Origin of the sequence: Actinomadura sp. NTSP31 (assembly GCF_041951385.1) — a bacterium.
GTDB classification, from domain to species: Bacteria; Actinomycetota; Actinomycetes; order Streptosporangiales; family Streptosporangiaceae; genus Spirillospora; species Spirillospora napierensis.
In genome coordinates, this window is sequence record NZ_JBGNUT010000021.1 from 112,382 (window position 1) to 168,673 (window position 56,292).

The 56,292-nt window shown below is 72.1% G+C and carries 52 protein-coding genes (2 of these 52 only partly in view); 27 read left to right on the forward strand and 25 right to left on the reverse strand.

Annotated elements, in window-relative coordinates; genetic code table 11:
• The 4 genes from recF to dnaA all read right to left on the reverse strand — a co-directional run.
• Positions 1-311, reverse strand: the 5' portion of a protein-coding gene (gene recF, locus ACA514_RS31075; protein WP_375044816.1) for a DNA replication/repair protein RecF. It extends 814 nt beyond the left edge of the window; only the first 311 of its 1,125 coding nucleotides appear in the window; it begins with the start codon at positions 309-311; the stop codon falls past the left edge of the window.
• 144 nt (positions 312-455) lie between these two features.
• Complete coding sequence (gene gnd, locus ACA514_RS31080) at positions 456-1,376, reverse strand: phosphogluconate dehydrogenase (NAD(+)-dependent, decarboxylating) (RefSeq protein ID WP_375044817.1); 921 nt, start codon at positions 1,374-1,376, stop codon at positions 456-458.
• Between the two features lie 93 nt (positions 1,377-1,469).
• Entirely contained in the window at positions 1,470-2,612 is a 1,143-nt protein-coding gene (gene dnaN, locus ACA514_RS31085) for a DNA polymerase III subunit beta (RefSeq protein ID WP_344273105.1), read from the reverse strand.
• Between the two features lie 651 nt (positions 2,613-3,263).
• Positions 3,264-5,531 (reverse strand): chromosomal replication initiator protein DnaA, encoded by a 2,268-nt coding sequence (gene dnaA / locus ACA514_RS31090; protein WP_375044818.1) that lies wholly within the window; start codon positions 5,529-5,531, stop codon positions 3,264-3,266.
• Positions 5,532-6,187: 656 nt separating this feature from the next.
• On the opposite strand from dnaA, the gene rpmH reads away from it, so the two are divergent.
• From rpmH to ACA514_RS31115, 5 genes are read left to right on the forward strand one after another with little or no spacing between them, the layout of a single operon-like run.
• Entirely contained in the window at positions 6,188-6,325 is a 138-nt protein-coding gene (rpmH, locus tag ACA514_RS31095) for a 50S ribosomal protein L34 (RefSeq protein WP_151593908.1), read from the forward strand.
• Between the two features lie 12 nt (positions 6,326-6,337).
• A complete protein-coding gene (gene rnpA / locus ACA514_RS31100) occupies positions 6,338-6,706 on the forward strand; it encodes a ribonuclease P protein component (protein WP_375044819.1) in 369 nt (122 codons plus the stop codon).
• On the forward strand, positions 6,703-7,074 hold the full coding sequence (gene yidD / locus ACA514_RS31105; RefSeq protein WP_375044820.1) for a membrane protein insertion efficiency factor YidD: 372 nt from the start codon (positions 6,703-6,705) through the stop codon (positions 7,072-7,074). The genes rnpA and yidD overlap by 4 nt, the downstream gene beginning before the upstream one ends.
• The gene (yidC, locus tag ACA514_RS31110; protein WP_375044821.1) at positions 7,067-8,089 is read left to right on the forward strand and encodes a membrane protein insertase YidC; all 1,023 of its coding nucleotides are present in this window, start codon (positions 7,067-7,069) and stop codon (positions 8,087-8,089) included. Before yidD ends, yidC begins: the two co-directional genes overlap by 8 nt.
• Positions 8,090-8,125: 36 nt before the next feature.
• On the forward strand, positions 8,126-8,611 hold the full coding sequence (locus ACA514_RS31115; RefSeq protein WP_375044822.1) for a protein jag: 486 nt from the start codon (positions 8,126-8,128) through the stop codon (positions 8,609-8,611).
• A gap of 358 nt (positions 8,612-8,969) precedes the next feature.
• Here the strand turns inward: ACA514_RS31115 and ACA514_RS31120 are convergent, their stop codons facing one another.
• Positions 8,970-9,458 (reverse strand): DUF6458 family protein, encoded by a 489-nt coding sequence (locus tag ACA514_RS31120; RefSeq protein ID WP_375044823.1) that lies wholly within the window; start codon positions 9,456-9,458, stop codon positions 8,970-8,972.
• A gap of 169 nt (positions 9,459-9,627) precedes the next feature.
• On the opposite strand from ACA514_RS31120, the gene rsmG reads away from it, so the two are divergent.
• From rsmG to ACA514_RS31135, 3 genes are all read left to right on the forward strand, one after another.
• The gene (gene rsmG, locus ACA514_RS31125; protein ID WP_375044824.1) at positions 9,628-10,356 is read left to right on the forward strand and encodes a 16S rRNA (guanine(527)-N(7))-methyltransferase RsmG; all 729 of its coding nucleotides are present in this window, start codon (positions 9,628-9,630) and stop codon (positions 10,354-10,356) included.
• Positions 10,357-10,727: 371 nt separating this feature from the next.
• Positions 10,728-11,543 (forward strand): ParA family protein, encoded by an 816-nt coding sequence (locus ACA514_RS31130; RefSeq protein ID WP_375044880.1) that lies wholly within the window; start codon positions 10,728-10,730, stop codon positions 11,541-11,543.
• Positions 11,540-12,553 (forward strand): ParB/RepB/Spo0J family partition protein, encoded by a 1,014-nt coding sequence (locus tag ACA514_RS31135; protein WP_375044825.1) that lies wholly within the window; start codon positions 11,540-11,542, stop codon positions 12,551-12,553. The genes ACA514_RS31130 and ACA514_RS31135 overlap by 4 nt, the downstream gene beginning before the upstream one ends.
• Before the next feature lie 512 nt (positions 12,554-13,065).
• On the opposite strand, the gene ACA514_RS31140 is transcribed toward ACA514_RS31135, so the two are convergent.
• Positions 13,066-14,007, reverse strand: a complete 942-nt coding sequence (locus ACA514_RS31140) for a D-alanine--D-alanine ligase (protein ID WP_375044826.1) — start codon at positions 14,005-14,007, stop codon at positions 13,066-13,068.
• Between the two features lie 137 nt (positions 14,008-14,144).
• Positions 14,145-15,377 carry a PLP-dependent aminotransferase family protein gene (locus ACA514_RS31145; RefSeq protein ID WP_375044881.1) on the reverse strand — a complete coding sequence of 411 codons (1,233 nt, stop codon included), beginning with the start codon at positions 15,375-15,377 and terminating at the stop codon, positions 14,145-14,147.
• Positions 15,378-15,674: 297 nt separating this feature from the next.
• Between ACA514_RS31145 and ACA514_RS31150 the strand changes: the two genes are divergently transcribed.
• The 3 genes from ACA514_RS31150 to ACA514_RS31160 all read left to right on the forward strand — a co-directional run bounded on the left by ACA514_RS31150 (position 15,675) and on the right by ACA514_RS31160 (position 17,941).
• A complete protein-coding gene (locus tag ACA514_RS31150; protein WP_375044827.1) occupies positions 15,675-16,292 on the forward strand; it encodes a GNAT family N-acetyltransferase in 618 nt (205 codons plus the stop codon).
• Positions 16,293-16,440: 148 nt separating this feature from the next.
• Positions 16,441-17,301 carry a serine/threonine-protein kinase gene (locus tag ACA514_RS31155; protein ID WP_375044828.1) on the forward strand — a complete coding sequence of 287 codons (861 nt, stop codon included), beginning with the start codon at positions 16,441-16,443 and terminating at the stop codon, positions 17,299-17,301.
• Positions 17,302-17,350: 49 nt separating this feature from the next.
• On the forward strand, positions 17,351-17,941 hold the full coding sequence (locus ACA514_RS31160; protein ID WP_375044829.1) for a hypothetical protein: 591 nt from the start codon (positions 17,351-17,353) through the stop codon (positions 17,939-17,941).
• Positions 17,942-18,012: 71 nt separating this feature from the next.
• Here the strand turns inward: ACA514_RS31160 and trxA are convergent, their stop codons facing one another.
• Entirely contained in the window at positions 18,013-18,327 is a 315-nt protein-coding gene (gene trxA, locus ACA514_RS31165) for a thioredoxin (protein WP_375044830.1), read from the reverse strand.
• Between the two features lie 58 nt (positions 18,328-18,385).
• Complete coding sequence (gene trxB, locus ACA514_RS31170) at positions 18,386-19,339, reverse strand: thioredoxin-disulfide reductase (RefSeq protein ID WP_375044831.1); 954 nt, start codon at positions 19,337-19,339, stop codon at positions 18,386-18,388.
• Between the two features lie 166 nt (positions 19,340-19,505).
• Here trxB and ACA514_RS31175 point away from each other — a divergent pair, with 166 nt between their 5' ends.
• Complete coding sequence (locus tag ACA514_RS31175; RefSeq protein ID WP_375044832.1) at positions 19,506-20,078, forward strand: dienelactone hydrolase family protein; 573 nt, start codon at positions 19,506-19,508, stop codon at positions 20,076-20,078.
• Between the two features lie 65 nt (positions 20,079-20,143).
• On the forward strand, positions 20,144-20,488 hold the full coding sequence (locus ACA514_RS31180) for a TfoX/Sxy family protein (protein ID WP_375044833.1): 345 nt from the start codon (positions 20,144-20,146) through the stop codon (positions 20,486-20,488).
• 67 nt (positions 20,489-20,555) lie between these two features.
• Here ACA514_RS31180 and ACA514_RS31185 read toward each other — a convergent pair whose 3' ends face one another.
• The 6 genes from ACA514_RS31185 to ACA514_RS31210 form a co-directional block, all read right to left on the reverse strand.
• The gene (locus ACA514_RS31185; RefSeq protein WP_375044834.1) at positions 20,556-21,338 is read right to left on the reverse strand and encodes an anti-sigma factor family protein; all 783 of its coding nucleotides are present in this window, start codon (positions 21,336-21,338) and stop codon (positions 20,556-20,558) included.
• Complete coding sequence (sigM, locus tag ACA514_RS31190) at positions 21,335-21,943, reverse strand: RNA polymerase sigma factor SigM (RefSeq protein WP_375044882.1); 609 nt, start codon at positions 21,941-21,943, stop codon at positions 21,335-21,337. Before sigM ends, ACA514_RS31185 begins: the two co-directional genes overlap by 4 nt.
• Before the next feature lie 223 nt (positions 21,944-22,166).
• Positions 22,167-23,798: an AMP-binding protein gene (locus ACA514_RS31195; RefSeq protein ID WP_375044835.1), complete on the reverse strand. Its 1,632-nt coding sequence runs from the start codon at positions 23,796-23,798 to the stop codon at positions 22,167-22,169.
• Between the two features lie 179 nt (positions 23,799-23,977).
• Positions 23,978-25,771, reverse strand: a complete 1,794-nt coding sequence (gene murJ / locus ACA514_RS31200; protein WP_375044836.1) for a murein biosynthesis integral membrane protein MurJ — start codon at positions 25,769-25,771, stop codon at positions 23,978-23,980.
• Positions 25,713-28,451 (reverse strand): DUF6049 family protein, encoded by a 2,739-nt coding sequence (locus ACA514_RS31205; protein ID WP_375044837.1) that lies wholly within the window; start codon positions 28,449-28,451, stop codon positions 25,713-25,715. Before ACA514_RS31205 ends, murJ begins: the two co-directional genes overlap by 59 nt.
• Positions 28,452-28,614: 163 nt before the next feature.
• Positions 28,615-29,238 (reverse strand): aminoacyl-tRNA deacylase, encoded by a 624-nt coding sequence (locus ACA514_RS31210; protein ID WP_375044838.1) that lies wholly within the window; start codon positions 29,236-29,238, stop codon positions 28,615-28,617.
• 336 nt (positions 29,239-29,574) lie between these two features.
• On the opposite strand from ACA514_RS31210, the gene ACA514_RS31215 reads away from it, so the two are divergent.
• The 3 genes from ACA514_RS31215 (at position 29,575) to ACA514_RS31225 (ending at position 33,616) form a co-directional block, all read left to right on the forward strand.
• On the forward strand, positions 29,575-31,044 hold the full coding sequence (locus tag ACA514_RS31215; protein WP_375044839.1) for a CCA tRNA nucleotidyltransferase: 1,470 nt from the start codon (positions 29,575-29,577) through the stop codon (positions 31,042-31,044).
• A complete protein-coding gene (locus tag ACA514_RS31220; protein ID WP_375044840.1) occupies positions 31,041-32,354 on the forward strand; it encodes an adenosylmethionine--8-amino-7-oxononanoate transaminase in 1,314 nt (437 codons plus the stop codon). Before ACA514_RS31215 ends, ACA514_RS31220 begins: the two co-directional genes overlap by 4 nt.
• A gap of 80 nt (positions 32,355-32,434) precedes the next feature.
• Complete coding sequence (locus ACA514_RS31225) at positions 32,435-33,616, forward strand: serine hydrolase domain-containing protein (RefSeq protein WP_375044841.1); 1,182 nt, start codon at positions 32,435-32,437, stop codon at positions 33,614-33,616.
• A 49-nt stretch (positions 33,617-33,665) separates the two neighbouring features.
• Here the strand turns inward: ACA514_RS31225 and ACA514_RS31230 are convergent, their stop codons facing one another.
• The 4 genes from ACA514_RS31230 to ACA514_RS31245 form a co-directional block, all read right to left on the reverse strand.
• Positions 33,666-34,988, reverse strand: a complete 1,323-nt coding sequence (locus ACA514_RS31230; RefSeq protein WP_375044842.1) for an MFS transporter — start codon at positions 34,986-34,988, stop codon at positions 33,666-33,668.
• Positions 34,989-35,060: 72 nt separating this feature from the next.
• The gene (locus ACA514_RS31235; RefSeq protein ID WP_375044843.1) at positions 35,061-36,830 is read right to left on the reverse strand and encodes an ABC transporter substrate-binding protein; all 1,770 of its coding nucleotides are present in this window, start codon (positions 36,828-36,830) and stop codon (positions 35,061-35,063) included.
• Positions 36,831-37,030: 200 nt separating this feature from the next.
• The gene (locus tag ACA514_RS31240) at positions 37,031-38,110 is read right to left on the reverse strand and encodes an inositol-3-phosphate synthase (RefSeq protein WP_375044844.1); all 1,080 of its coding nucleotides are present in this window, start codon (positions 38,108-38,110) and stop codon (positions 37,031-37,033) included.
• 112 nt (positions 38,111-38,222) lie between these two features.
• On the reverse strand, positions 38,223-38,849 hold the full coding sequence (locus tag ACA514_RS31245) for a helix-turn-helix transcriptional regulator (RefSeq protein ID WP_375044845.1): 627 nt from the start codon (positions 38,847-38,849) through the stop codon (positions 38,223-38,225).
• A gap of 1,553 nt (positions 38,850-40,402) precedes the next feature.
• Between ACA514_RS31245 and ACA514_RS31250 the strand changes: the two genes are divergently transcribed.
• From ACA514_RS31250 to ACA514_RS31260, 3 genes are all read left to right on the forward strand, one after another.
• The gene (locus tag ACA514_RS31250; RefSeq protein ID WP_375044846.1) at positions 40,403-42,880 is read left to right on the forward strand and encodes a transglycosylase domain-containing protein; all 2,478 of its coding nucleotides are present in this window, start codon (positions 40,403-40,405) and stop codon (positions 42,878-42,880) included.
• Positions 42,881-43,616: 736 nt separating this feature from the next.
• The gene (locus tag ACA514_RS31255; protein ID WP_375044847.1) at positions 43,617-45,995 is read left to right on the forward strand and encodes a transglycosylase domain-containing protein; all 2,379 of its coding nucleotides are present in this window, start codon (positions 43,617-43,619) and stop codon (positions 45,993-45,995) included.
• A gap of 137 nt (positions 45,996-46,132) precedes the next feature.
• Positions 46,133-47,590 (forward strand): glycosyltransferase family 87 protein, encoded by a 1,458-nt coding sequence (locus tag ACA514_RS31260; protein ID WP_375044848.1) that lies wholly within the window; start codon positions 46,133-46,135, stop codon positions 47,588-47,590.
• A gap of 4 nt (positions 47,591-47,594) precedes the next feature.
• On the opposite strand, the gene ACA514_RS31265 is transcribed toward ACA514_RS31260, so the two are convergent.
• Entirely contained in the window at positions 47,595-48,521 is a 927-nt protein-coding gene (locus ACA514_RS31265; protein WP_375044849.1) for a MerR family transcriptional regulator, read from the reverse strand.
• A 164-nt stretch (positions 48,522-48,685) separates the two neighbouring features.
• Here ACA514_RS31265 and ACA514_RS31270 point away from each other — a divergent pair, with 164 nt between their 5' ends.
• Positions 48,686-49,153: a barstar family protein gene (locus ACA514_RS31270; RefSeq protein ID WP_375044850.1), complete on the forward strand. Its 468-nt coding sequence runs from the start codon at positions 48,686-48,688 to the stop codon at positions 49,151-49,153.
• Between the two features lie 22 nt (positions 49,154-49,175).
• On the opposite strand, the gene ACA514_RS31275 is transcribed toward ACA514_RS31270, so the two are convergent.
• The 3 genes from ACA514_RS31275 to ACA514_RS31285 form a co-directional block, all read right to left on the reverse strand.
• The gene (locus ACA514_RS31275; RefSeq protein ID WP_375044851.1) at positions 49,176-49,562 is read right to left on the reverse strand and encodes a DUF4190 domain-containing protein; all 387 of its coding nucleotides are present in this window, start codon (positions 49,560-49,562) and stop codon (positions 49,176-49,178) included.
• A gap of 238 nt (positions 49,563-49,800) precedes the next feature.
• Positions 49,801-50,568, reverse strand: coding sequence for a deoxyribonuclease IV (locus tag ACA514_RS31280; RefSeq protein WP_375044852.1), 768 nt, complete (start codon positions 50,566-50,568; stop codon positions 49,801-49,803).
• A 59-nt stretch (positions 50,569-50,627) separates the two neighbouring features.
• Positions 50,628-50,936 (reverse strand): hypothetical protein, encoded by a 309-nt coding sequence (locus ACA514_RS31285; RefSeq protein WP_375044853.1) that lies wholly within the window; start codon positions 50,934-50,936, stop codon positions 50,628-50,630.
• Positions 50,937-51,193: 257 nt separating this feature from the next.
• Here ACA514_RS31285 and ACA514_RS31290 point away from each other — a divergent pair, with 257 nt between their 5' ends.
• The 6 genes from ACA514_RS31290 (at position 51,194) to ACA514_RS31315 (ending at position 54,378) form a co-directional block, all read left to right on the forward strand.
• Complete coding sequence (locus ACA514_RS31290) at positions 51,194-51,358, forward strand: hypothetical protein (RefSeq protein WP_375044854.1); 165 nt, start codon at positions 51,194-51,196, stop codon at positions 51,356-51,358.
• A gap of 191 nt (positions 51,359-51,549) precedes the next feature.
• Positions 51,550-51,840, forward strand: a complete 291-nt coding sequence (gene rpsF, locus ACA514_RS31295) for a 30S ribosomal protein S6 (protein ID WP_151540987.1) — start codon at positions 51,550-51,552, stop codon at positions 51,838-51,840.
• Positions 51,841-51,877: 37 nt separating this feature from the next.
• Positions 51,878-52,471: a single-stranded DNA-binding protein gene (locus tag ACA514_RS31300; protein ID WP_375044855.1), complete on the forward strand. Its 594-nt coding sequence runs from the start codon at positions 51,878-51,880 to the stop codon at positions 52,469-52,471.
• A 79-nt stretch (positions 52,472-52,550) separates the two neighbouring features.
• Positions 52,551-52,787, forward strand: a complete 237-nt coding sequence (rpsR, locus tag ACA514_RS31305; RefSeq protein WP_344262668.1) for a 30S ribosomal protein S18 — start codon at positions 52,551-52,553, stop codon at positions 52,785-52,787.
• Between the two features lie 17 nt (positions 52,788-52,804).
• On the forward strand, positions 52,805-53,251 hold the full coding sequence (gene rplI / locus ACA514_RS31310) for a 50S ribosomal protein L9 (RefSeq protein WP_375044856.1): 447 nt from the start codon (positions 52,805-52,807) through the stop codon (positions 53,249-53,251).
• A gap of 254 nt (positions 53,252-53,505) precedes the next feature.
• On the forward strand, positions 53,506-54,378 hold the full coding sequence (locus ACA514_RS31315; protein WP_375044857.1) for a peptidoglycan recognition family protein: 873 nt from the start codon (positions 53,506-53,508) through the stop codon (positions 54,376-54,378).
• Positions 54,379-54,409: 31 nt separating this feature from the next.
• Here the strand turns inward: ACA514_RS31315 and ACA514_RS31320 are convergent, their stop codons facing one another.
• Together ACA514_RS31320 and ACA514_RS31325 are read right to left on the reverse strand one after the other, a co-directional pair.
• Positions 54,410-54,598 (reverse strand): hypothetical protein, encoded by a 189-nt coding sequence (locus ACA514_RS31320; RefSeq protein WP_375044858.1) that lies wholly within the window; start codon positions 54,596-54,598, stop codon positions 54,410-54,412.
• A 78-nt stretch (positions 54,599-54,676) separates the two neighbouring features.
• Positions 54,677-56,185 (reverse strand): FAD-dependent monooxygenase, encoded by a 1,509-nt coding sequence (locus ACA514_RS31325; protein ID WP_375044859.1) that lies wholly within the window; start codon positions 56,183-56,185, stop codon positions 54,677-54,679.
• Positions 56,186-56,271: 86 nt separating this feature from the next.
• Here ACA514_RS31325 and ACA514_RS31330 point away from each other — a divergent pair, with 86 nt between their 5' ends.
• Positions 56,272-56,292, forward strand: partial view of a TetR/AcrR family transcriptional regulator C-terminal domain-containing protein gene (locus tag ACA514_RS31330; RefSeq protein ID WP_375044860.1) — the 5' end (the start) only. 654 nt of this gene lie beyond the right edge of the window; only the first 21 of its 675 coding nucleotides appear in the window; it begins with the start codon at positions 56,272-56,274; its stop codon lies beyond the right edge, outside the window.

A 56,292-nucleotide genomic window follows, 5' to 3' on the forward strand; every position in this document is an offset into this window, starting at 1 on the left:
CTGGGGACGGGGGACCGGTTCAGCCGCGCCCGGTTCGCCTTACCCGGGTTGATCTCGAGCTCGATCAGCGCTTTGCGGTCGTCCTTCACCACGCCCGCGCGCACGATCGCGCGCGGCGCGCCCTGCCGGACGAGCGGCGCGTCGGTCGCGGCGCGGTGGCTGCCGTGCGAGGCGACGTACCCGATCGCCTCGACCAGGTTCGTCTTGCCCTGCCCGTTCGGCCCCACGAACGCGGTCACGCCCGGCCCGAGCGCCACCTCGGCGGTGGCGTACGACCGGAAGTCCTGCAGCGAGAGGTGGGCGACGTGCACGAGACACGAGCGTAGAGCCTCCCGCGCACCGCCCACACACTCCGCGCGTTCTGTGGATAACTCCGGCCGCCGGCCCGGGCACCCGCCCCGGCGCCCGTCCACAGGGATCTCCGGCTCCCCGGGCGGCGAGGCCCGGGGAGCGGGTCAGACCTTCGGGGGGTTGACGTCGGCGCCGGGGGAGTCGGCGCCCTTGGCGGTCTCGATCGCGTGCCCGCCGAACTGGTTGCGCAGCGCCGCGACCACGCGCATCGCGGGGGAGTCGTCCTGCCGGGAGGAGAACCGGGCGAACAGCGAGGCGGTGATCGCCGGCAGCGGGACGGCGTGCTCCACCGCGGCCTGCACCGTCCAGCGGCCCTCGCCGGAGTCGTTGGCGTAGCCGCGCAGGTCGTCCAGCTCCGGGTCGTCGCTGAGCGCGCGGTTCAGCAGGTCCAGCAGCCAGGACCGGATGACCGTGCCCTCCTGCCAGCTGAGGAACGTCTCCGGCACCTTCGTGACGATGGGGCTGGCCTCGATCAGCTCGTAGCCCTCGCCGAAGGCCTGCATCATCGCGTACTCGATGCCGTTGTGGACCATCTTCACGTAGTGGCCGGCGCCGATCTCGCCGGAGTGCACGAAGCCGTAGTCGCCCTCCGGCTTCAGCGTCTCGAAGATCGGCATCAGCCGCTTCACGTTGTCCTCGTCGCCGCCGACCATGAGGGCGTAGCCGTTCTGCAGCCCCCACACGCCGCCGCTGACCCCGCAGTCGACGAAGCCGATGCCCTTGGCGGCCAGCTCCTCGCCGTGCTTCTGGTCGTCCACATAGTGTGAATTACCGCCGTCCACCACGAGGTCCCCCGCGTCGAGCACCTCCCCCAGCCTGTTGATGGTGTCCTGCGTCGGGCCGCCCGCGGGCACCATCACCCACACGGCGCGCGGCGGGGAGAGGCGTTCGACCAGCTCCTCGACCGAGCCGACGTCGCTGACGTCGGGGTTGCGGTCGTAGCCGACGATCGTGTGACCGCCGCGCCGCAGCCGCTCGGCCATGTTCGCGCCCATCTTGCCCAGGCCGATGATGCCCAGCTCCATGCTCACTTCTCCCCTGTGCGTAACTGCCGTGCCCGCCCGCGGAGGCTTCCCGCGGGCCGGTCGTCTCCCCCAGGTATGCCCCAGGACCGGTCTTTACCCAGACAACCGCACCGGCATGATCAGATAACGGTAGTTCGGGTTCTCACCGTCCTGCGGGGGCTTGCCGGTGAGCACCGCCGGCTTGGTCGGCGTGGTGAACGACAGCCGCGCGACGTCCGAGCCGATCGCCGACAGCCCGTCGAGCAGGAACCCGGGGTTGAAGGCGATGTCGATGTCCTCGCCCTCCAGCGTCGCCTCCAGGGCCTCCACGGCCTGCGCCTCGTCCCCCGTCCCCGCCTCCAGGACGACCTCTCCCTGGCTGAACGAGAGCCGCACGGGGGTGTTGCGCTCGGCGACCAGCGACACGCGCTTGACCGCCTCGATGAACTGCGCCGTCTGCACCTCGGCCAGGCCCGCGTACTCGCTCGGCAGCAGCGACCGGTACTTGACGAAGTCGCCGTCCAGCAGCCGGGACGTGGTGCGGCGGCCGCCGCCCTCGAAACCGATCATGCCCTCGCCCGCGCCGCCGGTCGCCGCCAGCGCGATCGACACCTCGGCGCCCGCCGTCAGCGACTTGGCGGTGTCGGCCAGCGTCTTCGCCGGGACGAGCGCCACCGCGGAGAAGTCCGGCCGCTCCGGCTTCCAGTGCAGCTCCCGGACGGCCAGCCGGTACCGGTCGGTGGACGCGAGGGTGACGGTCTCCCCCTCGATCTCCACACGCACACCGGTGAGCATGGGGATGGTGTCGTCCTTGCCCGCCGCGATCGCGACCTGCGCGACGGCGGCGGCGAACTCGTCGCTGCCGACCGCGCCGGCGGCCGGCGGCATCTCCGGCAGCGACGGGTAGTCCTCCACAGGCATGGTGAGGAGTGTGAACTTCGCGCTCCCGCAGCGGAGCATCACCTTCGCCCCGTCGGTCGTGACCTCCACAGGGTGGGGAGGAAGGCTGCGCGAGATCTCGGCGAGCAGCCGGCCGGACACCAGCGCCGTCCCCGCCTCCTCCACGTCGATCTCCGTGGAGACCTGGGCGGAGACCTCGTAGTCGAACGCCGACAGCTTCAGCCGGTCGTCGTTGCCTTCGCCTCCGGCGACGATGTGCATGCCCGCGAGGACCGGCACCGGGGGCCGGACCGGCAGCGTGCGCGCCGTCCAGGCCACGGCGTCGGCCAGGGCGTCTCTGTCGATGCGGAACTTCAAGGGGACCCGCCTCCTGCAGGTGTCGGACGAGGGTGTGGTGCTCGGGCCTCGGCGCGGGCGCTCGGGGCGCGTTGTCCCCAGGCCCTGATTTGAGTTGGATCTTTTCTTGAGTAGAGAAGTAGAGCAGTACCAGTAATAGGGGCCGTGGATAGTGTGGACAGACCGCGTTCCCGCAGGTGAGACCGCGTATCTCTGTCCACCGGGGCTGTGTGTGGGCGGTGGACGGCGCGGGCCGCGCTGGGGACGGCGATTCCGTCCCCACAGGTCGTCCTCACGTCATCCCCCGGTTGTCCACGAGTTTTCCGCAGGTTCTCCCGGGCCGTTCCGGCGCCCGGCCGTCGCGGCGGGGTCCGGGCGCGGTCGTCCCCAGGGCGTCCCCAGGGCTTCCCCAGCTTGTCCACGGGTTCGTCCCCATGATGCCGGGTGGCCGTCCCCAGGGCTTCCACAATCGGTCCACGAGTCGTCCCCATGTTGTCCGCAGGTTTTCCCCGGCCTTTCCGCCGGGATCCCCAGGGTTATCCCCAGGTTGTGCGTGTCGATCTTGGTTCGGGGCCGCCGCCGGCCGGTGTTCGACCGGGCGTTCGAACGGCCTGTGCACGAGGCTTTTGCACAGCTCGGGACGGGCCGGGACGGCCCGTCCGGGCCCGCTCGTCAGCGCTTGCGGGCCTGGTGCTTGATCCGTCCCGTCAGCTCGGTGACCTGGTTGTAGATCGCGCGGCGCTCGGCCATCAGCGACCGGATCTTGCGCTCGGCGTGCATGACCGTGGTGTGGTCGCGGCCCCCGAACTGCTGCCCGATCTTGGGCAGCGACAGGTCCGTCAGCTCCCGGCACAGGTACATCGCGATCTGCCGGGCCGTCACCAGCATCCGGGACCGCGACGGGCCGCACAGGTCCTCGATCGTCGTGCCGAAGTACTCGACCGTCTGCGCCATGATCATCGCCGCGGTGATCTCCGGGCCGGAGTCGTTGGGGATCAGGTCCTTCAGGACGATCTCCGCGAGCTTCATGTCGACCGACTGCCGGTTCAGGCTCGCGAACGCCGTCACCCGGATCAGCGCGCCCTCCAGCTCGCGGATGTTCGTCGCGATCTGCGAGGCGATGAACTCCAGCACGTCCGGCGGCGCGGCCAGGCCCTCCTGGCGGGCCTTCTTCTGCAGGATCGCGATCCGCGTCTCCAGCTCGGGCGGCTGGACGTCGGTCGTCAGGCCCCACTCGAACCGGTTGCGCAGCCGGTCCTCCAGCGTGACCAGCTCCTTGGGCGGCCGGTCGCTGGAGATCACGATCTGCTTGCTGGCGTTGTGCAGGGTGTTGAAGGTGTGGAAGAACTCCTCCTGCGTCTGCTCCTTGCCCTCGAGGAACTGGATGTCGTCGACGAGGAGGATGTCCACATCCCGGTAGCGGCGGCGGAACCCGTCGGCCTTGCCGTCGCGGATGGAGTTGATGAAGTCGTTCGTGAACTCCTCCGAGCTCACGTACCGGACGCGTGCGCCGTTGAACAGGCTCTGCGCGTAGTGGCCGATCGCGTGCAGCAGGTGCGTCTTGCCCAGCCCGGAGTCGCCGTAGATGAACAGCGGGTTGTAGGCCTTGGCCGGCTGCTCGGCGACGGCGACGGCCGCGGCGTGCGCGAACCGGTTGGACGAGCCGATGACGAACGTCTCGAAGGTGTACTTGGGGTTGAGGCGTGCGTGCTCGGACGCGCCGGCGCCCTGACCGCCACCGCCTTCGCGCGCGCCCCCGGGCCCGCCCGAGCCGGACGGTCCGGACGGACCGCCGGGCGCCGGGACCGGTCCACGTGCGTCGGACACCTCGTCCTCGCGGAAACCGCCCTCGCCCCGATACGGCTTCTCGTCGCCCCTATAGGGCTCTTCACCGCGGTACTGCTCGGAACCCGAATACTGCTCCGGCCCTGTGTACGACTGCTCCGCGCCGGGAAACGGGGACTCCGCCTTATAGGAGTCCTCGTCGTGCCCCAGCGGAGGCTCGCCCTTCCCGTGCTGGGCCTCCCGGCCCATCGGTTCGCCGCGGACGCCGGGACGCAGCGGGCCGAGCGTGCGGTCGTTGAGATGGGAAGGCGCGTGCGGAGGCCGTCCGGGAGGTTCGCCACCGAACCCCTCCGAGCCGAACCCTTCCGCCCCTCCGTAGCCCTCAGGGCCGCCGAACCCTTCTTGGGGGCGGCCGCGTCCTGGAAAATTCGGGACGTTTCCACGGTCATAGGAGGACGGTCCGCGCCCCCCCGGACCGGCCCCATACGCGGGGGGACGGGGAGCCGGTGGATAAGGGGCGCCGTGGTCATTGTCACGCTGCGGCCATCCACGGTCGTCGTCGCCCTGTGGATATCCACCGGGAAGGCCCGGCCTGTGGGTAACTTCGGACGGCGGCCGGTAACCCTGGTCGCCGTAGGGCTGCTCCGGGTAAGGACGGTCGGTGTATTCCGGGCGCTCGGAGTAAGGAGAGTCCCCGTACTGCTGCTTGTCCGGATAGGGCCGATCCCGGTCGCGATCCCGGTCGCGATCCCGGTCCCGGTCGCGGTCCTCAAGCGGCCGTTCGCCATAAGAAGAAGGCGCGGACTCGTGCATTCCCGGACCCGGAACCGGCGCCGACAGCGGCTCGCCCGAACCCGCGCGGGAACCGCCGCCGGGACCCGGCCCGGAACCGCCCGGCGGCTCCGGCTGGACGGTCACCGCGACCCGGATCTCCCTGCCCAGCTCATTGGAGAGCGCCTGGGTGATGAGGTTCCGCAGCCGCGTTTCCAGGGCGTCCTTGGCGAACTCGTTGGGCGCCGCCAGCAGGGCCGTCCCCTCCACCAGGGCCAGCGGGCGGACCATCGGCAGCCATGCGCGGTAACTCGGGGACAGATCGCTCTCAGACAGCGCGGTGAGGGTGCGGGCCCAGACCGATCCGAGATCCTGACCGTCCATGCGCAAGGTCCCCTCCCCACAACTCCGCCGAACGGAGTACCTGACCGTCCGGGTACCTGACCGCCCGGCTGTCCCACGAGTTGCGGCCCGCCTCGTTGGGCACGGCCGCGACGCGGAAGCCTTACTCTCTCACGAGTTGTCCACAGAGTTGTCCACATGCTGTGCATAGGCATGAGGCACCCTGTGCAAAACTCCGCCGCAGGGGTTCGGGAAAGGCGGGACGGGGCATCTCCGGCCGCGTCGGCGGCCGGGCGGGATGGTTCTCGAGTGGGGGGCGGGCGGAACACCGAACATCGCTCTCACGAGTCACGGAGCGTCGGCTTGCCCGGAGGAAGAACCCTAGCCCGTGCCGATCCGCACCCGCAACACGAACCGGGACCGCGCGGGATCGATACGGGTGCGCGGACGGTCCCGTCGAACGATCGGCTCTCATGGAACGTGCGGGGCCGTTGCGGCCGGGTGATCCGTTTGACCGGGCGGGGCGATTGCCCGTAACGTGCTGAGGTCGAGTCGCATCGACGGAGGTGACGCGTGCCCGCCGGTCGTCCGCCCGGACGGCACGGGTGGGCCCCCGCTGCGGGGGACCGAACGCGGGCCCTCGATGCGAGCTATCGCACCTTTTCTAGTCGAACCGACCGCAGCACTGGAGCCTCAAAGTGAGCAAGCGTACATTCCAGCCGAACAACCGCCGCCGCCACAAGAAGCACGGCTTCCGGCTGCGGATGCGCACGCGCGCCGGGCGCGCCGTCCTCTCCTCGCGGCGCGGCAAGGGCCGTGCCCGCGTCGCGGTCTGACCGTTCCTTCTCATGCTGCCGTCCGGGCACCGGATGCGGCGGCGGGACGACTTCTCGTTGGCCGTCCGGCGCGGTCGCCGCGCCGGACGGCCTAACGTCGTCGTCCACCTGCTACGCCCGGAGGAGGCCGACGAGGCCGCCGTTCCGGCGCTGGTCGGGTTCATCGTTGCGCGCAACGTCGGCAACGCCGTGACCCGCAACGCGGTGCGGCGCCGGCTGCGGCACCTCGCGCGCGGGCACGTGGACCGGCTTCCACCGGGTAGCCTGCTCGTAGTGCGCGCCAACCCCCGCGCGGGCGAGGCGCGCCCCGACGAACTGGCCGCGGATCTGGAGTCGGCGCTCGACCGGCTGCTGCGGCCCGCGTCCAAGGGGCGGAGATGAGGAACCGGCACGGGGAGCCGATCCCCGCACAGCGCCCGGCGACGACCCCAGGTCCGGTCGCCGCGGTGTTGATCCTTCTCGTCCGCGCCTACCGCCGCTTCTTGAGTCCCCTGCTCGGGCAGCAGTGCCGCTTCACCCCGTCCTGCAGCACCTACGGCCTGAAGGCCCTCCAGGTGCACGGGGCGGTGCGCGGCACCTGGCTGACGGTCCGCCGGATCGCGCGGTGCCACCCCTTCCACCCCGGCGGCTACGATCCGGTGCCGCCGAAGAAGACGCCCTCAGGCACGTCCGGGGCGGCCTCTTCGAACTCCGGCCGCAAGGAACGCGGCCCCGCCCTAGCAGAGCCCAAGGAGCTGCCCGGTGCTTGACTGGTTGTACGAGATCGTCTCTCAGCTCATCGTGTGGATCCACGCCGGGCTGAGCGTCGTCTTCCCCGAGGACAGCGGATGGGCCTGGGGCGGCTCGATCATCCTGCTGACCGTCCTGCTGAGGCTCGTCCTCGTTCCGCTGTTCGTGAAGCAGATCCATGCCTCACGGAAGATGCAGGAACTGAACCCGAAGGTTCAGGCGCTGCGCAAGAAGTACAAGAACGACAAGCAGCGGCTCAACCAGGAGGTCATGAAGCTCTACCAGGAGAACGGCGCGAACCCGCTGTCGGGCTGCCTTCCCCTGGTCGTGCAGATGCCGGTCTTCATCGGCCTGTTCCAGACCCTGAAGCGGATCTCGGACGCCAAGGAGGGCCACAGCGTCTTCGCGATGTCGGCCGACCTGGTGCACAGCGCCCAGAACGCCAACATCTTCGGCGCGCACATCCCGGACACGTTCCTGAACGCCTGGAGCGACAAGACCTGGAGCGCGATCGTCATCACCGGCATCGCGGTGGTGACCAGCTCCTGCACGACCTTCTTCACCGTCCGGGCCAGCATGAAGCGCCAGCCCGCCGCGGCGGCCGACGCCAACCCGATGATGCAGGCGCAGAAGATGATGGTCTTCCTCGCGCCCCTCTTCGGCCTCTTCGGGCTCGGCTTCCCGCTGGGCGTGCTCATGTACTGGGTGACGTCGAACTCCTGGACGCTCGCGCAGCAGCACTACATCTACAAGCGCTTCCCGCCGCCCGCCGACGCGACCGCCGACGCCGGCACCACCGCGGGCACCAAGACCGCCGGGTCCAAGCCGGCCGCGAAGACCGGTGCCAAGCCGGGCACGAAGCCGGGTGCGAAGGCGGCCGGCGGCAAGAACGGCCAGGCGGCGTCCGGGATCAAGGCCAAGCTCAAGAAGGAGCCGGAGCCGGCCCCCGAGCCCGAGGACACCAAGCCCAAGGTCGTCCGCAACCAGCCGACCCGCAAGTCCCGCAGCAAGCGGAGCGGCAGCCCGAAGCGCTAGTTTGGACCCCTGTCCTCGCCGAAGAAGGAGACCCCGTTGAGCCAGACCGACACCACCGAGGTCGACGTCCAGGCCCTCGAGCAGGAAGGCGAGATCGCCGCCGACTACATCGAGGGCCTGCTGGACATCGGTGACTACGACGGCGACATCGACATGGACGTCGAGGGCGAGCGCGCCGTCGTGGCCGTCGTCGGCGCCTCGTTGGACGAGCTGGTCGGCAAGCGCGGCGAGGTCCTGGAGGCGCTGCAGGAACTGACCCGGCTGGCCGTGCACCGCCAGACGGGCAACCGCACCCGCCTCATGCTCGACATCGGCGGCTACCGCGAGCGCCGCCGCGCCGAGCTGACCAAGCTCGGCACGGACGTCGCCGACGAGGTGAAGCAGAGCGGCGAGTCGAAGCCGCTCGCCCCGATGACCCCGTTCGAGCGCAAGATCGTCCACGACGCGGTGGCGGCGGCGGGCCTGCGCAGCGAGTCCGAGGGCGAGGAGCCCGAGCGCTACGTGGTCGTCTACCCGGCCTGACCCGCCGATCGCGCACCCGGCGCCTGGACTGGCGCCCGGCCGATGATCCACCGAACGGCCCCGGCACAAGCACGACGCCGGGGCCGTTCGCATGCCCGGCCTTAACGAGCGCCTTCCCTCAAACCGCGACGAGTAGGCGCCCGCGATGGTGAGGGCCGTGGGCGGACGAGGCGGGGCCCCGCGCCCTGACCGGCGCGGGGCCCCTGGGGACCCGGTGTGCACCGCCGCCCAAAGCACACCGGGTTGGTCTTTCTCGGACGTTCACGCTGCGGGCGCCGTTCAGGTCGCGGCGGTCGCGCCCGTCCGCCGTCGGCGGGACGTCCGGAGTCGCGTCAGCGTGTACGCCGTGCGGTTCCCGTCATCTGCGTCCGCGTGGAACGCGCCCGTACGCGCTCCGCTCGCGAGGCGCCGGGTCGCGGACAGGCTCGACCGGGTCGGGGACGACGGTCGGGGTGTTCTCCGTCGCAGGATCCTGCGCGATCGCCGGGTCCTGGGCGACCGCGGGGTCCTGTGCCGCGTGGCCGTGCGGCACGCCCTCGTCGGCGGGGTGCTCGACGACCCGCTCGACGCGCTCGGCGGGACGGCCCGCGGGCGGCGGGTCCTCGATGATGTGCTCCTCGCGCACCACGGTGCCCGGCTCGTCCCCGTAGGCGGGGTCCGCCCCGGCTATCCGGCCGGCGCGGCGCCGCGGGCGCGTGTAACTGAGGGTGAACGCCATGCTGATGGCCCCCACCAAGATCAGAATCCAGCCGACGAGGTGGATGTCGACGCCGGCGAGATCGACGCGGAGGGCGAACGCGAGGATCGCGCCGATGGCGATGAACGCGAGACTGACTCCGATTCCCATGTCTCGGAGCTCCTTCCAGGGGGGCGACACCGTCCCTCTACCCGGCGGACGCCGAATATGCGGACGGACATGTGGTTCTTGCCATACCGCAAGGAGTTCGCCGTTCCGGCCTGGGCGGGAGCGGTTTCGCGCCCCCGGAGACGAGGTGTTCCGGCCCGGGACGTTGCGCATGTACGCCGTCACGCTGTTTTGTGGAACGATTCGGATGGTGGGGATTGCACGCGAGGTTTTCGGGGAAGCGCTGCCGATCGCGGAACGCTATGCGGCGTTCCTCGCCGACGCGGGCGTCGAGCGCGGGCTGATCGGGCCGCGCGAGGCCGACCGGCTCTGGGAGCGGCACCTGATCAACTGTGCGGTGGTGGCGGAGGCGATCCCGGCGGACGCGCAGGTCGTGGACATCGGGTCCGGCGCCGGCCTCCCCGGGATCGTGCTCGCGATCGTCCGCCCCGACCTGCGCGTCACGCTGCTCGAACCGCTGCTGCGGCGCACCACCTTCCTCGACGAGTGCGTCGAGATGCTCGACCTGCGCAACGTCGAGGTCCGCCGGGGCCGCGCCGAGGAGGTCGCCAAGGAGTTCTCGGTGGACGTCGCGACGGCGCGCGCGGTCGCCCCGCTGGAGCGTCTCGCGAAGTGGGCGCTGCCGCTGCTGCGCCCGGGCGGCGAGCTGCTGGCGCTGAAAGGCGAGCGGGCCGCCGCGGAACTCGCCGAAGCCGAGCCCGTTCTGCAGCGATTCGGGGTGCGTACCACCGAACTGCTCCAAGTCGGGCGCGGTATGGTCGACCCGCCGACAACGCTTGTCCGTGTGGTCGCCGGCAGGCCGGCGGACCGCAGTGCGGCGGCCGGGCGACGACAACGCGCGCCCCGGCGCGCTGAAGGGTCGAGGAAGAGGTCTTCATGAGCACGGGACCAGGACTGGGCCGGCCTGACCGCGCCGACGAATCCCCCGACGAACGACCGCCCGGCCCGGGCGGGACCGGCGGAGCCGAGCCCGCGCGGGAGACCCCCGCGAGCCCGGCCGCGCAGGCCGACGAGGAGACGCGGGGGGACGCCGGCGCCGCGACGACGCCGGCGGCCGCGCCCTCCGGGCACGCAATGTGGGGTAACACGACGTCCGGTACCGCGGAGAACGTCGGCTATGTGCCGACCAGCGCCGGCACACAGCAGGCGGGCCCGCGCACCGGACCATCTCAGGGGGAGTCAGAACTCGTGCGCGAGGCGCTCAAGGACGCCAAGGTTTCACATGAAACAGCGGTCACCGCCCTCAAGGCGATGTCCGGCCGCAGGGAGCGCGAATGGCCGCGGCCCGACCACTGCCGCATCATCACCATCGCCAACCAGAAGGGCGGCGTCGGCAAGACCACCAGCTCGGTGAACCTCGCCGCCTCGCTCGCCATGCACGGCGCGCAGGTACTGGTGGTCGACCTCGACCCGCAGGGCAACGCGTCCACCGCGCTCGGCGTCGAGCACCACGCCGAGATCCCGTCCATCTACGACGTCCTGATCGAGGACATGGCCCTCGCCGACATCGTCGTCGCGGCCCCGGAGATCCCGAACCTGTACTGCGCGCCCGCGACGCTCAACCTCGCCGGCGCCGAGATCGAACTGGTCTCCAAGGTCGCCCGCGAGTCCCGGCTGCGCCGCGCGCTGGACGCCTACGACACCGACAAGTTCGACTACGTGCTGATCGACTGCCCGCCATCGCTCGGCCTGCTCACCGTCAACGCCCTCGTCGGCGGCGACGAGCTGCTCATCCCGATCCAGTGCGAGTACTACGCCCTCGAAGGGCTCGGGCAGCTCATCCGCACCGTCGACCTCGTCAAGGCGCACCTCAACCAGAAACTGTGGGTGTCGACCATCCTGCTCACCATGTACGACGCCCGGACGCGGCTCGCCGCGCAGGTCGCGGAGGACGTCCGCAGCCACTTCGGGGACGTCGTCCTCAACACGGTGATCCCCCGCAGCGTCCGCGTCTCCGAGGCGCCGAGCTACGGGCAGTCCGTCATGACGTACGACCCGGGTTCCAGCGGCGCCCTCGCCTACAGCGAGGCCGCCTCGGAAATGGCCCATGGAGGGGCGAGGAAGTGAGCCAGCAGCGACGCGGTCTGGGCAAGGGGCTCGGTGCCCTCATCCCCACCGCCCCGCCCCCGCCGCCGGCGGACGAGCCGGCCGGCGCGGGCGGAACCGGCGGCACGGGCGGGCCCGGCTTCCCCGGCGGCCCGAACGGCTCCGGCCAGGACGGCGCCGCGTCCCCGGACGCCCCGCTCGTCGCGGGGGCGCATTTCGCGGAGCTGCCCGTCAAGTCCATCACGCGCAACCCGCGCCAGCCGCGCGAGCACTTCGACGAGCAGGCGCTCGAAGAGCTGGCCGAGTCGATCGCCATCGTCGGGCTGCTGCAGCCCGTCGTCGTCCGCCGGGCGGAGTCCGGCGAGCACGACTACGAGCTGATCATGGGCGAGCGCCGGCTGCGCGCCTCGCAGATGGCCGGGCTGGACGTCATCCCCGCGATCGTCCGCGACACCGGCGACAACGATCTGCTCCGCGACGCCCTCATGGAGAACCTGCACCGCCAGCAGCTGAACCCGCTGGAGGAGGCGGCCGCGTACCAGCAGCTGCTGCAGGACTTCAACGCGACCCACGAGCAGCTCGCCGGACGCATCGGCCGCTCCCGCTCGCACATCACCAACACGCTCCGGCTGCTGAACCTGCCGCACGCCGTCCAGCTCCGGCTCGCCGCCGGCGTCATCTCCGCCGGACACGCCCGCGCGCTGCTCAGCCTCGACAGCCCCGAGGCGCAGGCGCACATGGCGAAGCGGATCGTGGAGGAGGGCCTCTCCGTCCGCGCGGTCGAGGAGATGATCGCGCTCCGCGAGGTGGAGGACGAGCCGAAGGCCGCCCGGCAGGGCCGCCGCAAGCAGCCGGTCGCCCCCGGGCTCCAGGAACTGGCCGACCGCCTGTCCGACCGCTACGAGACGAGGGTCCGCGTCGACATGGGCCGCAGCAAGGGCAAGATCGTGGTCGAGTTCGCCACCCTCGAGGACCTCGACCGCATCATCAAGTCGATGGCCCCCGACGAGGACGGCCCCGGCGAGCCGTAAGCCTCGACATCGCTACATCAGAGCGCCCCGGAAGACTTCCTTCCGGGGCGCTCCGCGTTTCCCGTCCATGTTTCTCGTGAAACATCGCCGCAGGCGGCACGCCTGGGGCTGGCTTCTGGAGTCCCGGGAACTCGATGAGGCTCGGGTGACCCTATGCAGGGTCTCCCGGGGCGACGAGGTGGACGCTCTCCCCTAACGAACGCGGCGCGGCCTTGCTGATTGAGAAGCGAGGGCGATGCAAGTCGGATGCCTCCCCCGTGGGTTCACCAGGCTGATGCCCGGCGGCGGGGTGGTCGCCACTCACCAGTCGCCCGGGAGTCGATGTTTCACGGGAAACATCGCTCCGCTGTGACCTCTGGACGGTCGGTGTGACGGAGATGGTCGCCTGCGGGCGATTGCGGGAGGCTTCGGCGTCACGACTTGGCGGAGGCTTGGGCGCTGCCGATGTTTCCCGTGAAACATCGGCCGTCTCGACGCCTCGATGTTTCACGGGAAACATCGAGGGGCGGGCGTCAGTCGAACTGGGCGACGATCAGGTCGCGGCAGACCTCGCCGAGGTCGAGGCCGGCGACGCTGACGGCGCGGGGGAGCAGGCTCGTCTCGGTCATGCCGGGCGCGACGTTCACTTCGAGGAAGTGGACCTCACCGTCAGCGTCGACGATGAGGTCGGTGCGGGAGAGGTCGCGGAGACCGAGGGCGCGATGGGCGGTGACGGCGGCGGCGGTGGCGCGCTCGGCGGCGTCGGCGGTGAGGCGGGCGGGCGTGACGAACTCGGTGTCGCCGGCGTCGTAGCGGGCGGTGTAGTCGTAGCGCCCGCCCGCCGCGACGATCTCGACGGCGGGCAGCGCCTGCGGCTGTCCGTGGCGCTCGATGACGCTGACGGCGATCTCGGTGCCCTCGACGTAGCGCTCGACGAGCGCGGCGTCGCCGTAGGCGAAGCAGCCGACCATCGCGGCGGACAGTTCCGAGGGTTCGCGGACGACGGACGCGCCGAGGGCGGAGCCGCCGCGGGTGGGCTTGACGAACAGCGGCAGGCCGAGGCCGCGGATGATCTGGTCGAGGACGGACGCGGCGCCGAGGTCGTGGAAGACCTCCTTGGGGAGGGCGACGGACTCGGGGGTGCGCAGCCCGGCGCGGCGCACCACGGACTTGGCGGTCGGCTTGTCCCAGGCGACGCGGCAGGAGTCCGGGCGGGCGCCGACGTAGCGGACGTCGAGGAGGTCGAGGACGTCGCGGATCGAGCCGTCCTCCCCCGCCGCGCCGTGCAGGACGGGGAACACCGCGTCCGGCGGGTCGTCGCCGAGGGAGTCCAGGAGGGTGGCGTCGGCGTCGCGCAGTTCGACGGGGATGTCGAGGGCGCGCAGCGCGTCGGTGACGCGGCGGCCCGAGCGCAGCGAGACCTCTCGCTCGTAGGACAGTCCCCCGGCGAGGACGACGACGTGCCCGAGTTCCACAGCAGGTGCCCTTCTGGCGTCCGGACTTGGAGCGGCGACGAAAAAACGCCGGCTCCCCAGCATGGGGGAGCCGGCGCGGTTACGCGAAACCGGGCGGTACCCGGGCGTTGCGGCCCCGCCGCGCGCCCGGGGCCCGTTCAGACGATGCCCGGGCCCGGGGTGTGCACACCGCCGGGGCCGTCGTGCTCGACTCCCCCGAAAGTGTCCCGCAGCCTGATCTCCTTCTCCACCACCGCGGCGAGGCGGCGGACGCCCTCGCGGATGCGGTCGGGCTCGGGGAAGCAGTAGGACAGCCGCATGTTGCGGCGGCCGCCGCCGTCGGCGTAGAAGCCGGTGCCGGCGACGTAGGCGACGCGGTCGGCGATCGCGCGGGGGGCCATCGCCTTGGCGTCCAGGCCCTCGGGGAGGGTGAGCCAGACGAAGAAGCCGCCGGCGGGGCGCGTCCAGGTGCAGCCGTCCGGCATGAGCTGCTCCAGCGCGTCGAGCATCGCGTCGCGGCGCTCGCGGTACAGCTCGCGGAAGTCCTTGATCTGCTCGCGCCACGGCTGCGTGGCGAGGTACTCGCGGACGGCGAGCTGGGAGAAGTTCGACGGGCACAGGATCGCGGACTCGGCGGCGAGCACGAGCTTGGCGCGGACGGCGTGCGGGGCGAGCACCCAGCCGACCCGCAGGCCGGACGCGATCGTCTTGGAGAACGAGCCGAGGTAGATGACGCGGTCGGGGTCGTCGGCGCGCAGCGCCCGCATGGGGTCGCCGTCGAAGCCGAGGAGGCCGTAGGGGTTGTCCTCGACGATCAGCACGTCGTATTCGGTGCAGATCTCCAGGATCTGGGCGCGGCGCGCGGTGGTGAGGGTGACGCCGGCGGGGTTCTGGAAGGTGGGGACGGTGTAGAGGAACTTGACGCGGCGGCCCTCGCGGCGGAGCCGGGCGAGGGTCTCGCGGAGCGCGGAGGGGATCAGGCCGCCCTCGTCGAGCGGGACGTGCACGACGTCGGCCTGGTAGGCGGCGAAGGTGCCGAGCGCGCCGACGTAGGAGGGCGCCTCGGCGAGGACGACGTCCCCGGGGTCGACGAAGATCTTGGTGATGAGGTCGAGGGCCTGCTGGGCGCCGACGGTGACGACGACGTCGTCCGCGGAGCCGTGCACGCCTTCGAGGGCCATCACCTCGCAGATGAGCTCGCGGAGCCCCTCGTCGCCCTGCGCGGAGCCGTACTGCAGCACCTCGGCGCCCTTGCCGGCGACGAGGTCGCCGATCATCGAGCCGACGGCGTCGAGGGGCAGCGCCGACACGTAGGGCGCGCCGCCCGCCAGCGAGACCACCTCGGGACGGGCGACCATCGCGAACAGAGCCCGGATCTCCGACGGCACCATCCCGGCGGCGCGGGCGGCGTAGCGGTCGCTGTAGGCATCGGTTCGCGAGTGCTGTTCCACGAGGCACCTCCGGGTGGGGCTGGCTTGACGCAAAGGTACGGCATCGGTTCCAGGGGGATCGGTCGAACCCCGCACCTGGCGCGCCGCCCGGCCGTTCGTCCCCCGTCCGATACGATGCCCGAGAACCCCGGTTTGTTGCCGGGGAGTTCCGCGCAAGTGGGCGATCCGTCCCGAAGGTCCCGGCCGTGCCGCGGGTCTTCGCCGGCGGACAGGATGCCAGCAGGGGGTGCCGGCCCGGTGTCGCGTCGTCTCGTCAACATCACGCTGGACAATCTGGACGATCTCCCGCACCGCTGTCGCGGCTGCGTGTTCTGGGAGCTGGATCCGGTCAGCCGCGACCGGGCGCGGGCGAGCGGCGACGCGGGGCTGGAGAAGGAGGCGTGGATCTCCTCCACGCTGCTGGAGTGGGGCTCCTGCGGCAAGATCGCGTACGTGGACGACGTGCCGGCGGGGTTCGTGATGTTCGCGCCGCCGCTGTACGTCCCGCGTTCGGTGGCGTTCCCGACGAGCCCGGTGAGCGCGGACGCGGTGCTGCTGATGACGGCGCACATCCTGGCGGAGTTCACGGGCGGCGGGCTCGGCCGGATGCTCGTCCAGGGCGTCGCCAAGGACCTGACGCGCCGCTCCGTGAAGGCGATCGAGGCGTTCGGCGACCTGAAGGGCGAGGACGGCGGCTGCATGGTGCCGGCCGACTACCTGCTGTCGGTCGGGTTCAAGACCGTCCGCCCGCATCACCGGTACCCGCGGCTGCGGCTGGAGTTGAAGTCCGCCCTGTCGTGGCGTGAGGACGTCGAGGTCGCCCTCGAACGGCTGCTGGGGTCCATGACCCCGGAGGGTGCGCTCCGGCCCGCCTGAGGGCCGTTCAGGGCTTCCCGGCCGGGGGCGCGCGGGAACGCGCGGCCTGGATCGGCCACAGGCGGCCGTCCCGACCCGAACCGGCGGGCCCGCTCCGCGGTCTAACCTCAGGCCAGACCGGCCACGCGGAACGTCCCCGGGAGCGGAGATGCAGCCCATCGGTCCCCTGGGGGAGCGCGACCCGCGCCGGCTCGGCGGCTACGAGATCCTGGGCCGGCTCGGCGCCGGCGGCCAGGGCGTCGTCTACCAGGGCCGGTCCGGCGACGGCACGCTCGTCGCGATCAAGGTCCTGCACGACGGGCTGGTCTCCGGAGCGGAGGACCGCGGCGCGCTGGCGAGGGAGTTAGAGGTCGCCCGGCGGGTCGCGGCGTTCTGCACCGCCCAGATCATCGCCGCCGACCTGGGCTCCGACCGGCCGTACGTGGTGAGCGAGTACGTCGACGGGCCGTCCCTGCAGCAGATCGTGCGGTCGGACGGCCCCCGGACGGGCAACGCGCTGCACCGGCTGTCCGTCGCGACCGCGACCGCGCTGGTGGCCATCCACGAGGCGGGCATCGTGCACCGCGACTTCAAGCCCGCCAACGTCCTCGTCGGGCCGGACGGGCCGCGGGTCATCGACTTCGGGATCGCCCGCATCGTCGAGTCGAGCACGACCGTCTCGGGCGGCCTGATCGGCACCCCGGCCTACATGTCCCCCGAGCAGGCGGCGGGCGGGCGGGCCGGGCCGGAGACCGACGTCTTCGCGTGGGGCGGCGTGATGGGCCTACGCCGCGCTCGGGCGGCCGCCGTTCGGCAGCGGCCCGGTGCCCGCGGTGATCGCGCGCATCGCCCACGCGGACCCGGATCTCGGTGCTCTCCAGGGGCCGATGCGCGACCTGATCCTGGCCTGCCTCGACAAGGATCCGGCACGCAGGCCCAGCGCGCACGCCGTGCTGATGCGGCTCATCGCCGCACCGCGGCCTCCGACGCCGCGGAACGCCGTACCCCAGCGTCCGTCACCGCGAGGTGAGGAACCGCGCATCGCGACGCCCGCCGCGGAAGGGCCGCCCACGGAGGCGGTGGGACCGGCTGAGGAGACCGCCACGCCGTCCGGACGATCCGCCCCGGGCCGCCGGGCCTGGTGGCCGTTCGCGCTGGCCGGTGTCCTCGTGGTGGCGTTCCTGGTGAACGTGGCCATCGCGGGGCTGCACACTCTCCGCAGCGGGTACTACGTCGGCGAGGAGGGCGGCAAGGTCGTCCTGTACCGGGGGACGTCGGAGAAGGTGCCGGGCGTCGACCTGTCCCGCAAGGCGAAGGACCAGCCCAGCCCGCCGATCGCGGTCGAGGACCTGCCGGAGGCCTTGGGGCGGCAGGTGCACGACACCTATTCCGTGAGCGGGCCGTCGGCTCTGGCGGACCTGCGGCAGAGGGTCTGCAAGTACGCCCTGCTCGCGGAGGACGGCAAGGTGGTGGTGGTCAGGGGCGCGGGGCAGCGCGATTGCCGGCAGACGAGGATCGAGAACAGCGCCATCGCCGTAGCCGATCTGCCCGCTCCCCAGGCGGAGGCGGTACGGCAGGGAAACCTTCTCTTCGCCGGAAGGGCCGACGCCGACCGGAAGCTGGCGGAGCTGGGCAGGTGCGCCACCGCCTCGGGCTGCCCCGCCTCCTGACGGCGTGCGGCCCGGGACCGTGGTGGTCCCGGGCCGCAGGGGCCGCGCCCGCCGCGAGCGGACGGCGCCGGTCAGAGGAACTCGGCGAGGTCGCGCAGCAGCGCGGCCTTCGGCTTGGCGCCCATGATCTGCTTGACGACCTCGCCGCCGGAGTACACGTTCATCGTCGGGATCTGCAGCACGCCGTACTCGGCCGGCACCTTCGGGTTCTCGTCGATGTTCAGCTTGACGATCTCGAGCTTGTCGCCGTGCGCCGCGGAGATCTCCTCCAGGATCGGCGCCACCATCCGGCACGGGCCGCACCACTCGGCCCAGAAGTCGACCAGGACGGGCTTGTCGCTGGCCAGGACCTCTGTCGCGAAGTCGGCGTCGGTCACGGCTTTCATGGTGTCTCCTTCGGTCAGGCGGCCCGGTGCGGGTCGAGGCACCGGACGGGCGTGCTGGTCAGGCCTGCGGGACGGTCTCCGCGGCGTGCCGGTCCTGCAGCCACCGCTCGGCGTCGATGGCCGCCGAGCAGCCGCTGCCGGCAGCGGTGATGGCTTGACGGTAGATGTGGTCGACCACGTCGCCACAGGCGAACACGCCGGGAATCTTCGTCCGCGTGGTCGGGGCGTCCACCAGCAGGTAGCCGTCGGCGTCGGTCTCCAGCTGGCCGGTGAACAGCTCGCTGCGCGGGTCGTGGCCGATGGCGATGAACAGGCCGGTGATCTCCAGCGGGGACTGCTCGCCGGTCTTGAGGTTGCGGACCTGGACGCCGGTGACGCGGTCCTCGCCGTCGATCTTGACGACCTCGCTGTCCCAGAGGAAGCGGATCTTGTCGTTGGCGAACGCCCGGTCCTGCATGATCTTGGAGGCGCGCAGCTCGTCGCGGCGGTGGATCACGGTGACGGAGCGGGCGAACTTGGTCAGGAAGATCGCCTCCTCCATCGCGGTGTCGCCGCCGCCGACGACGGCGATGTCCTGCTCGCGGAAGAAGAAGCCGTCACAGGTCGCGCACCAGGAGACGCCGCGCCCCGACAGCCGCTTCTCGTCCGGCAGGCCGAGCTCGCGGTAGCCGGAGCCGGTCGCGACGATGACCGTCTTGGCCAGGTAGGTCTCGTCGCCGACCCTGACGACCTTGGGGTCGGCGGCCAGGTCGACCTCGGTGACGTCGTCGGTGATCAGCTCGGCGCCGAACCGCTCGGCCTGCTTGCGCAGGTTGTCCATGAGGTCGGGGCCCATGACGCCGTCGGGGAAGCCGGGGAAGTTCTCCACGTCGGTGGTGTTCATCAGCGCGCCGCCCGCGGTCACCGAACCCTCGAACAGCAGCGGCTTCAGGTCGCCGCGGGCCGCGTAGACCGCGGCCGTGTAGCCCGCGGGGCCCGACCCGATGATGATGACGTTACGGACGTCGCTCACTGTTGTGCGCCTCTCCTCTTGGCCTTCGGTCGCCTCACCGCGCGGCCTTGCCAGTCGCGTCAACCGATACTAGGGCCAGGGGATTCCCGGTACGCGCCGCCGCCCCCGTGACCTGCGCCGCGGTAGGGCCCCCGGCCCGTCCGGCCACCGCCGTAGGGTGGTGCCCATGGCACGCATTCTGCTTCTCCACTCGATGCTCGGGCTGCGTCCGGCCGTGCACCAGGCGGCGGACCGCCTGCGCGGCGCGGGGCACGAGGTCACCGTCCCGGACCTGTACGGCGGCCGGGTCGTCGACACGCCCGAGGAGGGCGTCGAGATCAAGGAGGAGATCGGCCGGGACGCGCTGCTGCGGCGGGCGGTCGCGGCGGCGGCGCCGCTCACCGACCAGGGCGGCCTGGTGTACGCGGGCTTCTCGCTCGGGGCGGCGATCGCGCAGAACCTGGCGCTCGGCGACGAGAAGGCCGGCGGGCTGCTGCTGATGCACGGGACGTCCGACCTGGCCGACGACGCGTCCACCGAGATCCCCGTGCAGCTGCACGTCGCCGACCCCGACACCTACGAGCCGGTCGACTGGCTGAACGCCTGGTACCTGCGGATGCGCAAGGCGGGCGCCGACGTGGAGGTCTTCCGATACCGCGGCGCCGGGCACCTGTTCACCGACCCGGACCTGCCCGACCACGACCCGGAGGCCGCCGAACGGGCCTGGGCGATCGCCCTCGACTTCCTGGCGTCGCTGTAGCCGGCCGTCCGGATCCCCGGCCGCCGGGCGGACTGAATGTCGGTGGCGGCGAGCATAATCCGGCCATGGCTTACGACCACGATCTCGCCGATCTCATCCGCGAACTGATCGCGGGCGAGGAACGCGTCACCGAGCAGCCGATGTTCGGCGGGCTGGCCTTCCTCATCGGGGGGAACATGTCGGTCGCCGCGAGCCGGCAGGGCGGCCTGCTCGTCCGGGTGGACCCGGCCGAGGCCGAGGCGCTGGCCGACGGCGAGCGGGTGCGGCCGATGGTGATGGGCGGGCGGGAGATGCGCGGGTGGCTGCACGTCGACGCCGACGCCGACGGCCCGCCCGACGAGATCGAACGGTGGGTGTCGCGCGGCGTCTCCTACGCGCGGTCGCTGCCGGCCAAGTCCGGGCGCCGCTGAGTTCCGCCGGCGCCCGGCTCCCGCCCGGAGAACGGGACCAGGCGGGACCAGAGGGGAGCGGGCCGGTCTAGGCGGGTTCGTGTTCGAGGACGTGGGCGTCCTGCGCGCTGCAGTCGGGGCCGACGACCCAGACGTCCCAGCTGCCGCTCCTGGCACCGGGAAGCGCTATCACGGTCGCGTCCCGCCCGTCGTAGGTGGCCTGGTCGACGAGCGCGGGCGTGCGGCCCCGGGTGACGCCGGTGACGCAGCCGGACATCAGCTCGGTGGGCGGGGAGCCCTGGAGCCGCAGCTCCTGGCCCTTCCCGAGCAGCCGGTCGATCTGGCCGCCGAGCCGCCCGGCCCGGTAGGCGGTGCCGCTGCGGGTGACCTTGAAGGACGCCGCGCTCAGCGCGGACTGCGACGGTGCGACCGCGTTCGGCGCCGAGCCGCCGGCCTCGTGCCGCTTCTCGTTGTCCTGTGCCGGCGCCGAGGCCCGGCCGGCGGTGCCGTCCGAGCCGTTCAGTGCGATCTTGCCGACCGCCGCTCCGCCGCCGAGCACGACGACCGCCGCCGCCGCGGCCGACAGTATCCGCCAATGCCGCCTTCCGCGCCGCTGCTCCATGCTCACCACGGTGGCGTTGTGCATCGACTCCGCCGCGATGGCGGTGTCGATGCGCTCGGCCAGCTCGGCGGGCATGGACGGGACGGGTGCCTCCGCCAGGATCCGGGAGACGTCCGCGAGGTCGGCGGAGCGGTCCCGGCATTCGGCGCAGGATTCGAGGTGCGCGTTGACGGAGGCGGCCTGATCGCCTTCGAGCAGTCCTTCGGCCAGATCGGCCAGGACGTCGTAGTCAAGATGTGCGGGGTTCACTTGGGCATGCCACCTCCTTCCACACCTCCGACGTTTTTGGGGTCGCGTCGGTTCCGGTGGTGGGTCAGAAGGGGGGCGAGCCGCGCGCGGCCCCGCGCGCACCGGCTCTTGATCGTCCCGGGCGGGACCTCCATCACCTCGGCGGCGTCGTCGACGGAGTAGCCCATCATGTCGACCAGCACGAGCGCGGCGCGCTGCTCGAACGGCAGCTGCTCCAGCGCGGTGCGGACGTCCAGCGACACCCCGTGCGCGTCGGTCGGGTCGGGCATCTTCGGCGCGACGGCGTCGAACGTCGCGTCGTCGCCCATCGGGGTGGCCGGGCGGACGGACTTGCGGCGGATCCGGTCGAGGCAGGCGTTCACCACGATCCGGTGCAGCCAGGTGGTGACGGCGGCGTCGCCGCGGAACCGGCCGGCGGCGCGGAACGCCGACAGGCACGCGTCCTGAAGGGCGTCGGAGGCCTCCTCAGGGTCGCCGAGGGTGCGCAGCGCGACCGCCCACATCCGGTCCCGGTGCCGGTGCACCAGCTCGGCGAAGGCGTGCGGGTCGCCCTGGGCGTGCCGGGCGAGGAGCTCCTTGTCGGGGACCTCGTCGACGCGACGCATGCTCACCGACGTCATGAGCGACCGCTTTCTCGTACGGGCCGCCCTGCCGGTGCCGGGCGGCTGCGACCGGTTGCGGCTGCTCGGGTGGTCACCACGGTTTCCTGGGGGCGAGGGGACAGGGATGCTCACAGGCACGATACAGACAACCGGCAGCTCACGTCACAGGTCGCGACGGTCCGGACCGCCCCCGGACACGGCCGGAGGGCGGTCCACCGCGACCCGGTCAGCCGGCCGTCCCGCTGACGGAGATGCCGTTGAGCCTGCCCTGGTTGCCGGCGGGCAGCTTGGTGAACCAGACCAGCACGTACTGCCCCTGCACCGCCGGGTTCGCCGCGAAGGTCAGCTCGCCGCGGTCGCAGGACTGCTCGCCGATCGCCTTCAGGCCGCCCGGGCCGCGAGAGGAACCGACCCTGACCTGCAGGGTTCCGCCGGTGGCCGGGCAGTCGACCTTGACGGTCGACACCTTGGCCGGCGTGCTCAGGGTCAGCGTGACGCCGAGGCCGGTGAGGAAGTTGCCGAAGCGCTCGGACGTGTAGGTCTGCGTCTCCCACACCGTGCCGGGATCGCCGTCGATGACCGCCGCGGGGTTCTTCCTGCTGGTCCCGTCGGGGTGCTGGTCGGCCGGCTTCTGGGTGGCCGAGGCGTCCTGGACCTTCAGCTTCACGGTGGCGGGCTTGGGCGGCGGGGTCTTCTGGCCCTGGTCGGTCTTCTTGCCCGCGGCGCCCTTGTCGCCGTCGGAGCCGCCGCCGGACAGCGCCCAGGCGCCGAGGCCGACGATGACGGTGAGCGCCGCGGCGGCGACGCCGAGCAGGGCCCGGTTGGCGGGCTTGCGGGCGTGCGACGCGACGGTCGTGGCGTTGGAAGGAGGCGCCGGCGGAGGCGTGTCGTACCGGCCGCGCGGCGGCGGGACCTGCCCGGACTGCGCGGGCTGCGGCTGCGGCTGGGCCCTGCGCGCGCGCCGGCCCTGCGCCGGGCGGGGCGGCTCCTGGACGGGCGGGTGCTGCTGCGTCGCCGCGGCCGCCGGGGGCGCCGCGGGAGGCTTGGGCGCCGGACGCGGCGACGGCGCGGCGCCGCCGAGGCCCGCGAACAGCGGCAGCGGGGTGCGCGGCACGCCGCGCAGCGCCTTGGCCAGCTCGCCGGGCTCGGTGAGCGGCTCGCCGGCGCCGATGCCGAGGCAGCGGCAGACGATCGCGTCGACCGCGTGCGAGATCCCGGCCTGCACCTGGCGGGGCGCGTGCGGGACGCCGTCGGCGGCCGGCGCGGCGGGCAGGTCGGACGCGGCCTCGTCGCCGGGCCAGTGCGCGGTGAGCGCCGCGTACAGCATCCGGCCGAGGCCGCGGACGTCCTCGGCGGCGGGGTCGTCGGAGTAGCGGTCGCGCAGGACCGCGTCGGTGGCGACGCCGAGCAGCTTGACGGTGCCGCCGGTCGTCCAGACGAGGTCGCGGGGGGACAGGCACAGGTGCGCGAGCCCGGCCGCGTGCGCGGCGGCGACCGCCTCGGCGGCCTCGTACAGCAGGGTCGCGGCCCGGCCCGGCTCCAGCGGGGCCTTGGCGAGCATCTGCTCCAGCGTCTCGCCCGCGACCCACTCGCTCACGACGTAGGCGCTCTCGCCGCTGTCGTCGGCGTCGAAGACCTGGGTGACGCGGGGGTCGGTGAGGCGGCTGGCGGCGCGGGCCGAGGTGACGGCCTCGCCGACGCGCGGGAACTCGGGGTCGAAGGTGCGGACGGCGACGGCCCTGGCCAGGATCTCGTCGATGGCCTTCCAGAGCGAGGACCCGCCGGAGTCGCTGATGCGCTCCTCGAGCCGGTAGCGGCCGGCGAGACGCGTGCCGGGTTCGATCACTGACGTGCTCACGGCAACGTCCTGCGCAGGTCGTCAGATCCCATGTTCGTGGCGTGGCAGCTTACGCCTCCGACCCTCCTCTTTGCGTTCCCCAGGGTGTCAGCCCGCAAGCCGTAGTCCCCCACATGGTAGTGGTTCGAACACGGGAATGGCGGCGTGATCCGGGCGCGTCCCCCTCACTTTGCCACGACTTACCGGTGACCGCCCGGCAACCTGCGCGCGAAGGTGCCGATCATCTGCTGCACTTCGTCGACGCGCAGCAGCTTCGCGAACACCAGGTACAGCAGCCCGCCGCCGCCCGCGCCCACGATCAGCGTGGCCAGCGCGGGGATCATGGTGTCGACGCCGATCGCGGCGTCGGCCACGGCGTGCGCCGCGTAGGCGAACCCGATCAGCGGCCAGATCGCGATCAGCAGCTTGAGGAGCCCGCCGACGATGCGGCGGCCGTCGATGCCGCCGAGCTTGCGGCGCAGCACCAGCCAGCACACCAGCGTGCCGACGATGTTGGTGACCGCGTACCCGCCGGCGATGCCGACCACGATCCACTTCACGCTGAGGACGTTGTACGCGGCGAACGCCATGACGATGTTGGACGTGACGGACACGACACCGATCAGCGCGGGCGTGCGGGTGTCGCCGAAGGAGTAGAAGACCCGCAGCATCAGCTGGTAGATCGAGAACGGCACCAGCGCGATCGCGAACATCTGCATCACCCGGGCGATCACCAGCGCGTCGGCGGCCGAGGTGTTGCCGTGCGCGAACAGCACCGTGGTGATCTCGGGGCCGAGCACCAGCATCAGCGCCGCCGCCGGCATGATGATCACCGAGGAGAGGCGCAGCCCGCTGGAGAACGCCGACCGCACGTCGGCGATCTTGCCCTCGGCGGCGAATCGGCTCATCCGGGGCAGCAGCGCGGTGATCACCGAGACGCCGACGATCGCGTACGGCAGCTGGAACAGCTGGTAGGCGTTGAAGTACGGGGTGTACCCGTAGCCGTCGCCGAGGCCCTTGGAGTGGCCGAGGTCGCCGGCCCGGTTGGCGAGGGCCGTGACGACGGCGAGGCCGACCTGGGTCGCGACGACGTACAGCAGCGTCCATCCGGCCATCCGGCCGACCTGCCCGATCTCGCCGCGCTTGAAGTCCAGCCGGGGCCGCCACCGGAACCCGGCGCGGCGCAGCGAGGGCCACAGTGCGACCGTCTGCAGGACGATGCCGCCGGTGGTGCCGGCCGCCAGCACCATGAACTGGGCGTCGGAGATGCTGGACGGGTCGACCTTCCCCGACGACATCGCCAGGAACGCGCCGCCGACCGCGATCACCACGAGGTTGTTCAGGATCGGCGCCCACATCGGGGCGGCGAAGCTGTTGCGGGTGTTGAGGATGGCGCCGGCGAACGCGCCGACGCCGTAGAAGAAGATCTGCGGCAGGAAGAACTCGGCGAACAGGATCGCGATGTGCCGCTGGTCGCCGGTGTAGCTGCCGGCCAGCACGTCGATGAACAGCGGCGCGGCGAGCACGGCGACGACGGTCAGCACGGCGAGGCCGAGCACCGCCAGCGTGAACACCCGCTGCTCGTACTGCTCGCCGTAGGCGCGGTCGCGTTCCTTCGCGCGCACCAGCAGCGGGACGATGACGCTGGTCAGGATGCCGCCGAGGAGCAGGTCGTAGATCTGGTTCGGGATCGTGTTGGCGGTGTTGTAGGCGTTGGCGAGCAGGCCGGTGCCGAGCGCGGCGACGATGACGGCGGTGCGCAGGAACCCGGTGACGCGGGAGACCAGGGTGCCGATCGCCATGATCGCCCCGGACCGCAGGACGCCGCCGGCCGCGGCCTTGCCGCCGTCCGGGCCGCCGGGGCCCCCGCCCGCGGGGGGCGCGATGTCGACGACGGTCTCGCCCGGGGCGCCGGCCCCGCCGGGAAGCGGCAGGTCAATCGCCGTCGGGGCGGCGATGTTCGGGTTCGGGTAGCCCGCCGGGCTCGCGGGCACCGGACGGCCCTGCGGGTGCTGCGGGGCCGGGGGCCGCTGAGGGGGCGCCTGGCGCGGGTCTTGGCGGGGGTCCTGCGGGGGCCGCCGGCCCGGAGGCGGGTAGCCCTGGTTCGGCGACCGGCCCGGCTGCTCCGGGTAGCCCTGCGGTGCCGGATAGCCCTGCGGTGGACGTCCCTGCGGGGGAGGGCCCTGCGGGGGACGTCCCTGGGGCGAACGGCGCTGCGGGGGAGGTCCCTGCGGAGGGCGTCCCTGTGGCGGTGGGCCCTGCGGAGGAGGCGCCTGGGGCGGCCGGCCTTGCGGCGGAGGCCCCTGCGGGGGAGGCGCCTGGGGCGGCGGTCCCTGGGGCGGCGGAGGCCCCTGCGGAGGGCGGCCCTGCGGGCGGTAGCCCGGACCCTGGGAACCCGGACCCTGGGAACCCGGACCCTGGGAACCCGGGGCCGGGGAACCCGTTCCCCGGTTCTCCGGTCGCTGCTGGTCCCATTCCGGTCGACCCGTCACCGGCTGCCTCCGCTTTCCGGCGGCGCCTTGCTCTGATGGCCCGCACTCCGACGCCCACGAAGAGTACGGCAAGTCCGCCACCGGTGATGAGCAGGGAGAGCCGCCCGTACCCCGTGGTGCGGACGGTGATGGCGTCGCTGCTGAAGATCCTGCCCGATCCCGCGTCCCGCAACTCCAGCCGGACGTCGAAGTTGCCGTTCCCGGACGCCTGCGCGGCGACCCAGCGCTGCTCCTGCTCCCCCGGCTGCAGCTCGATGATCGCCTCCTTCTGGTCGAGGGGGCGCAGCTGGAGCTTGGCGGTGTTCACCGAGATCGGGACGAGCCGGAGTCTGATCGTCTGGCCGTGCAGCGTGTTGCGGACGGTCACCGGGAACCTGCCGGAGCTGCCCGCGAGGTTCGTCCGCTTGCTCTGGGTGGTGACGATGTGGACCTGCGCCATCTCGTGGTCCAGCTCGTCCGACAGCTCGAGCCTGGCGTGCCGCGCGCGGGTCTGGCTGGTCCGCCAGGCCGCCGACTGCACGCGCAGCAGGGCGCGCTCGTAGGAGATGCCGATCGGCGCCACCATGATCGACCGGAACCGGGCGGCGCGGCGGCCGATGTCCGCGACCGCTTCCAGGTAGGCGCCGCCGAGCTCGTACTTCTGGTAGTCGTCGTTGTAGGCGCGCAGCTCGCGGCTCTGCGGATGCATCGACTCGATCTTGCCGAGCGGGGTCTCGCTCAGCCACGTCGCGCCCCTGGTGTAGTTCAGCAGGTCCGCGGCGAGGCCGGGGGCGGGGTTCCACTGCCGGTCGGGGGCGATGACGAGGGTGCGCTGGACGTTGGGCGCCTCGCCGGCGATCACCGCGGTCTCGGCGAGGAACCGCTGCTCGGTCAGCACCTTGCCGCCCGCGGACCGGGAGTTGGCGCTGACGATGTCGTTCAGCGCCGAGTCGTAGACCAGCGCCTTGTGCGTGCCCTGGTGGACGGTCTGGATCGCGGTGGTGGCGTTCGCCGGGCCGCCCTGCGGCGGGTCCCCGAACTGGAGGTCGCTCATCAGGAACGACCCGCCGTCCTTCAGGCCGTACCTGGCGAGCGCGTCGAGCGTGTCGGGACCGGCGACGCCGTACGGCGGCCACGCGTAGTGCTTGTCCGGTGCGCGCCCGAGGGCCTTCTGGGCGACGGCACTGGTGTTGAGCTGGTCGTAGGCGGTGCGGATCGTGCCGGTCATCTTGTAGCGGGCGAGCGCCACGGCGTCGGGGTCGGCGTACGGGAGGGTGGAGTACGGGTCGCCCTTCGTTGCGTTCCGCAGGGCGTTCAGCCAGGCGGACGCGGCGGTGCTCTTCTTCACGGTCTTGCTGGCCGTCTTCGCGCCCGGGGTGAGGACGCGGTAGTCGTGCGTCGCGATCTGCTGGACGTCGTCGAGCAGCGCGGGGTCGATCGCCCAGGTGACGGGCGTCTTGGGGTTCGCGGCGGCCGCGGCGACGAGGTCGTTCAGCCGGCCGGTGCCCGACAGCTCCTGGGACAGCCGGTCGTCGAGGAAGACCGAGTCGCTCGTGCGGTGCTGCTGGTCGGCGAGCGGCAGCACCCAGCCGACCGCGACGGGCTTGAACTGCGTCCGCTTCGGCATGAAGGTCACGAACGTGGTGACGCCGCCGACGACCTGCTGGGCGGAGTTCAGCACCTCGACGCCCACCGGGTACACGCCGGGCGTGCCGTTCGGCGGGGTCAGCTGCATCTTGGCGACCGCGACCTTGAGCTCCCAGTCCTGCTTGCCGCCCGTGCCGCCCGCCTGCGGGATCGGCCTGGTCAGGCCCGGGACGGGGAGCTGGTCGGCGGTCATCTCGGAGTACTGCTCGAGCTGGCTGCGGCTGCTGATCGGCTGCCGGCCGTAGCGCAGCCGCAGGCTGGCGCCGGCGATCTGGTGCCCGGACCGGTTCTGCGCCGTGCCCCGGATGTCGAGCGTCGAGTTCGCCTTCAGGGGCTTCGGGGTGACCCTGGTCAGCGCGACGCCGACCTGGCTGCGGCCGCGGCCGAGATCGGGGCCGTCCGGCGTGCCGGGGGAATCGGGCTGCGCGGCGCCGGGCCGGACGGCGGTGCCGGGCTCGGCGGCGAGTGCGGGTCCGGCGGCGAGTGCGGGCCCGGCCCCCACCGCGAGCCAGGGCAGCACGGCGGCCAGCGCGACCGCGCGTTTGACGGTCCTCACACCGTGTCCGCTCTCACGCCGCGTCTGCTCTCACGCCGTGTCCGCCCACCTGTCCGCCCGACGGCCGCCCGGCGCCGGGTCCGCCGCGGGACGGGCGTCGTTATCCCGCACCACGGCCCCGATGGTAGTCGGCACGGGCCGGGCGCCGGACTTCCGACGCGGATCAGCCCACCGGATGGCGCGGCTCCGGCCGGTCCGGGCGGTTCCCGCGGCGCGCGGGACCGGCCGGCCCGGCGGCCCGGTCGCGGCCGGATTCCCGGCCGGGCGCGGGTGCGGGCGCGGGGACGCCCGGCCCGGCGGCCAGTTCCACGGGCTTGGCCTGGCACAGCGCGTACAGGTCGTGGCCGCGGATGCCGAGCGCGGTGGACGGCTCCCCGGTCGGGGTGTAGACGACGTCGGCGGAGCGCAGGCCGTCCACGAGCCGCTGGTCGATCAGCAGCGGCATCGACTCCGGCAGCAGCAGCGGGCACACCAGCCCCGCCGCGTACTCGGTGACGGCGTTGACCAGGTCGGCGCGGGCCGGCCTGGCCAGCCGGGCGCCCACGGCGTGCCGGACCGCCTCACCGGCCGGCCGCTCCCCCGCCGGGACGACCACCCCCGTCAGGAAGCGCCGCCCCCCGTAGGCGTCCGCGCAGGCGAAGACGCGCGTCACCAGGCACCGGTCCGCCGGGAGGCCGAGCGCCTTGGGCAGCTCGTCGGCGTGGGCGATGCCGATGGGCAGCCGCACGATCTCGTGCACGGCCTCCCATTCGAGCAGCGCGCGGTGGATGGTGAGGGCGTCCTTCATGATGGCTCCATCCCGCGGGGAACTCCCCGCACATCCCCGTGCCGGTCTCCCTGTGCCCCCGTGCGTCGCACTTCGTGGGGAGGTCCCCACATACCCGAGGTGTCCGGTTCAACACCCGCCGAACGGCGGGTCGAGCCTCCCGATGCGCTCGAGCCGCAGGTGCGGCGGACCGTGGGCCCTGGGGATCCCGCTACCGTGGTGCGTACGGGACGCTCACCGGCGGTCGCGCTGGCGTCATCGGGGTGTCCAGAACGTAACCCGGGGCTTGCGCCATGTGAAGGGCCCAGCGCCCGCCGAAAGTCCTTTGTCAGCCCGACAACCAAGGAAATACGCTCGATGGCCGTGCTCGACCAGGTGCCCGACGACAACGAGAACCCCAGTGCCTCCGCGCGGCGCAGGACCGCGATCGCGGAGCTGCTGCGCCGGATAGCGCCCGTCGCGGACGGGCTCGGCGAGCGGTTCGCCGCGGCCGGGTACGAGCTGGCGCTGGTCGGCGGGCCGGTCCGGGACGCGCTGCTGCGCCGCCCGTCCAAGGACGTCGACCTGACCACCGACGCGCCGCCGGAGAAGATCCTGGAGATCATCAAGGGCTGGGCGGACAACGTCTGGACGATCGGCATCGAGTTCGGCACGGTCGGGCTGCGCAAGGACGGCCACGAGCTGGAGATCACCACCTACCGCAGCGAGTCCTACGACCCGAAGTCGCGCAAGCCGGCGGTGACGTACGGCACGTCCCTGGTGGAGGACCTTCGCCGCCGCGACTTCGCGGTGAACGCGATGGCGGCGCGGCTGCCCGGGTACGAGTTCGTCGACCCGTTCGGCGGCCTCGCCGACCTGCGGCGGGAGGTGCTGCGGACGCCGGGGCGGCCGGAGGACTCCTTCAGCGACGACCCGCTGCGGATGATGCGGGCCGCCCGGTTCGCCGCGCAGCTCGGCTTCACCGTCGCGCCCGACGTCGTCCAGGCGATGAAGGACATGGCCGGGCGGATCGAGATCGTGTCCGCCGAGCGGGTGCGCGACGAGCTGTCCAAGCTGGTGTGCGGGCGGTACCCGCGGCAGGGCCTGGCGCTGCTGGTCGACACCGGGCTCGCGGCGCACGTGCTGCCCGAGCTGCCGAAGCTGCGGCTGGAGATCGACGAGCACCACCGGCACAAGGACGTCTACGAGCACTCGCTGATCGTCCTGGAGCAGGCGATCGCGCAGGAGAAGGAGGGGCCCGACCTCGTCCTGCGGCTGGCGGCTCTGCTGCACGACATCGGCAAGCCGAGGACCCGCCGGTTCGAGACGGGCGGCCGGGTGTCGTTCCATCACCACGAGGTCGTCGGCGCGAAGATGACGCGCAAGCGGCTGACCGCGCTGCGGTATCCGAAGGACGTCATCGCGGACGTGTCGCGCCTGGTCGAGCTGCACCTGCGGTTCCACGGCTACGGCACCGGCGAGTGGACGGACTCGGCGGTCCGCCGCTACGTGCGGGACGCCGGCCCGCTGCTCGGCCGGCTGCACAAGCTGACCCGCGCCGACTGCACCACCCGCAACAAGCGCAAGGCCGACCGGCTCCGCCGCACCTATGACGACCTGGAGGCGCGGATCGACCGGCTCGCCGAGGAGGAGGAGCTGGCCGCGATCCGCCCGGAGCTCGACGGCAACGAGATCCAGGCGATCCTCGGCATCAGGCCGGGGCCGCTGGTCGGCAGGGCCTACAAGTTCCTCCTCGAGCTGCGCCTCGACCAGGGGATGGTCGGCAAGGAGGCCGCGGAGCGGGAGCTGCGCCGCTGGGCCGCCGAAGAGGGGGTCGAGCCCGAATGATCCCCCTCCAGCTGGGCCGGATGAGCCCCGCCGAGACCGAGCGGATGCTCGCGTTCGACCGCGACCACATCTGGCACCCGTACGCGCCGATGCCCGCGACGGCGCCCGTCCAGCCGGTCGTGTCGGCCGACGGCGTCCGGCTCACCCTCGCCGACGGCACCGAGCTGATCGACGGGATGTCGTCGTGGTGGGCGGCGATCCACGGCTACAACCACCCGAAGCTGAACGCGGCCGTCACCGGGCAGCTCGGCAAGATGGCGCACGTCATGTTCGGCGGGCTCACCCACCCGCCGGCCGTGCGGCTCGCCGAGCGGCTCGTCGAGCTGACCCCCGAGCCGCTCACCAAGGTCTTCTTCGCCGACTCCGGCTCCGTCGCCGTCGAGGTCGCGATCAAGATGGCGATGCAGTACTGGCGCTCGCAGGGACGCCCCGAACGGCACCGGCTGCTGACCGTCCGCGGCGGCTACCACGGCGACACCTTCGGCGACATGGCCGTCTGCGACCCCGTCAACGGCATGCACCACCTGTTCAGCGACGTCCTCGCCCGGCACGTGTTCGCGCCGGTGCCGCCGCTCGGCTACACCGCCGACCCCGACCGGGCCTACATCGACGAGGTCGCGAAGCTCGCCGCCGAGCACGCCCACGAGCTCGCCGGGATCATCGCCGAGCCGATCGTCCAGGGCGCGGGCGGCATGCGCTTCTACGCCCCCGAGTACCTGCGCGCGCTCCGCGACATCGCCGACGAGCACGGCCTGCTGCTCGTCCTGGACGAGATCGCCACCGGCTTCGGCCGCACCGGCGAGCTGTGGGGCTGCGACCACGCGGAGGTCGTCCCCGACATCATGTCCGTCGGCAAGGCCCTGACCGGCGGATACATGACGATGGCCGCGACGCTGTGCACCGACCGCGTCGCCCACGGCATCACGTCCGGCGAAGCGGGCGCGCTCATGCACGGGCCGACGTTCATGGCGAACCCGCTCGCCGCCGCCGTCGCGTCCGCGTCCATCGACCTGCTGCTGTCGCGCGACTGGCGGGAGGAGGTCGACACCATCGAGGCCGTCCTGACCAGCGAGCTCTCCGGCGCCGAGGAGCTGCCCGGGGTCGCCGGCGTCCGCGTCCTCGGCGCGATCGGCGTGGTCGAGGCCCGGGAGCCCGTCGACACGACCGCCGTCCAGGAACTCGCGATGGCCCACGGCGTCTGGCTGCGCCCGTTCGGGAAGCTCATCTACACGATGCCGCCGTACGTCTGCACGGAGGACGAGGTCCGCCACATCGGCGCGGCGCTCCACGCCATCGCCGAATCCCTCTGAGCCCGGCAGGGATAACGGCCGGGAAACACGTGATCATGTTGCATCTCCTTCACACCAGTGAAGGGAGATGCAGGATGGGCATGAACCGACGTTCCTTGCTCGGGGTGATGGGGGCCGCGCCGCTGGCCGCGGGAGGGCTGCTCGGGGCCGCCGGAACGGCGAGCGCCGCCGGCCCCGCCGGACGGGCCCGGATTCCCGCGGGCCTGCGCCCCGGCGGCCAGTTCGACCGGCTCGTCGCGCAGCAGGCCGCCAAGGACCAGTTCTCCGGGACCGTCCTGCTCGCGAACCGCGGACGCACCGTCCTGTCCCGGTCCTACGGGATGGCCGACAAGGAGCGCTCGATCCGCAACGGGCCGGACACGATCTTCTCGGTCGGCTCGATCACGAAGGTCTTCACCGGGGTGGCGGTCGCGCAGCTGGCGGAGGCGGGCAAGATCGCCTACGACGGGAGGCTGGGCGCCTACCTCGACGGGTTCCCCACCGAGGTGGCCGACGAGATCACCGTGCATCAGCTGCTCACGCACACCTCCGGCATGGGCGACTACCGGCAGGACGTCCCCGGCTACGAGCAGGCCGAGGCCACCTGGACCAGTGCGGAGCAGGTGATGGACGGCACCCTGGCGTCCATCCGCAAGACCAAGCTGCACTTCACCCCGGGGACGGGCCACCTGTACAGCAACTCGGCCTATGTCACGCTCGGCGCGATCGTGGCGAAGGTGTCCGGCATGCCGTACTTCGACTACGTCCGGCGGCACATCTTCGCGGCGGCCGGCATGAAGGCCTCCGACTTCTACACCCAGCCGCAGTGGCAGAAGGACCCGCGCATCGCCCGGCCCTACGCCACCACGCCCTCGGGGCAGCGCGAGAACCAGGTCGGCGAGCGCGCCTTCATCGGCCTGCCCGACGGCGGCGCCTTCGCCAACGCGCCGGACCTGCTGCGCTTCACCGCCGCCCTGAACGGCAACAAGCTCGTCGGCCGCGCCTACACCGAGCTGATCACCAGCCCCAAGGTGCCCGGGGGCACGCTCCCCGGCAAGGACGGGAAGCCCGGTAAGTCGCTCTTCGAAGGGTACGGTCCGGACTCCACGTTCATCGGCGGCCGGCGGTTCTTCGGGCACAACGGCGGCTCCCCGGGGGTGGGCGCCGACTGGTACGTGTACCCGCACTCGGAGTGGACCACGGTGATCCTGTGCAACTACGACGCGCAGACCAGCGCGCCGATCGAGTCGCTGCTGGAAGAGCAGCTCATCGTGCTGGAGTGATCGCGCGGCCTTCCAGCCGTGCACGGGGACCTGGTCGTGCGCAGGGGACCTAGTCGTGCACGGGGACGGGCCTCGGGTCACGGGTGGAGGCGGTCCGGTAGAGGACCGCGCCGACGCCGTAGGCGGCGACCACCGCGAGCACCGTCCCCGGCGCGACGCCGTCGGACGGCAGCCACGTCGCCGCCGCGGCGGCGGACGCCGCGAACGTGGTGTTGAACAGCATGTCGTACACCGAGAACACCCGGCCCCGGTACGCGTCGTCGATCGTCTCCTGCAGCGTCGTGTCGACGCACAGCTTCACGCCCTGCGACACCACCCCGAGGCCGAACGCGCCGGCCAGCCACGCCGGCTCGGAGAACGGCAGCCCGAGCAGCAGCATCCCCACCGCCGCCGCGGCCAGCAGCAGCGCGATCCACGCCTGCTTGCTGATCCGGCGCACCACCGGCGGCGTCACGATCGCCGCCGCGAAGTACCCGGCCCCCGACACCCCGAGCATCAGCGCCAGCGTCGCCAGCCCCTCGTCGGCGTCGTCGGAGAAGTGGCCGCGGCACAGCAGCAGCGTCATCATCAGGATGATCCCGTACATGAACCGGTGGAACGAGATCGCGGCCAGTGCCAGCGCCGCCGGCCGCTGCCGCGCGATGTGCCGCGCCCCGTCCGAGAGGCCGTTCAGCACCGCGCCCAGCGCGTCGCGCACCCGCGGCGCGTCCGACCCCGGGCCCCGGCCCGCGAGCGCCTCGGCCTCCGCCGGGTAGGGGCCGAGCAGCCCGCGCGGCAGCAGCGTCGCGATCGCTCCGGCGGCCAGGTACATGCCCGCTCCGGCCGCCAGGATCAGCGCCGTCCCGTCCTGCCCGCCGCCGAACAGGGCGCGCAGCAGGTACCCGGCGCCGCCGCCCACGAACGCGATCACCGTCCCGCTCGTCACCGAGAACGCGTTGGCCGTCACCAGCTGCTCGCGCCGCACCACGTGCGGCAGCGCCGCCGACAGCGCCGACAGGAAGAACCGGTTGACGCCGAGCACCACCAGCACCGTCAGGAAGAAGCCGACGCCGTCCTGGCCGCTCGCGACGAGCGCCGCGACGACGAGCACCACCATCGCCCGCAGCACCGGCGTCCACACCAGGATCTGCCGCCGCTGCCAGCGGTCGATGAACACCCCCGCGAACGGCCCGAGCGCCGAGTACGGCAGCAGCGTGACCGCGAACGCCGCCGCGGCCTTGCCCGCCGTCGCCTGCCGCTCCGGGGAGAAGAACACGTAACCGGCCAGCGCGACCTGGAAGACCCCGTCGGTGAGCTGCGACGTCAGGCGGGTCGCGTACAGGCGGCGGAAGTCCCGCCCCCGCACGATCCCGCCCAGCTCACCCGCTTTCACCTGATCAAAGTACCCGCTGCGCGGGCACGGGACGGCGATCCCGCGGGCCCGCCGCGTCGGGCACGGCCGCCGCTACGACAACCAGAGCCGGGTGTAGTCGTAGCCGGCCGCGATGGGGACGAAGCGGGCACCGTGGACGCGGGACGAGCGGAACAGCGTGCTGGCGCGGTCGACGAGCGGGACGATCGCGGCGTCCGCCATGATCAGCTGGTCGGCCTGCTGCCAGTAGCCGGCCGCGCGGGCGGCGTCGGGCGCGGTGAGGGCACCGTCGATCAGCGCGTTGACCTGCGGGTTGTCGTAGCCGCCGTAGTCGGTGGAGTTCTGCCCGTAGGAGCGGCCGTCGAACAGCGGCTGGATGATCGAGCGGCCGTTGTTGCCGTACCAGTCGGGCGTCCAGCCGGGGGCGGCGATGTCCCACTGGCCCTCGCGGGCGCGGGCGGGCGTCGCGATGGTGCTGGAGTAGAAGGAGCCGCCGGTGTCCGGGGTGAGCTTCGTCGCGACGCCGCAGGCGGAGAGGTTCTCCGCGATGGACTGGGCGATGAGCTTGTGGACGCTGTTGGTGCGGTACGGGAACCGCAGCGTGAGCTTCTTGCGGCCCGTCTGCGCCAGGAGCGTGCGGCACTTGCCCGGGTCGCCGGACTCGTTCGGCGTGGGGTACGGGTCGGCGGCGGCGTACCCGGAGTTGCCGGGCGGGATCACCGTGTGCAGCGGCTTCGCCACCAGCGGCCCGCCGACGATCTTGACCAGCGCGCTGCGGTCGACCGCGTACTCCAGCGCCTGCCGGACGCCCCGGTCGGCGAGCGCGCCGCCGTTGTTCGGGCTGTGCAGGTTGAACACCAGGTAGGGGCTGCTGTTCGGGGTCTCCAGGACGGCGAAGCGCGGGTCGTCGCGCAGCCGCGGGATCGCCGACGTCGGGACCGGCTGGTCCCAGGCGAGGTCGGCGGAGCCCTGCTCGATCTGCTGCTGGACGTTCTCCGGCGAGTCCTGGCCGAGGGTGATCTGGATCCGCTCCACGTGCCGCTCGCGGATCGGGTCGGCGTCCTGCCGCCAGGCCGGGTTGCGGGTCAGCAGGTAGGAGATTCCCGGACGGTACTGGGCGATCTGGTACGGGCCGTCCGAGAGCATGTGCTGCCGGAGGCCGGGGCTGTCGGGCACGTAGGCGTCGTACTCGCGCGGCGCGGCGGCGGTGAACGGCAGCGCCAGCAGGTTCAGGAAGTCGCTGGCCGGGCGCTTCAGCGTGAACACCAGCGTCCGGTCGTCCTTGGCGCGGACGCCCTCGATCGCGTGGGCGCGCTGGTAGGCGGCGATCGCCTTGGCGTCCTTGGCGTCCACGCCGGCGAAGCCGCGGCAGAACCCGTCCATGCCCTTGATCGTGGAGATGTAGTAGCCCTTGCCGGCGGACGGCGACGCCGGGTTGCACAGCCGCTGGAACCCGCGGACGAAGTCCTGCGCGGTCACCGGGCGGGGCGGCGAGGTGTTCCACGTGACGCCGGGGCGCAGCCGGATCGTGTAGGTGCGCCCGTTCCTGGCGATGTCGCCGTTCTCCTTGGTGGGCAGCCGGGTCGCGGCGTCGGCCTGGACGGGGATCGTCTCGGCGAGGTCGTTGGACGAGCGGGTGGAGAACAGCGTGCGGGCGAACGTGCGGACGAGCCCGTACCCGCCGACGCTGGCGACCGAGGCGGTGTCCAGGTGCTCGACGTCGGACGAGCCGACGATCCGCAGCGTGTCGCCGTCGCGGGGCGGGCCGTCGGCGGAGGCGCCGCCTCCGCCGCCGCCGCACGCGGCCAGCCCGACCGCGAGCCCGGCGATGCCCGCCGTCACCTTGATCACCTCGCGCGCCATCTCGTCCTCCAGTCCGGCACTCGGCAGCTGGTGTGCGATAACCGGCGGTGTCACAGTAGGGCCAGAGCGTGACAAAGAGCCGCTACATCACGGTTTTATGTAGAGAAGTAAGGACGCCCTGACAGCGGGATGTCCACTGCCAGGGCGCCCTCGGCGTACTTTGTGATCAGGCTCTCAGTGCTCGGGAGCCCTGGTGCCGCCTAGCGGTCGATCTCGCCGGCGATGAACTTCTCGACGGCCTGGCGGGCCTGGTCGTCGTTGTACTGCTCCGGCGGCGACTTCATGAAGTAGCTGCTGGCGGACAGGATCGGGCCGCCGATGCCGCGGTCCTTGGCGATCTTCGCGGCGCGCACCGCGTCGATGATGACGCCGGCGGAGTTCGGGGAGTCCCAGACCTCCAGCTTGTACTCCAGGTTCAGCGGGGTGTCGCCGAAGGACTTGCCCTCGAGGCGGACGTAGGCCCACTTGCGGTCGTCCAGCCACGGCACGTGGTCGGACGGGCCGATGTGCACGTCGGCCTTCGCCATCTCGTGCGGGATCTGCGAGGTGACCGACTGCGTCTTGGAGATCTTCTTGGACTGGAGCCGCTTGCGCTCCAGCATGTTCATGAAGTCCATGTTGCCGCCGAAGTTGAGCTGGTACGTGCGCAGCAGCTCGACGCCGCGGTCCTCGAACAGCTTGGCCATGACGCGGTGCGTGATGGTCGCGCCGACCTGCGACTTGATGTCGTCGCCGACGATCGGGACGCCCGCGTCGGTGAACTTCTGCGCCCACTCGGGGTCGGAGGCGATGAACACCGGCAGCGCGTTCACGAACGCGACCTTGGCGTCGATGGCGCACTGGGCGTAGAAGCGGTCGGCCTCTTCCGAGCCCACCGGCAGGTACGACACCAGCACGTCGACCCGCGCGTCCTTCAGCGCCTGCACCACGTCGACCGGCTCGGCGTCGGACTCCTCGATGATGTCGAGGTAGTACTCGCCGAGGCCGTCGAAGGTGTGGCCGCGCTGGACGGTGACGCCGGTCGGGGGCACGTCGGCGAACTTGATGGTGTTGTTCTCGCTGGCGTGGATGGCCTCGGACAGGTCCATCCCGACCTTCTTGGCGTCCACGTCGAACGCGGCGACGAACTCGACGTCGCCGACGTGGTAGTCGCCGAACTGCACGTGCATGAGGCCGGGGACCCGCGTCTCGGGACTCGCGTCCTTGTAGAACTCGACACCCTGGACGAGCGAAGAGGCGCAGTTGCCCACACCCACGATGGCTACGCGCACGGAACCCATCCGATTGCTCCTTAACTCTCTTGCGGTTGCGATCCTCGCCCGCCCCGGAGGGCGAACGCCACCACTGGCGGGACCTGAGGTGGAGTTCACCCGTCCCAGGTGGGGCCGCTCCTCAGCGGCCCTTGTCCCGAGGCATGTCCTTGTGGCTCTTGCTTTCGAAAGATCTGGCCTGCTGTTCCTGCTCGGCCCGCTCGCGCCCGATCAGCTCGTTGAGCCAGCGGACCTCGCGCTCGACCGACTCCAGCCCGTGGTTCTGCAGCTCCAGGGTGTAGGAGTCGACCCGTTCCCGGGTCCGGCCGAGGGCGGCGCGGACGCTCTCCAGGCGTTCCTCGAGCCGGCTGCGCCGGCCTTCGAGGATCCGCAGCCGGACGTCGGCGCGGGTGTGCGAGAAGAAGGCGAAGTGCACGCCGAACCCCTCGTCCTCCCAGGACGCCGGACCGGCCTCGGTCAGGAGGTTCTGGAGCCGCTCCTTGCCGTCGGCGGTGAGCTTGTAGACGATCTTCGAGCGGCGGCTCTGCAGTGCCAGCGTCGCGTTCGGCTCCTCCGGCCGGTCCTCGATGATCAGCCCGTTGGCGAGGAGCTGCTTGAGGCACGGATAGAGGGTCCCGTACGAGAAGGCGCGGAACATGCCGAGCAGGGCGTTGAGCCGCTTGCGCAGCTCGTAGCCGTGCATGGGGGACTCGTGCAGCAGGCCGAGCACGGCGAGCTCGAGCACGCCCGCACCCTTCCTGGTCGCCATCGCGAGTCCCTCCGCAGAGCCGTATGTCTCCGTTCGATGTATCGAGTGAATGTATCGACTCGATACATCGCAAAGATACGTACCCGGTCGCATCCTGGCAAGCCGGCCGCCGAATCCGGGCGTGCGGAAGCGGCCGCGGACGCCCGCTGAGGGCTGCGAATACGGCGAATTCAGGGTGTATGTGGCGGAAGTGTGTCAAAGTTGCGGCTGGAACCATCCGGCAGCGCCCTGCGCCCCGGCCGCGGGGCACCGCGCCCCGAGCGGCGAGCACGTGAGGAGGATCCACCGACGCCAGGGCGTCCGACCAGCCGGAACGGCACCCCGCCAAGCACCGTGCTCCCCCCGCTCACCAGCCCGCACAGTACTCTTCGGACGGCGCACGAGTCGCCGGCGGCCCGGAGGCCCCCTCCGGACTCCGGTGAACCGCCGTCGTCGTCCCCTGTTGATGAGGTCGCGTGAGTAATCCAAGCCAGCCCCGACCGGAGTCCGGGTCGCCGGGGCCGGGCGGGCACCAGATCCCCCGTCTCGGCCGCACCGGCGAACCGGAGCCCCCGGACGCCCAGCGCCGTGCCGGCGACGCCGGCACCGGCGGGCCGCCGGCCTCCCCGGGCGTGCCCGGGCAGAGCCCCGAGCCCCTCGGCCCCCCGCCGCCCGTGGACGCCTCGGGGATCAAGCTCGACGCGACCGCCGTCTTCGGGCCCCCGCCCGCCGGTCCGCCGGCCTCCGGCGCGCCCGCCCCGCAGCCGCCCGGTCTGCCGGACGCCGGCCTCGCGGGGCCACCGGACTTCGACGCCGACCGCACGCGGAACCTCGGCGCGACCGGACCGGTGAGCCCGCAGCCGGGCGCCGCCTTCCTGCCGGACGACCCGCTCGGCTCCCCCTCCTTCATGAGCGGCTCCGCCGCCCCGTCCGCGGACGCGCCCGGCCCCAAGCACGCGGCCGGCCCGAGCGCCGCGGCCTCTCCCCCCGCCGGCGGCAGCGGCTCGGACGACTTCGGCGGAGACCCGCTGGGCCAGGGCCCGGCCTTCGGTTCTCCCGCGCCCGCCGGGCCCGCGCCCGGTGCGTCCTCGGACTTCGGCGCCGATCCGCTCGGCCAGCGGTCGCTTCCCGGTCCCCCGGCGTCCGGCCCGGTCGGCTCCGCGTCGCCGGGGCCGCTCGGTGCACCGACCGCCGGAGCGAACCCCCCGGTGCGAGGCGACGATGGACCTCTCACCATGCCGGATCTCCACGGTGCCGCCGCCCCGCCGCCGGGAGGAAGCCTCTCCGGCCCCCCACCGAATCCCTCGACACCCCCAGGCCCCGCCGCCCTCGGCAGCGGCCCCGGCGGCCCCGGCGGCGGCCCTGGCGTCCTCGGTGGTCCGGGAGGTCCCGGCGGCTTTGGCGGCCCCGGTGGCCCTGGCGGTTCCGGCGGCCCTGCTGGTTTCGGCGGGCCGGGCGGTCCCGGAAATCCTGGCGCTTTTCGCGGACCCGGTGGACCCGGTGGTCCCGGTGGGCCGGTCGGGCTGAATGCGCCGGGCATACCCGGCGGGCCCGGTGGCCCCGCCGTCGGCGGTGTGCCGGGGCGCGCGGGTTCGGCCGCGGGCGGCGCGGGGGCGGCCGGTGCTCTCGGCGCGATCGGCGGGGTGCTGGCCAAGTTCCGCAGCGGCGGCACGGGCAAGCCGGGAGGCCCGGGCGGTCCCGGTGGCCCAGGCGGTCCCCGTGGGCCGGGCGGGCCGGGTGGTCCCGGCGGGCCGGGGCGCGGTCCGGGGAAGAAGAGCTTCGTCGACCACCTGCGGTCCCGCACCACGGGGTGGCGGCGGTTCCTCCCGTCCTGGAAGGTCGTGACCGGCGTCTTCCTTCTCGGCATCGCCGGCGTCGTCACCATGATCGGGGTGGCGTACGCGAACACGCCGACGCCGCAGGAGCCCACGGTGGCGGGCGTCGAGGACCAGGCGTCGATCTTCTACTACACCAACGGCACCGAGATCGGCCGGATCGGCAAGAAGCGGCAGAGCGTCGAGCTGAAGCAGGTGCCGACGTTCGTGCAGGACGCGGTGCTCGCGGCGGAGAACCGGAGCTTCCGCAGCGACCCCGGGTTCTCGGTCAAGGGCACGGGGCGCGCGGTGTGGGTGAACCTGACCGGCGGGCACGGCGGCGGGTCCACGATCACCCAGCAGCTGGCGAAGAACTACTACTCCGACCCGAACAACCGGACGATGAGCCGGAAGTTCAAGGAGCTGTTCATCGCGGTGAAGCTGGACAAGAGCCGGTCCAAGGACGAGATCCTCAAGCTGTACCTGAACACGATCTACTTCGGCCGCGACACCTACGGCATCCAGGCCGCGTCCCGCGAGTACTTCGGCGTCAACGTGTGGCAGCTCAAGCCGGACCAGGCGGCGACGCTCGGCGGGATGATCCAGGACGCGAACAAGGATCCGGCCGACAAGGCCAACAAGGCGTACGCGACCAGCCGCTACCAGTACACGCTCAAGGGCATGGTCTCGATGGGCAAGCTGTCGCAGGCCGACGCCGACAAGTACATGCGGCGCATGCCGGAGGTGAAGGAGGCCGGCACCGGCGACCAGCTGTACGGCGGGCAGCGCGGCTACATGCTGATGCGCGCCAAGGAGGAGCTGCGCCGGCAGGGCATCGACCAGAAGGAGCTGACGACCAAGGGCCTGCGGGTCTACACGACGTTCGACCGCAAGCGGATGGCGATGGCCCAGAAGGCGGCCGAGCACACCGTCACGCAGGTGAACCCGAGGAAGCTCGCGAAGAAGGGCATCCGCGTCGGGCTGGTGTCGGTGAACACCGCCAACGGCGAGGTCGTCGCGTTCTACGGCGGGCCGGACTATCTGCAGCAGGCGTTCGACAACGTGTGGAGCGGGTCGGCGCAGGCGGGTTCGGCGATGAAGCCGTACGTGCTGGCGACGGCGCTTAAGCAGAACTACAGCCTCAAGAGCATGGTCGTGGGCAAGTCGAAGTCCCCGATCGACCCGGCCACCGGGAACGTCGTCCCGAAGGGGACGGCCGGCGCGGTGGTGGTGCCGAACAGCCACGACGTCGCGCCGGCCGTCGACCTGGTCACGGCGCTGAAGGAGTCGGTCAACACCGCGTTCATCCAGCTGATCGCGAAGGTCGGGGTGCCGGAGACGATCAAGACGGCGAAGGACGCGGGCGTCGCCTCGGACCTGCTCGACCCGTACCGGAAGCAGCTCAACCTGGCGCTCGGCGTGAACAGCATCCGGCCGATCGAGCAGGCGGCGGGCTACCAGGCGTTCGCCAACGGCGGCGTCTTCCACAAGCCGCACGTGATCCGGGTCGTCAAGCAGAGCGACAACAGGACCGTGCGGTTGAGGCCGAAGATCGAGTCCCACCGGGTGTTCGACGCGAAGGTGGCGGCGGACGCGACGTACGCCCTGCAGCAGGTCATCAAGAGCGGTACGGCGACGGCGGCGGCGCTGCCGGACGGGCGTCCCGCCGCGGGCAAGACCGGTACCACCGACCGGAACGTGTCGTCGTGGTTCATCGGGTTCGTCCCGCAGGTGTCGACCGCGGTGACGATGTACAACGACAAGCTCGGGCCGGACCACCAGAAGAAGTCGGTGGTCCTGCCGCAGATCGGCGAGGTCGAGGGCGGGACGATCCCGGCCCGCATCTGGCGGTCCTACATGGCGCAGGCGACCCGGGGCATGGACATCGAGCCGTTCCCGAACCCGGTGTGGGGCGGCATCGTGCAGAAGTGGGCGAAGCTGCCGCCCAAGAAGAAGAAGCACGACGACAGGCCGGCGTGGTGCAACACCCCGATCGGCAAGTACGACCCGCGCTGCAAGGGCGACGGCAATGGCGGCGGCCAGGGCAACGGGCAGCCGTGCCAGACGCCGTTCCAGACCGACTGCGACCCGAACAAACCGCCGAGCAACCCGCCGCCGCCCTGGTGGTGCACGATCCACCGGGGCGACCCCGCCTGCCGCAAGCAGCGGGGCGGCGGCAACCAGCCGAACAGCGCGGCGGTGACACCGCTGCTCCCGCTGACGAGACCGCCCGAATGAACCGGCCGCGAATGAACGGGCAGAGCCTGAACCGGCCGCGACTGAACCGGCGGGGCCGTCCGCGCACGTATTCATGGCCGACGGCCGGGACCCGTCCGCAGGGGGACGGGACCCGGTCCGCCCCGGCCATGCCCACCGAGCCCCTCGACGGATCGGGGTGTGACATGAGCCATGTCCGCGGAACGCCGTGCGGCGCGGCGGCGGACGTCACGCGACCCGATGCGCCGGGACGGGCCGCGGCACGGCGGGGCAGGTCGTCCCGCCGGTGCGGCCCCGCCCGCCGACGGTCCGGACATCCCGGACCCAACGGGCACGTTCCAGTGCGTTCGTCCGGGACGGGGGAGGGCGTCGTTCCTCCCCCGCCCCCCACGCCTCCGGGTGAGCAGTACGCTCGGACGACGCAAAGCCGTACCCCAGTTGATGAGGTCGCGTGAGCAACCCAAGCCGTTACGGACCCGAATACGGAGAGGGCCCCCCTCCCAGGAGGGGCTCCCCCCGCCCCGGCCCCCAGGGAACGCCCCAGGGTGCGCCGCGCGGGGCTCAGGGCATGCCGCGCGGAGCCCAGGGGGCACCGCGCGGGTCGCAGATGGGCGCGCCGACGCCCGGGAGGGCCGCGCCGCGGCCCGGGGCACGGCCGGGCGGGCGGGGCGCGGGCCCCGCGCGGACCGGCGGTCCCGGCGGGCCGGGTGGACCCGGCGGTCCCGGCGGGCGGCGCCGTGCCGCGCCGCCGAACGGGATGCGGACGGGCCCCGGCGGCCCGGGCGGTCCTGGAGGCCCGGGCGGTCCCGGTGGCCCGGGCGGTTTCGGCGGGGACGGCGGCGGACGCAGCGGCCGGCGCGGACGGCGCAAGGACAAGCCGCAGAAGACCGGCTGGCGGAGGTACGTCCCGAACTGGAAGATCGTCACGGCGGTCGTCACGGTGGGGATCCTCGGGATGGCGACGCTGGTCGGGGTGGCCTACGCCAACACCCCGATCCCGCTGGCGAAGCAGGCCGACGTCACCAAGCAGGCGTCGGTCATCAGCTACGCCGACGGGAAGTCCACGATCGCGCGGGTCGGCATGAACCGCGAGATCCTGCCGCTCGCCAAGATCCCGAAGACCGTCCAGCACGCGGTGCTCGCCGCCGAGGACCGCGAGTTCTACGACGAGCCCGGCATCTCCCCGAGCGGCATCGCCGGGGCGCTGTACCGCGCCGCGAGCGGTGGGGACGTCAACGGCGCCTCGACGATCACCCAGCAGCTGGCCCGCAACTACTACCAGGGCCTGAGCCAGAAGCGGACCGTCGGCCGCAAGCTCAAGGAGATCCTGATCTCCGTCCGGATGGGCAACGAGAAGTCGAAGGACTGGGTGCTCGAGCAGTACCTCAACACGGTCTTCTTCGGGCGCGACGCCTACGGCGTCCAGGCCGCCGCGCGCGCCTACTTCCACACGACCGTCGACAAGCTCAACCCGTCGCAGGCGGCGCTGCTGGCGGCGATGATCCAGCGGCCGACCTACTTCAAGTCCTACGGCTCCGACTCCGACCCGGCGAAGCAGGCGCTCATCTCCCGCTGGAACTACGTCATCTCCGGCATGGAGAAGAAGCAGTGGATCACGCCTGAGGAGAAGGCCAAGGCGAAGTTCCCGCAGACGCAGGAGAAGTGGAGCGACATCAAGGACACGGGGCAGGCGGGATACCTCACCGACCGTGTCATCGCCGAACTCGCGACGCTCGGCATCTCCAAGCAGCGCGTCCAGACCGCCGGGCTGCGGATCACGACCACGTTCGACAAGGATCTGCAGAACTACACCGCGACGGCCGTCAAGGAGCTGAAGGCGCAGAAGAACTTCAACAGCACCATCCACTTCGGCCTCACCATGGTGAACCCGAAGACCGGCGGGGTGGTCGCCGCCTACGGCGGCCCGAGCTACAAGACGCAGCAGTTCGACGACTCCTTCCAGGGCCTGGTGCAGCCCGGTTCGTCGTTCAAGCCGGTCGTGCTGGCGACCGCGCTGGACAACGACGTCAGCCTGAAGACCACGCTGGACGGCCACTACCGGCGGGTCATCAACGGGACGCCGTTCACCAACGACAGCCGGTCGGAGAACGGCGTCTTCGACCTGAAGGAGATGACGGCGAAGTCCATCAACACCGCCTACGTCGACCTCGGCCAGAAGGTCGGGCTGGACAAGGTGGTGGACATGGCCAAGAAGATGGGCATCCCGGGGAACACCGAGGGGCTCAACGCCAACTACACCTCGCTGCCCCTCGGCGTCATCACCGCGACGTCGGTCACGATGGCGTCGGTGTACCAGACGTTCGCCGCCGGCGGGGTGCACCGGCCGGCGCACGTGATCCAGTCGATCACGGACGCCAACGGCAACCCGATCGTGAACGACGCGGGCAAGCCGGTGAAGAAGGAGCCGTGGGGCAAGAAGGAGACCCAGGTCTTCAGCTCGGGTGTCGCGGCGGACGCCACGGAGGCGATGCGCGGGGTCGTCACGCACGGCACCGGTACCGGGGCCAGCCTCGGCGCCCGTCCGGTCGCCGGCAAGACCGGTACGTCGTCGCAGAACAAGTCGGCCTGGTTCGTCGGCTACACGCCCGAGTACGTGACGGCCGCCGCGATGTGGCGGTCGACCAAGGACGGCAAGACCCAGAAGTCCCTGGTCGGCATCGGCGGGTACAGCCAGGTCTACGGTGGTACGGTCCCGGCCGAGCTGTTCAAGATGGTCATGACGAAGGCGCTCGAGGGCAAGGAGATCACGCCCTTCCCGCCGGCGGTCAACGGCGGCACCGTCGCCCCGTGGGCGGTCGCGAAGCCCGAACCGACGACGTCGCCGACGACCTCCCCGTCGGCGACGAACTCGCCGAAGTGCAACGGCAACGGCCAGGGGCAGCAGCAGAACGGGCAGCCCTGCCCCACCAGGTCGCCGAACCCGTCGATCACGCCGACGTCTCCGGCGACGGGCCAGCCCTGCAACAGCATGGGCATGCCGCTCGGCTGCAACCCGAACCTCCCGCCGACCGACCCGAAGGCGCTGGAGCGATGGTGCAGGACGCACCCGAACAACGACGCCTGCAAGACGGACGACCCGGGAGGCCAGGAGCCGAACGGGAGCACCGGCAACTGAGCGCGAGCGCATGAACGGAACGGCCCGGAGCCCGGCGGCTCCGGGCCGTTCCGCTTTCCCGAGGGTTTCCCGGACGTCCGGACGCGCGGGCGGTGCGCGGGCGTGCTCTTTGCGCGCCGACCAATAGTCTGCTGTCCATGTCGTCGTCTTTTGAGAGGGTCGCGATGGCGGGCGCCGCGACCGGGACGGGTCCGGCCGGGGAACGCGGCCGGCTGGCACGGCTCGCGCCCGTCCTGGCGGGTGCGGCCGCCGTGGTGTGCGCGCTGGGGTGGCTGCAGAAGCAGCCGTGCGCCTCGGCGAAGTTCGACTTCATCAAGACGACGACGCGCGCCTGCTACACCGACGTGTACCCGCTGTACTACGTGCGCGGCCTGAACGACGGGAAGGTCCCCTACTTCGACTCGTTCACCGGCTCCGACATCCACCACGTCGAGTACCCGGTGCTGAGCGGCGGGTTCATGCAGCTGGTCGCGTGGCTCGTCCGGCCGTTCGGGGTGGACGAGCGCGGGATGGCGTTCTACAACGTCACCGCGCTGCTGCTGGCCGTCCTGGCGGTCGTCGCGGTGCTGGCGACCGCGTACGCGGCGGGGCGGCGGTCGCTGCGCGCCGGGCTGATGGTGGCGCTGTCGCCGTCGCTGCTGCTCACCGCGTACATCAACTGGGACCTGCTCGCGGTGGCGCTGTCCGCGCTGGCGCTGGCCGCCTGGTCGTCGCGCAGGCCGGCGCTGGCCGGCGCGCTGCTCGGGCTGGCGGTCGCGGCGAAGTTCTATCCGCTGCTGTTCCTCGGCCCGCTGGTGCTGCTGTGCGTCCGCGCGGGGCGGTGGCGTGCGATGGGGCGGATGCTCGCGGGCACCGCGGGCGCCTGGCTGGTCGTGAACGTGCCGGTGATGGTGTTCGCGTGGGACGGCTGGGTGGAGTTCTACTCTTTCAGCCAGAAGCGCGGCATCGACTGGGGCTCGATCTTCTTCGTCCTCCAGGACCACGGGCTGTCGGACGTGGCGGCCGACACCGACCAGCTGAACCTGGCCGGGACGGGAACGTTCCTGGTGCTCGCCGCCGGGATCGCGGTGCTCGCGCTCGCGGCGCCGCGCCGTCCCCGCCTGCCGCAGCTGATGTTCCTGGTGCTGGTGGCGTTCATGTTGCCGAACAAGGTCTGGTCGCCGCAGTACGTGCTGTGGCTGCTGCCCCTCGCCGTCCTGGCGCGCCCCAAACTGCCGGCCTTCCTGGTCTGGCAGGTCGGGGAGATCCTCTACTTCTTCGGCATCTGGTGGTACCTGCTGTCGGTGTCGTTGCAGGTGCCCGGCTCGGACCTGTCGTCGACCCTGTCGGCGGCGCTGCACCTGGACGCGCCGGAGGGCGGCATCAGCCAGGACGTGTACACCATCGCGCTGCTCGCCCGGTTCGTGACCGTGCTGGCGATGGCGGTGCTGGTGGTGTGGGACGTCCTGCGCCCGTCCGGCGACATCGTGCGGACGGGCGGCGAGGACGATCCGGCCGGCGGGGTGCTCGACGGCGTGGACGACGTGGTCTCGCTCCGCCGGTGGCGGGGCGCGCGGCACCTGCGCACGGGCGCCGCCGCGGCCCCCGCCGGCTGAGGCGTCAGCGGCGCAGCGCCGCCAGGAACCACTCGAACACCGGGACCATCGAGGGCGGGACGGGCCAGCCGTTGATCACGGCGAGCAGCTGCCAGTACCGCTCGGCGCGCCGGTCGCCGCCCACCTCCAGCCGGTGCAGCAGCCGGGCGCGGAAGTCCGGGCCGTCCTGCTCGCCGAACGCGCCGGCGTAGGCGGCGGCCAGCTCGTCCACGACGGGCCGGGCCGCGTCGGACGCCGGGTCGATCCCGTTCTCGATCGCCGCGCCCGCCTTCGCGAGTGTGATCCCGGTCAGTTCCGCCATGCCCTCCGGGGCCGCGCCCCGCGCGGACTCCTCGGCCTGGAACTCCGCCATCCGCCGGACGGCCGCGCGGAAGTCGGGGTCGCCGACCAGTTCGGCCAGCTCCACCCACGCGTCGACCTGCTCGGGCGCGGGGTCGTCGGGCAGTTCCGGCAGCGCCGCGCGCATCTTCGCGGCGAAATCGGGGTTCACCTCCAGCCCGGCGAAGGTCTCGTCGACGAACGCGGTGATGATCCGGTTGCGTTCCTCGTCGGACAGTTTGGCGAGCTTGTGCATCAGTTGGACCTCCTCGGGGGCGGAACCGCGCTTGGCCACCGCGCGCAGCACGGCCCGGCGCAGCCGGAGCGTGCGGATCTGCGCGTCGAGCGCCTCGGCGTGCGCCGCCGCGACGTCGCCGACGGTGATCTCGCGGGCCAGCACCCGCCGCACGGTCTCCAGGTCGACGCCGAGGTCGCGCAGCGTGCGGACCAGGTCGAGGCGGGTGGCCGCCGCGATGTCGTAGAGCCGGTAGCCGGCCGGCGACCGGCCGGTGGGCGGCACCACCCCGGAGTCGGAGTAGAACCGGATCGTGCGGACCGGCAGGCCGGTCCGCCGGGCCAGATCCCCGATCGTGTACAGGGTGTCGCCGTCCATGTCCTCCACCTTGCGGGCTCCAGCCGGTGGAGACTCAAGCCGTTCGCCGGGACGATTGCGGCGAGGCGAGGATTCCGCAGGCGAATGCCGGGGATGATCGCGGCGGGCGGGGCGCGCGGCCTCGGTGTTCCCGCCCGCGAGGGGGACGACCGGCGGGAGACGACGTGGACGCGAATCTGGCACTGGACGAACTGCTCGCCGGACGGCTGCGGCCGGGGGTCTACCAGTGGCGGGCGCCCGCCGTCCCCGGCGCCGTCGGCGACGCGTCCTGGACGGAGCGGGCGGAGGAGGCCGGCTGGCGCGGCTTCCACCTCGACGGCCGCCGCGTCCACGGCAAGGACGCGTTCCTGCGGCTGTGCGCGGAGGTCTTCGAGTTCCCCGACTGGTTCGGCGGCAACTGGGACGCCCTGGACGACTGCCTCTCCGACCTGTCCTGGACGCCGACGAAGAACGGCTACCTCGTGCTGTACGAGTCGTGGGCCGAACTGGCCGACAGCGACCAGGCCGCGTTCCGGACCGTCCTGGACGTCTTCGGCGGCGCGGTCAAGGCCTGGCAGGACACCCCCACGCCCATGGTGGTGCTCCTGGCGAGCGTGGGCGTGGAGGTGGCGGGCGTTCCCCGGCTGGCGTGACGGCGCGCACGCGGCCGGACGCTCAGTACGTGCTGGTGCTCGCGGCGCTGCCGAACATGATCGCCCACAGCCAGACGTAGAAGATCCAGAAGATCACCCAGCCGGCGGTGACGATGTAGCCGAGGATCAGGCCGGCCAGGGCCATGCCCGAGCCCTCCTCGTGCGTCCGCTTGATCTGGCCTTGGGCGACGTGCCCGAAGATGATCGCCAGGACGGACGTCAGGCCGCAGCTGACGAAGCCGACCAGTCCCAGGACCATCGACGCGGTCGCCATGCCGTTGGTCCCGCGGCCGGTCGGGCCGGATCCGCCGCCGTAGTAGTGGTGCTGCACCGCCGGCTGCGAGTACGGCTGGGGAGCGTAGGGGTCGTTCGAGCCGTAGCCGTAGGGATCGTACGGGGGCTGGGCCATGGGGGGCTCCCGATCGGTTCGCGCGCCCGCCGCCGGGTGGACGCACGTGCGCTGATGGGCTGGGTTCCGGATTATGCCAGTGTGACGGGACATTGCGCGTTTGTCGCCATGCCGGCCGTCACTGAGGTTGGATGCCCGGCGGGCCGCCGCGGTTCCACGTATGGCCTGATCCTGCCAGGGTGCGCGGCCGGCTCGAGCGCCCGGCCCCGGTGCGGGCGCGACGCCGGGCCCGGCGCCGTCAGAGGTTCTCGCGCAGCCAGCCGATGTCGCCGGCCTGGCCGGCGGCGGGCGTCTCCACCACGACCGGCGCGTCCGCGGCCCGCACCACGGTCAGGATCAGCTCGGGGTCGATGCTGCCGCTGCCGAGGTTGGCGTGCCGGTCGGCGCCGGAGCCGAAGGCGTCCCGGCTGTCGTTGCAGTGCACGAGATCGATGCGGCCGGTTATGGCCTTGATCCGGTCGACGGCGTCGACGAGCTCCTCGCCGGCGGCGTGCGCGTGGCAGGTGTCGAGGCAGAAGCCGAGCTTGTCCTCCAGCGCGGGGACCCCCGACAGCACCTCCCACAGCCGGGCGATCCGGTCGAACCTGCGGGCCATGGCGTTGCCGCCGCCCGCGGTGTTCTCGATGAGCACCGGGATCGGGCACTCGGTGCGCTCGAACACCTTGCGCCAGTTCTCGAAGCCCGTCTCCGGGTCGTCGTCCTTCAGCACGTGCCCGCCGTGCACGATCAGGCCCTTCGCGCCGATCGACGCGGCCGCCTCCAGCTGCTGGGCGAGGTTCTTGCGGCTCGGGATCCGGATCCGGTTGTTGGACGTCGCGACGTTGATCGTGTACGGGGCGTGCACGTAGACGTCCACGCCGGAGCCCTCCAGCGCCTCGACGCCCGCCGGCAGGACGGGCTTCTTCCAGCCCTGCGGGTCGCCCAGGAAGAACTGGACGACGTCGGCTCCGACCGCGCGGGCGTTGGCGAGCGGGTCGGTCTGGTCGACGTGGGCTCCGATGCGCATGGCACCGAGGTTATCCGCGCGGTCGGACGTTTCGCCCCGCAACGCGCTTCACCGCTCGGTCAGAGGGAGAAGCCGCCGTGGCTGATCGCGAAGCCGGCGCCGACGAACGAGCCGACCATGCCGATCACGTTCAGCCAGCGCTCGTTGGTCGTCGCCGAGATCATCTGCGAGACGAGCGCGAGCGGCAGGCCGATCACGCCGACCACCAGGCCGGCGAAGTGGGCCGCGGGGACGCCGCCGCCGAGGACGAGGGCGGCGATCCCGAGGGTGAACGACGCGACGGCGAGGACGTCCTGCAGCCGGTGGCTCTCGGCCTCCGCGCTGCTCCCGGCGGTCGCGTGCCTCGTCCCGGCTACCTCCTCTGGCATCCGGACCTCCCTCACTTCGTGGTGCCCGCGCGGGACGCATGGTGAGCGCGGGACCGGACGGACCATGTGCGTAAAGGAATGCCCAGCCGATCCGAAGATCAACCGGCGGCGGCGCTCGGAAATGTCGGCGGCACCCGGTACGGTCGAACATGGATTCGAGAACACCGGTCGGGATCCGCCGCCGCGGATCCGGGAGGAGCGCGAACCGTGAGGGAGAGCGTGCCGGCCCGCGCGGGCCGGGGAGCGGAGGCGAGGCGATGAACTCCAGCGAACTCGGGGTCGTCGGCGACGTGGAGCTCGTCGAGGAGCTGTCCATGCTGACCACCCAGACGGCGCGCATGCGCGCCCGGATGGCCGACATCATGGCCGAGCTCGACCGGCGGCGCCGCAGCACGGCCGGCCATCCGGCCGCCCGGCGCTAGCGGTCCGCGGCCCCGCGGGTCCGCGGGGCCGCCCGGAACAGGCTCGTACGCTGCCGACTGTTGGTAGCCTGTACCGGTCTCGTGGCAGGTGCGCCCGGCGAATCTGGGTCCGGCGCCGCCGCGGGAGACGCAAGAGCCCTCCTGTCACGGAGAGACCGTGACCGCCAGTCCAGAGGAGGTAGGGACACAGCATGCGTCGTTACGAACTGATGGCGATCCTCGACCCCGGCATCGACGAGCGCACCGCGAACGCGGCGCTCGACCCGTTCCTGAAGGTCGTGAAGGACGGCGGCGGCAGCGTCGAGAAGGTCGACGTCTGGGGCCGCCGGCGTCTGGCGTACGACATCCAGAAGAAGTCCGAAGGCATCTACGCGGTGGTCGACCTGTCGGCTGAGCCTGCCACGGTCAAGGAGCTCGACCGGCAGCTCAACCTGAGCGAGTCGATCCTCCGTACCAAGGTCATCCGCCCCGAGGTCCACTGAGCCCGGCTCAGCCCTCACACCAGCCGGAGCGAGCTCTATGGCAGGCGACACCGTAATCACGATCGTCGGGAACCTCGTCGAGGACCCGAACCTCCGCTTCACCTCCAGCGGCCAGGCGGTCGCGTCCTTCCGCATCGCGTCGACGCCGCGGTTCTTCGACCGCCAGAGCAACGACTGGAAGGACGGCGAGGCGCTCTTCCTGACGTGCAACGTCTGGCGGCAGGCCGCCGAGAACTGCGCCGAGACCCTGCAGCGCGGCATGCGCGTGATCGTGCAGGGCCGGCTCAAGCAGCGCTCGTACGAGACCCGCGAGGGTGAGAAGCGCACCGTCTTCGAGATCGAGGTCGACGAGGTCGGCCCGTCGCTGCGCAACGCCACCGCCAAGGTCAACAAGACCCAGCGGCAGGGCGGCGGCGGTGGCGGATTCGGCGGCGGCGGTCAGGGTGGCGGCGGCGGCTTCGGCGGCGGTGACCAGGGCGGCGGCGGTTTCGGTGGCGGCGGCCAGCAGGGCGGTGGCGGCGGCTTCGGCGGCGGCGGCGCCCAGCAGGGCGGCCAGGCCAACGACCCCTGGGCCACCAGCGGTGGCGGCGGCGGGGGCGGCGGCGGCTTCTCCGACGACCCGCCGTTCTGACCGGCACCTGAACAGCAAGACCAACGACATTTCCACGTCCATTCCCGCGTGAGCGGGGCTCTCCCAAAGGAGCACCACGATGGCGAAGCCACCTCCCCGCAAGCCGAAGAAGAAGGTTTGCGTTTTCTGCCAGGAGAAGATCTCCTACGTCGACTACAAGGACACGGGCCTGCTGCGGAAGTTCATCTCCGACCGCGGCAAGATCCGGGCCCGGCGGGTGACCGGCAACTGCACCCAGCACCAGCGGGACGTCGCCGTGGCGATCAAGAACGCCCGCGAGATGGCGCTGCTGCCTTACACCAGCACCGCGCGCTGAGGCAGGGGGTAACGAACATGAAGCTCATCCTGACCCAGCAGGTCTCCGGGCTCGGCGAGCCCGGTGACGTCATCGAGGTCCGCGACGGCTACGGCCGCAACTACCTCGTCCCCCGCGGGTTCGCGATCAAGTGGACCCGGGGCGCCGAGAAGGAGATCGACTCGATCAAGAAGGCGCGTTCGGCCCGCGAGATCGCGACCGTCGAGCACGCCAAGGAGGTCGCCGGCCAGCTGGCCGCGCTGCGCGTGACGCTGCGCACCCGCACCGGCAGCAACGGCCGGCTGTTCGGCGCGGTGACCGCCGCCGACATCGCCGAGGCCGTGCGCGCCGCCGACGGTCCCGAGCTGGACCGCCGCCGGATCGAGATCGGCAACCCGATCAAGACGGTCGGCACCCACCGGGTGAGCGTCCGGCTGCACAGCGACGTCAACGCCACGATCGACGTGAACGTCGTCGAGGCCTGACCCGCTTTTCGAACGACCCTCGCGTACCGGGATCAACCCGGACGCGGGGGTCGTTCCGCTTTCCGGCCGGACGTGCGCCGCCGGTCCGCGTCGCCTCAGGTCCCCGCAATCTCTTGCACAAGAACAGGGCCAACCCCTCCCGGATCTCTCTGGGTTTCATGTGAAACGTCCCTGAACCGCCCGTTGTTTGGGTGATCGTCTGAGCGGCCATGACGTTCCGTGATCAGATCATCGCGGGGCGAAGGGGGACGGTGTTGATCGCGCAATCGGGGGACGGCGCGGCCGGCCGGGAACGCGACGGGACGGCGGTGACGCGCCGGTCGGTCATCGGCGGCGTGGTGGGCGCGGGGCTGCTGGAGGTCCTGGCGTTCGGATCACCGTTCCAGGGCACGGCGACGGCGGACGCGGCGCCGGACGCGCCCCTGTTCACCGCGGACGCCCCGCGCGTCTACACGCGCGCCCAGTGGAGGGCCCGGTCGCCGAAGCGCCCGGGCAGGGTCCTCGGCCGCGCGCCGGACCACATCGTCGTGCACCACACCGACACGGCGAACTCCAACGACCTCACGGTCGCGCACGCGTTCGGGCTGTCGCGCTACATCCAGAACTTCCACATGGACAAGCGGGGCTGGGACGACTGCGGGCAGCACCTCACCATCAGCCGGGGCGGTTTCGTGATGGAGGGCCGCAACCGGAGCCTGGCCTCCGTCCGGGACGGTGACCTGGTGGTCGGCGCGCAGGTGCTGCACAACAACGAGCACACCATCGGGATCGAGAACGAGGGCACCTACATGAAGAAGGCGGTCCCGGGCCGCCTGTGGTCCTCGCTGACGGAGGTGTGCGTGTGGCTCTGCCGGGCGTACGACCTCGACCCGGCCGAGGCCATCGTCGGGCACCGCGACTACAACAGCACCTCGTGTCCGGGCGATGTGCTGTACTCGCGGTTGCCGACGCTGCGCCGGGCGGTCGCGGCGCGGCTGGAGGGCTCGTCGGGCGGGGGACCGAAGACGAAGCCGAAGGCACCGCCGAAGCCGAACGATTCGGGCGACGGGCAGGGCGGGAACCCGTACGACTACTACCACGGCGACGACGGCGACGACTGGCCGGGACTGCTCAACCTGAACTGGTGACCCGGCCGGGGAGTCGCGGCCGGGGCCGCGCTCAGGTGTCGGGGGTCGTGTAGCGGGTGCGGCGGCGGGCGATCTCCGGGTCGAGGCCCTCGACCAGCGACCAGATGCCGGCGACGCGTTCCACCAGGGTCTCCGGCGGCAGCCCGGCCAGGCCCTCCGCCGCCAGGTCCTCGATCGCCTGCGTCAGCCGGGCCATCCGCTCGCCATGGGTGGAACACATGTTCGAATAGTAGCGAGTGGGGCGGGGGAGACGGGTGCGCTTCCAGAAATCCCCGCCTCCCCCGCGCGGCGCCGGACCTCAGGCCGCGGGCACCCGCGCGGCGCCGAACCAGCGGGCCAGCGTGCCGCCGAGCGGCGCCGGGTCGTCGGACGTCCACGCGACGAACCCGTCCGCCCGCACCAGGATCGACGCGCCCGGCGCCAGGTCGCAGGACCCGGCGACCACGTCGACGCGGCCGGCCCAGTCCGCCGCCTCGGCGGCGTGCGCGCCGTCCGCGGCGATGACCAGCCCGCGCCCGGACCGCTGGAGGTCGGCGAGCCGCACCTCGCCGCCGGACGTCCGGACGGTCGTCTCCGGTGCGTAGCAGCGGCCGACGAGGTCCTGTGCCGAGCCGAGGTCGTACCGCACGTCCGTCCCGGTGATCAGGCCGGTGAGGTAGCGGTTCGCGTCGTCGTGGTCGAGCATCCGGGTGACGATCTCGCGCAGAGCGTCCACGTGCGGGCCGGGCTGGAGCAGCGCCACCTGCGCGCGCGTGTTGTCCAGCACGCGCTCCGCGACCGGCCGCCGCTCCTCGGTGTAGGTGTCGAGCAGGGCGTCCGGCGCCTCGCCGCGCGCGACCAGCGCGAGCTTCCAGCCGAGGTTCGCGGCGTCGCCGAGGCCGAGCAGCAGGCCCTGCCCGCCGAACGGCGAGTGCACGTGCGCGGCGTCCCCCAGCAGCAGGACGCGCCGGTCGCGGTACGTGCCGGCCAGGCGCGCGTTGTCGGTGAAGCGGGTGAGCGACGACGCCGACCGCAGCGTGACCCGCGTGCCGGTGATCCGCCGCGCGGCGGCCTGCACCTCCTCCAGCGTGACGGGCGCGTCGCGGTCGGCGGGCGGGCCGCCGAACTCGACCATGAGCAGCCGTCCGGGCATCGGCCCGTTGACCATGAGGCCGCGGGGGAAGCGGGTCCAGCCGGGCGGGGCGAAGCCGGGGTCGTCCAGGTCGGCGAGGGCCTGGTGGCCGGTGATGACGCCGTCCGTGCCGGGGAACGCGAAGCCGCCGAGCTTGCGGACGCGGCTGCGCCCGCCGTCGGCGCCGGCGAGGTGCCCGGCGCGCAGCTCGTACCGTCCGTCCGGGCCGTCGACGGTCACCGTGACGCCGGTGCCGTCCTGCTCGAAGCCGGTGAGGTCGTGCTCGCGCCGGATGGCGGCGCCAAGCCCGGCGGCGTGCTCGGCGAGCACCTCCTCGAGCCGGTCCTGCGGGATCATGGTGAGGCCCGCCGCGGGGTAGGGCGTCTCGCGCAGCGCCCAGATCCCGGCGAAGTGGCCGCGCACCACCGGTCCGCCGCCCGTGCCGCGGTGCCGCGGGGGCTTGCCGAGCCCGGCCAGGACCTCCCGCTGGACCCGCGCGACGGCCTCGGTGAGGCCGCGCCGGTCGAGCATCTCGGCGGCGCGCCCGTGGATGGCGCCCGCCTTCACCCGCCGGTCGACCGCGGCGAGCCGTTCGAGGACGACCACCTCGACGCCGTGCATCCGCAGCTCGACGGCCAGCGCGAGGCCGACGGGCCCCGCGCCGGAGATGACGACGTCCGTGCGCTCCTGCCGCATGGCTCCTCCTTAACGGCGTTAAATTTAACGCTGTTAAGGATGCCTTTAACGCTGTTAAGCTGTCAACCCGGAGGAGAGGGGAACCGGTGAAGCTGGAGCGGGACGAG

What these genes read in the sequence shown, in the direction of transcription:
- gnd (WP_375044817.1), bottom strand. Translation starts at nt 1,376, where the DNA reads ATGGAGCTGGGCATCATCGGCCTGGGCAAGATGGGCGCGAACATGGCC.
- dnaA (WP_375044818.1), bottom strand. Translation starts at nt 5,531, where the DNA reads ATGGACGGTCAGGATCTCGGATCGGTCTGGGCCCGCACCCTCACCGCG.
- rnpA (WP_375044819.1), top strand. Translation starts at nt 6,338, where the DNA reads ATGCTGCCGTCCGGGCACCGGATGCGGCGGCGGGACGACTTCTCGTTG.
- yidD (WP_375044820.1), top strand. Translation starts at nt 6,703, where the DNA reads ATGAGGAACCGGCACGGGGAGCCGATCCCCGCACAGCGCCCGGCGACG.
- ACA514_RS31120 (WP_375044823.1), bottom strand. Translation starts at nt 9,458, where the DNA reads ATGGGAATCGGAGTCAGTCTCGCGTTCATCGCCATCGGCGCGATCCTC.
- rsmG (WP_375044824.1), top strand. Translation starts at nt 9,628, where the DNA reads ATGTACGCCGTCACGCTGTTTTGTGGAACGATTCGGATGGTGGGGATT.
- ACA514_RS31130 (WP_375044880.1), top strand. Translation starts at nt 10,728, where the DNA reads ATGTCCGGCCGCAGGGAGCGCGAATGGCCGCGGCCCGACCACTGCCGC.
- ACA514_RS31145 (WP_375044881.1), bottom strand. Translation starts at nt 15,377, where the DNA reads ATGGTGCCGTCGGAGATCCGGGCTCTGTTCGCGATGGTCGCCCGTCCC.
- ACA514_RS31155 (WP_375044828.1), top strand. Translation starts at nt 16,441, where the DNA reads ATGCAGCCCATCGGTCCCCTGGGGGAGCGCGACCCGCGCCGGCTCGGC.
- trxA (WP_375044830.1), bottom strand. Translation starts at nt 18,327, where the DNA reads ATGAAAGCCGTGACCGACGCCGACTTCGCGACAGAGGTCCTGGCCAGC.
- ACA514_RS31175 (WP_375044832.1), top strand. Translation starts at nt 19,506, where the DNA reads ATGGCACGCATTCTGCTTCTCCACTCGATGCTCGGGCTGCGTCCGGCC.
- ACA514_RS31180 (WP_375044833.1), top strand. Translation starts at nt 20,144, where the DNA reads ATGGCTTACGACCACGATCTCGCCGATCTCATCCGCGAACTGATCGCG.
- sigM (WP_375044882.1), bottom strand. Translation starts at nt 21,943, where the DNA reads ATGCGTCGCGTCGACGAGGTCCCCGACAAGGAGCTCCTCGCCCGGCAC.
- ACA514_RS31210 (WP_375044838.1), bottom strand. Translation starts at nt 29,238, where the DNA reads ATGAAGGACGCCCTCACCATCCACCGCGCGCTGCTCGAATGGGAGGCC.
- ACA514_RS31215 (WP_375044839.1), top strand. Translation starts at nt 29,575, where the DNA reads ATGGCCGTGCTCGACCAGGTGCCCGACGACAACGAGAACCCCAGTGCC.
- ACA514_RS31220 (WP_375044840.1), top strand. Translation starts at nt 31,041, where the DNA reads ATGATCCCCCTCCAGCTGGGCCGGATGAGCCCCGCCGAGACCGAGCGG.
- ACA514_RS31225 (WP_375044841.1), top strand. Translation starts at nt 32,435, where the DNA reads ATGAACCGACGTTCCTTGCTCGGGGTGATGGGGGCCGCGCCGCTGGCC.
- ACA514_RS31235 (WP_375044843.1), bottom strand. Translation starts at nt 36,830, where the DNA reads ATGGCGCGCGAGGTGATCAAGGTGACGGCGGGCATCGCCGGGCTCGCG.
- ACA514_RS31240 (WP_375044844.1), bottom strand. Translation starts at nt 38,110, where the DNA reads ATGGGTTCCGTGCGCGTAGCCATCGTGGGTGTGGGCAACTGCGCCTCT.
- ACA514_RS31245 (WP_375044845.1), bottom strand. Translation starts at nt 38,849, where the DNA reads ATGGCGACCAGGAAGGGTGCGGGCGTGCTCGAGCTCGCCGTGCTCGGC.
- ACA514_RS31255 (WP_375044847.1), top strand. Translation starts at nt 43,617, where the DNA reads ATGCGGACGGGCCCCGGCGGCCCGGGCGGTCCTGGAGGCCCGGGCGGT.
- ACA514_RS31260 (WP_375044848.1), top strand. Translation starts at nt 46,133, where the DNA reads ATGTCGTCGTCTTTTGAGAGGGTCGCGATGGCGGGCGCCGCGACCGGG.
- ACA514_RS31265 (WP_375044849.1), bottom strand. Translation starts at nt 48,521, where the DNA reads ATGGACGGCGACACCCTGTACACGATCGGGGATCTGGCCCGGCGGACC.
- ACA514_RS31275 (WP_375044851.1), bottom strand. Translation starts at nt 49,562, where the DNA reads ATGGCCCAGCCCCCGTACGATCCCTACGGCTACGGCTCGAACGACCCC.
- ACA514_RS31280 (WP_375044852.1), bottom strand. Translation starts at nt 50,568, where the DNA reads ATGCGCATCGGAGCCCACGTCGACCAGACCGACCCGCTCGCCAACGCC.
- ACA514_RS31285 (WP_375044853.1), bottom strand. Translation starts at nt 50,936, where the DNA reads ATGCCAGAGGAGGTAGCCGGGACGAGGCACGCGACCGCCGGGAGCAGC.
- ACA514_RS31290 (WP_375044854.1), top strand. Translation starts at nt 51,194, where the DNA reads ATGAACTCCAGCGAACTCGGGGTCGTCGGCGACGTGGAGCTCGTCGAG.
- rpsF (WP_151540987.1), top strand. Translation starts at nt 51,550, where the DNA reads ATGCGTCGTTACGAACTGATGGCGATCCTCGACCCCGGCATCGACGAG.
- ACA514_RS31300 (WP_375044855.1), top strand. Translation starts at nt 51,878, where the DNA reads ATGGCAGGCGACACCGTAATCACGATCGTCGGGAACCTCGTCGAGGAC.
- rpsR (WP_344262668.1), top strand. Translation starts at nt 52,551, where the DNA reads ATGGCGAAGCCACCTCCCCGCAAGCCGAAGAAGAAGGTTTGCGTTTTC.
- rplI (WP_375044856.1), top strand. Translation starts at nt 52,805, where the DNA reads ATGAAGCTCATCCTGACCCAGCAGGTCTCCGGGCTCGGCGAGCCCGGT.
- ACA514_RS31320 (WP_375044858.1), bottom strand. Translation starts at nt 54,598, where the DNA reads ATGTGTTCCACCCATGGCGAGCGGATGGCCCGGCTGACGCAGGCGATC.
- ACA514_RS31325 (WP_375044859.1), bottom strand. Translation starts at nt 56,185, where the DNA reads ATGCGGCAGGAGCGCACGGACGTCGTCATCTCCGGCGCGGGGCCCGTC.